Genomic DNA, 57,671 nt, shown 5'->3' with positions numbered 1-57,671 from the left:
TTCGACACCCGGGTTGGCCGCCGCAAGCGCATCGATTTCGTCGAGCAGGATCAGGTCGTCGCGTGACCGCGCGCCATAGAAGAAATATACCGGCCGGTCCTCGCCGCTGGCAGCGTGATCGTTCAGGATCGACCAGACCGGCGACATGCCCGATCCAGCACCGACCAGGATCACCGGTCCTTCCCGGTTTTCCCGTCGGAAGCACATCCCGTAGGGTCCTTCGACTTCGACTTCTGCTCCGGCTTTGATTCCTCCGTCGTCGAGTTCGTTCGAGAACCGTCCGTCGGGATATTTTTTGATGATGAAGGCGAGCTCTTGGGTTTCGCTCGGCGGATTTGCCATGGAGAACGAGCGTGTAATCTCCTCCCCTTTTTCCGTCCTGACCGTGATGTCGACATATTGACCCGCCCAGAATTTGAGTGGTGCATCCAGTTCGATCTGAACGCCTCGAATGTCATGGGTCAGTTTCTGAAAATCGACGATCTTGCCCGAGTACTGCCGGATCGGAATGGATTTCGAGAGAACCTCCTCGTCGTAATTCAGAAGTTCAATTTCCACGTCGCTATATGCCATGGTGCGACACATCAGGATGTGGCCGCTGTCTTTCTCCATGTCGTTCAAGGCGAAGGTGGAGTAATTCAGCATCTCGGTCTCGCCATCGAGCTGTACGCATTTGCAAGCCGAGCATTGTCCCTCTTTGCATCCGTGTGGCAGAGCGATGCCCTGGCGGAATGCGGCGTCGAGGATCGTTTCATCCTCCTCCACCTCAAATTCCACACCAACAGGCTCCAATCGGATGGTATAGGTGTCCGTCATTCTTTCCTCCCTGGGACACGGCGCGCGTCGGTCGCGCGACCGAGGGTGCGGGAGCCGCAATCGCGGCTCCCGGTCGTATCGTCTTAGTTGCAGGGGTTGATCGTGAACCCGGCGCGGTATTCGGCAAGATGGGCCTCGCGATCTGCGTCGTTCATCTCGCGCAGGATATTGAGCGGCGAGCGCAGGGTGTTGCCACGCACATGCTCGAGCTTCCACATATCCTTGTCGTCGAACCGCAGGTGCGGCTGCGGCACCAGGGTCTGGCCGTCCTCGCGAACGAAGTTCAGATCGACGATCGCATCCGCCAGATCCCAGCCGTCATAGAGCGTTTCCCACTCGCGCTTGCCCGAGAACTTGCCCATCGCCGGGGTCGGACGACCCTGATACTCGTCGGCGAACGCCTCGACCGCTGTCCAGCGATCCAGCTCGTGCGCGAAGGTGTGAAGCTGCCCGTCGATTTCATCGACAACCATGTCTTCGCGGATGAGACAAGGCACCAGGCAGGACCAGCAGCGGTGTGGGTACACATAGCCGGTTTCCTCGTTGAAGGTGATGACCTTCTCGCCGGGCTTCGAGAGCTTCCCGTACCACTTCCAGAACTCGCCGAACTCGGCATACCAGCCGGGATACTTGTGTTCGAACCACTCGAAATCCTTGTCGGTCTGCGCTTCGATCCGCCAGAAATTCACCGGCCAGCCAACGGCAAAGAACTGCGCGACCTTGTGGACGTAGTTCTTTTTGGTGATCCGGTTCCACGCTTCCTGAACGTCGTCGTGATGAATCTTCACGCCGTATTTTTCAAGCGGCAGCATGTAGGTCCGGTAATAGTCCTCGAAAATCCAGCGGTGCCACATTTCCGCGTAGGATTCCTTTTCCTTGTCGCGGTTTGTCGTGCCGTATTCGATGAACGTGCCGATTGCCGCATCGACGATGGCGTGGTTCTGCCAGAACGCATAACGCAGGTCACGCTCAAGCAGCAGGTGGTTTTCCGGTTCTTTCAGCGCCGCCATCAACAACGAGTGGCCATTGCCGATATGCCGGCTTTCGTCCGACTGCACCGACAGGAACACCGTCGGCAGGGCATAGTCACCGTTGCGCGCGGCTTCCGAGGGCATCGCGACGAACAGCGTGTTGGTAAAGGCGGTTTCCGCAACCACGGTCAGGTACATGCAGGCAGCGGTCATGGTATCGCCGGTGATGAAACCCTCGCCGAACTGGCGGCCGATCGTCGTGGCGTAGCACTTGCCGAACGCTTCTTCGGTAATGTCAAAGCCCGCGGGGTCGATATAGTTTTCCATGTACCACTTCTTCAGGTTCATCTGAATCGTGGAGTGACGGAATTCGTCGACCATCTGCATGGTGAAGCCGGTGCGCAGATCCTCGCCCGGTGACAGACGGGCAACCATCGCCATCGAGCGTGCGGCCGAGATCTCCGGGAAGGGGATGATCGCGAGGAACAGCTTCATCCATTCGATCCAGCGCGGTTCCACGTTGCGGAACATGTCACCGCGAAGCGCAGCATCCAGAGCGCCATAGACGCGGTTGTCCTTTTCCTCTTCCATTGGGAAGTAGGAGCGCAGGACCTGCTTCATCGGGTCACGTGGCGCCTTGGTGATCTTGTAGTCTGTCGGGAAAGTCGCTGCCTCCTGAACATAGGAGGGGTTCCAGCCAAGATCAGCGATCTTCTTGGTCGCCTCCCCGACCGAAATACCGCGTTGGGACGTGATTTTGTTGAGCGTCAAAGTCATGCCATGAGCCTCCTTAAAGCTCTGTGACCGGTCAGCCGGTCACGTTGGGTGGCTTTCGCCGTTTCATTTGGATGTGCCCGGCATTTGGCCGACGACACATCGGTTCTCGGCAAAGGTGGGGGACATCCGGTTGCTGCGCATGGCCAGTCCTGCGGCAATTGCCGGGCGCCAAGCGACATCCTTCATCCCGGTCCTTCGTTCTTTCGTGTTCTCCTGCACTGGAAAGCGCGTGTTATGCCTTTCTTCATGCAACGATGGTTCCAGATCGGCGGATGTGCATTTGCAGCATCCGAGTTTTTCAATGATGAGGCTGAAAATGCTGGCTGTTTTTCCAAAAAGATATTTTTTAAAGGCATCTATTCGCACTCGCAGCATACTGCCCGGTAAAAGCGAGTGTTTCATTGTCTTACGCCCGCAGTTACACAGCCGGTCGCCAGACGTTACACATGTGCTTTACACTCCGGTCCGAAGCATCGGACACGCAGCACGCCAACTGATCCGGCAAGCGCCAAAAAAGAGCCGATGATCGTCGGCAAGTTTCTATTTTATAATAAGAATCAGGCGCGCAGGCGTCGTTGCGCCACCGGTGCGAAACCAAGTTCCTGGCGGTAGTTCGCGACCACGCGTCTCGACACGGTCACGCCCTCGGCACCGAGCCGGTCGGACAGGCACTGGTCGCTGAGCGGGCTGCTTGGGCTTTCTGCCAGCAGCAGCTCCCGAAGGCGCGCCAATACCGTGGGTTTTGAAACCCCGCGCTGCGCGCAGCGTGACGAACGCCGTGCACAGAGCATGCGCGCCGGCACGATCCCATTCGGCCCTTCGATCAAAAGACCGTTCAGAACCCGGCTTACCGTGCTGAGGTGAAAGCCGGTCCGTTCGGCGATTGTTGCCTGGGTGAGTGGCTTCAGAGCCGCAGGGCCATTCCGAAAGAAATCACCCTGAACCTCGATCATGACCCTGACGATATGTTTCAGCGCGTTTTGCCGGAGTTCGAGAGCCTGTTTGAGCGCGCGGGCCTCTCCCACGGCCTGGCGCAGTTCAGGATACCTCTCGCCAGACCCTTTCGGCAGTACGTCCACCGTTGTCTCGAAACCCGGCTTGAAAACCGGCATCCAACCATCGCCATCCGGTTCGACCCGCACGTCCGGATCGCGCAAAAGCGTCGGATCATTGGTGAACCGGCTTCCGGGTTTGGGATCCAGCCGCCGCAAACGGGCGAGATGTTCCGAAACGGTCGCGGGGTCCAGAGCCGCCGCCTTTGCAAGTGCGTCCGCATCGCCGGTCTCAAGAACGGCAAGATGCACGAGCACGCGCTCCATCTCTTGGTCCAACAAATCCTGATCTTCGAGCTGCAGACGCAGGCAATCGGCAAGATCGCGGGCAAACAATCCGGCAGGCGAGACTCGACGCTGCACCAGGCGCAAGGCCGACTCGACCACCTCGCAGCCAAACCCCAGAGCCGCCGCGATTTCGGGAACCGGTCGGCTGATCCACCCCGTCGGCTCAAGCTCTTCGACGAGACCCACGATCAGCCGCTCCATCGCACCGCCCTGCGCGATCAGCCCCGACAATTCACGCAGGACGTGATCGTAAAGACTGTTTGGCGCATCCACCGGACCGGATTCCGGTGCATCCTGCGCGGCACCGGTCCGGTTCCAGGCATGTCGGCGACGCCGCACGACAAGAAACGGGTTGTTCTCGGCAATGCGCAAAAGATGTGTATCCAGCTCCTCCTGGGACATCCGTATCACATTGACGACATGCGCCATCCGAAACACCTGTGCCTGGCCGACGCGCGTTCGGGTCGAAACTCTCATCGTCCGATTTCCATTGAAATGTCTGGCCAAGTTTCAAAGCCACAGGTTACGCTTGGCACACCGTTTTCAGAATGACGGACGATATGGCCGACTCCACTCCCTTTGCTGCGATTGCACCGCTCCTTCACGCCCCGCCGGAACAGTCTTACCCGGGGCTGTCGCCGCAGCTTCTGGCGCGGATCAAACAGCTCTGGTCTGCCCGGGGGCTCGATTTCGACCAGATCTGGCGCGAGGGTATCCGCGCGTTGCCCGGGTTTCGGGCAGTGCCACAGATCGATGCGTCGCATGACAGCGCAGCGGTCGATCTGGTGTTTCTCTTCGATCAGGCGCTTTTGTGGGTCCGAGCGCTGCATGCCGCCACCGCCGCCGGCCACTCCGTGAGTATCGATGGCTTGTCGGCGGCCCAGTGGCATGGGCTTGCCGGTGTCACCGCCCGGTTGATCGAACAGATGACGGCCCTTCGATTGCTTGCCCTCACGGAACTGCCCCTGCCGGCGATGCAGGTCGCCCGTTCTCTGTCCGAGGATGCGGATATGGCGCTCGTTCTGCTTATCCGCCCGATGCTGGCGCGGAGGTTTTCCGAATGCAGCACGGCGGAAGATGCAAGCGACTTCTGGCGCCGCCACATCGCGGGCGGGCGCGCGTTCAAGGCGATCTCGGAAAAGCTCTACAGCGTGGGTATCGACCATTCCGCCGACACCGAATACGCGACATGGAGAAAATCGGTGCTGGCCACGCTCAGCACAGCGGTCCACAGCAACATCCTGAACACCACACCCCCCGGGGCACGGCAGGACAGAGCATTGCTGAACGATGACAGCCTGTATTTTGCAACCTTTCGAATACATGAGCTATGCGCCTATGCACACCTTCTGGCACCGGAACTGACGGACCTTCTGGACAAGGCAGGCGAAACCGCAGCGGGAACATTTGCGCCGCTCGCCGCCCCGCTCAGCGGAATACTCGTGAGCCAGATCCAGTGTTTGAACGCTCCAGCGTCAGAGCGCCAACGCCATGAGCAGGCCAGTCGCCACTAGTGCTTGGTTTCGTCGGCATTCCCCAGACGACCCTGAGATATCCATTGCGCCGCGAGGATCAGCGCCCCGGTGGCAAACTCCTTGCCATGATCGTCAATCATCTCTTCGGCGATCTTTGCCAGTTGCTGGAAGTAACTGTCTTTGCTCTGTTCTTCGGTGCTCAATGCTTGTTGCATGGTCTCTTTTCCTCTGGAGTTATTTGAACATCGCCTTGGGGAACGTCACGATCTCGGCCTTTCCCTTGCCGGTCCCGATCGCGAGATGATTTCCGTCGGGCGACCAGGCCAGCGCGTTCACCGGATCGCCGCCGCCTTCACGCAGCATCATCTCTTCGCGCTTGCCGATCTGGCAGATTGTGATCAATCCGTTGGCATACCCCACCGCACAGAGGTCGCGCATGGGGTGGGCCGCAACCGTCTCGACAACAGTCAGACCGGGTTTTCCGGTCTCGACCGGCAATCCCGGGTGTTCTCCGAACGGCAAGTCCGGCATCCGCCAGCCCACGACACGAAACGCGCCGGACGAGATCATCGCCTCGGCCTTCCTGCTGAAGTCGACCGACGCGATCGGTGCGGGGAAGCCCTCGATCCGGTCTGCCTGTCCTTTCGCGACATCCACGAGCAGCAACGCCTTGTCGGCGCATCCGCCCACCAGCCATCGTTCATCCGGCGACCAGCGCAAGCCTGTCAACGCGCCATCTGCCGCAATGTCCGCGACCGGGCTGAGCCCGTCAGTCGCGAGGATCGTCAGATGCCCCGAACCCCAGCAGGCCAGCCGATCCGCGCCCGGTGAGAGAGCGATATGGCGAATATCGTGAGCCAGTTCCGCCGAACCCAGCGATTCCGCGTTTTCGGGCGACATAACCTCCAGACTGCGACCGCGCGCAACAAGAAGACCGCGCTTGCCGGGGAGCGCGGAGAGCGCCGTTACCTGCGCGTCCTTCGCCTTGGCCACACGCAGGGTCAAACCCTTGGCGGTTGCGCGCCAGATTTCTTGTCCATCACGGTGCGCGAATGCAAAGCCCTGCTGCGCGACCTGGCACAGCCCTGTATCGGGATCTGCAATGGCCCCGTCGGACCGGACCGGAACAGGCAGGGGTTTCGTGCGCGGCCGGATGGTCACGCGACCGGTATCCGCTTCGGTCCGCATCCGGGTTTCCGGATCCTCTCCGTCCTTGACCCCCAGGAAAGCGAGCGTTCCGTCCGCCAGGGTAACGGCCACGGACGAGCCGATGACGTTGAATTGCACGTCGATGATTTCGCTTCCAAGCTCCCAGGAGCGCGCAATCAGGTCGAACAGGGATATGGATGGTGGCGTCAGATGTTGGGTCATACTACTTTTTTCTTTCGGTGGCGGCCTCGAGTTCACGATCAAGGACAGCCAGTTTTGCTTCGAGCTTTTCAATCCCGGCCGTGCAACGGGTCAATGCGGTGTCATTGGCGGCACGATCATCACGACGCAGGTCGTCGTCCGTGCCCTCCACTTCATCCTTCTGATCGAGGATCATCATGCCCCCCGCGATCTGGTTGAGCCGCAGGTTTTCGCTATTCGCCGCCGCGATGGCCTGAATGATCGAGAGACGCTCATTCAGTATCGTCTGGATATCGCGGGGCCGACTCGTCATGATGCCGATCCGACACGGGTATCACAGCAACGACCGGAGACATTGCCATGATGAACGATCCCGCCGACACGCGATTCCTGACCGCGCTGCAACAGGCTCTCGCAGATAGTGACGACCCCGATTGCGAGCCTTGCAGCGCCGCCGTGAACCAGGCCCTCGCGACAGGCGCGCCGACCGACTTGCGCGCGGCGCGCATCAGCATGGACTCGCTTCCCGACGAGCTCCGGGACAGGATAATGGCGCAGGTGCACGCACGGATGGCATTGGACCTGTCGGCAATCTGGGACCTCATGCCAGGGTCCCCTGGCACCCGGCGGCCCAACTGATAACGTCAGGGCCATGTCTGTCCCGGTCTGAGCGGCTGCGTCAAACACCGGACCCTCCTCCCTAGAGCTTCCGTCGATTGAATGGGAAGCAGACTAGCGCCGTTATTTCCGCCCGCGCAAACGAAACTGCGCGAGAAAAAGCGGATTCACGCCAGAAACAGGAGATCCGTAAAGTTTCGTTACGCCCGGACCGGCCTTAACGTAACGCATTGTTCCAAAATAATTTTATCTACGCGACCAGGCACCGCAATATCCGGGCACTTGTCATTCGCCCCATTGATTCGCGCGGCAATCCCGCCCGCGATCATCTGGCGCACATCGCCGTGAGTGGCGAACGTATTGGCAAGGCACCCTACCGCGCGAATGTCAGGGTCGATGGATTGAATGCTGAAGCCCCAGATCGGTCCGTGGATGCCCGGACGCCCGGTATAGGTTCATTGCGCCACCATAAATCTGTCACGCGGCGCGGTCTCGGTCGTCGCGATGTCATTCATCGGAACAGGGGGGATCGGCCGCCTGTCACTTCCTGAGCCATCGGGACGTCGGCTGATCTCTCAGAACTGCATGTTCAGAGCAAAGTAGATCTGCCATTCGGGCTGTCCGATCCCTTCGTGGGCGATGTTGTATTGCGGTTCGACAAACATGTTGTAGACGGTGTCGTTGGCCTTGATCACCTTTCCCAGCCGCAGGCCAAGCGGCATGCTGTAATCACCGTTGTTCAAATCGAACGTCCATAAAGGTGCGCCGCCGGTATACCAACCCTGGCCAAGCTGGTAGAACGCAAAGGGTTGAACCGCCGCGAGTTTCACCCTCTCGCGCCCGTTGGTGTCGCCGACGCCGTTTTGATAAGTCAGCAGGTAGCCATACTGAAACTTCGAACTGGTCGCGTTGAAATAGACATTGGCGATGCCCAACTGCCATTGATCATTGCCCAACCGGTCATCCTGGGCCGTGGGCGCAACGATTTGGGGACCGATCGCAAAGCTGATGTCCGGATTGGCAGATTCGAACAGATATGCGGCAAAGATACTGATATCGCCCAGATCGGTCACATCGTTCATATCCGTGCCGACAGGCAGGGTGTTGACCGGAACCGACACGCGCATGAGCCACGTACTCTCGCCTACGGAAAGCGGCTTGGCATAGCGTATGACGAACTGGTTGGCGGTCGCGTCGCTGTCACCGGTCAACGCGCCGATATAGTAGTTCTGCAGGTTGAGCGCCTGGATTTTGGCCAAGGGGTTGTTGGCTTGGGCGGCGGCGTCCTGCGCAGTGGAGACATTAGCGTTGGACATCGCTGCAATCGTAAGCATCGCGAGTAGAGCTTTCTTCATTGAAATGCTGTCCCTTCTGGTTGCCTTGATCCAATCTTCGCTCAGCTTAACCCAGACTCGGTGCGCGGCCAGATAAATATTGCGCATCGCCTCTTGTCCGCAGCTCACTGCGCTATTTTGGCGGGTCATGCCGCAGCGTCCCACAGACGAGGATCTGTCTCGCGGATACCTTGACAAGCAGCCTGATCAAAATGTGGATCGCTGATGCACGTTCGGGCGATCGGCAATCAGAGCGACCAGTCCGAGCCCGATGAAGATCCCGCCAACACCGTAACTGCCCAACTTCCCGAACTTACCCGATCCGGACAGGAATCTGGATGCGCCGCTCGCGGCAAGCGCATAGGCCGTATCGGTCGCTGCAGCCATAGCCACGAATACCGCTCCAAGCGCCATGCTTTGAGCCGCGATATTCCCCGTCGCAGTCATGAACTGCGGAAGAAAGGCCGCAAAGAAAATGGTGGTCTTGGGGTTCAGGAGCGCGACAAAGAACCCGTCACGGAAAATCCGCATCGCCGATTTAGGCGCTGGCGTCACATTCATTCTCGCGGTCTTGCGCGCGTCCCGTATCGTCTTCACGCCAAGATACACGAGATAGGCGGCCCCGGCCCATTTGACCACTGTGAAAGCGACCGCAGACACAGCAAAAAGTGCAGCCAGCCCCAAAGACGCGCCCATAGCATTTCCAAAGTTGCCCAGTGCCACGCCACCCACCGATGCCAGACCATATTGTCTGCCCTGTAGGCTGCTGCGCGCGACGATGTAGAGAACACTCGGCCCGGGAGTAACCGCAAGGATGAAGCTTGCGAGGAGAAATGCACCAAGAATGGAGCCGGAAGGCAGCAATTCGTTCATCATGTCAGTCGGATTCGCTTCGCTTTCTTTTCGACTTCTCGTTAGCAGAGTTTAACGGCATTGCAGAGCTATTTCAGTATCGATCCTCCCGAGCACGATGCATCTCGCGCGCGGAGCGGCAGGCACCTGGGCTGACCTTGAGTTTTGATTGCCGAAGTAATCACCGCGCCACGACACGCCTTGACCTCGCCGTTGGAGAAGGACAACAACTGGTGCCGGATATCGGGGGAACTGCGCATGACTGCCTTGACGCTTGATGAGAATACCGCCGCGCGAATAGCACAGGCGGTGGATGACGGTTTCGATGCGCAGATCGGGTTTCTCCGCGACTTTGTCGCGATCCCCAGCCTGCGTTTTCAGGAAGGGCCGGCGCAGGATTTTGTCGCCGATGCCCTGCGCGCGCGCGGTTACAGCGTCGACGACTGGACGATACGGCTCGCCGATCTGGAATCGTTGCCCGGCTTTGGTCCGATCATGGGCGATTTTTCCCGCGCACGGAGTGTTGTCGGCACGCACCACCCGGTCGAGGTCAAGGGCCGCTCGCTGATCCTGCAGGGCCATCTTGACGTTGTCCCGGAAGGTCCGACAGAAATGTGGACCCATCCGCCCTTTGATCCGGTGATCGAGGATGGCTGGATGTATGGGCGCGGTGCGGGCGACATGAAGGCTGGCACCGTCGCCGCCATTTTCGCGCTTGACGCGCTGGCCCGCGCAGGGGTCGAACCGGCGGCGCGGGTGCATGTCCAGTCGGTGATCGAAGAGGAAAGCACCGGGCTTGGCGCACTTTCCACGCTGCAGCGCGGCTATCGCGCCGACGCGGCGGTCCTGCCGGAGCCGTCAGACTTTACCATCAACCGCGCGCAGGTCGGTGCGCTCTGGTTCCGCCTGCGCCTGCGCGGCCGTCCGGTACATGTTGCCGTGGCGGGCGAGGGATCGAATGCGATCCTGGCCGCCCATGATGTGATCCGCGCCTTGCAGGGGCTTGAGGCCGACTGGAACGCCCGTGCAACCCAGCATCCCGTCTACGGTGACGTCGCGCATCCGCTGAATTTCAACGCCGGCAAAATCTCGGGCGGCGACTGGGCGTCGAGCGTGCCGGCGTGGTGCGACGTGGACTGCCGCATGGGCGTGCTGCCCGGACAGGACCTGGCAGAGGCCCGTGCCGAGATCGAAGCCTGCGTTGCCGCCGCCTCGCGCGATCATCCGTTTCTGTCAAACACCCCGCCGCAGGTGATCTGGAACGGTTTCCAGGCCGAAGGATATGTCCTGGGCGCGGATGCCGATCCGGCTCTGGGCGTCATGCAATCCGCCTATGCGCGCACCTTTGAAACCGACGCACCCCTGCAGGAGCGTAAGATGACCGCGTTGACCGATACGCGTTTTTACGGGCTCTATTACGGGATCCCGGCGTTCTGTATCGGTCCGCGCGCCGAAAACATCCACGGGTTCGATGAACGGGTCGATCTGCAATCGGTTCGCGATCTGACGCGTATGCTGGCCTTTTTCATCGCCGAATGGTGCGGTTTAAACCCCCGGAACCAGCGCGATGCGGGTGACGGTTGCGGCGTCCACCGCCTCGGCTGAATAGCGCATCGGTACATAATCCCCCGCCGCCCACATCGGCGCCAGGTCGTCGTAATGCGTACTGCCCGGCACTCCCGACTGTCCGGGCGCATTGATCCAGACGCTGTTGTCCCAGGCACCGACATCGACCACCATCCGAACCGACGCGCCGGTATGCACGCGGAAATCCGATGCGTCGTAATGGCCAAGCATCACGGTCGTGCTGCTGCCGCCGGTACTCAGGGGGCCGACGTCGTGGCCGGTGCCCAGGGGCGTCAGGGCATGGCGGAAATATCCCTTGTGCAGGTCGCCCCAGCGCCAGACGGCAGGATCGTCTCCGAAGCGTTCTGATGCCTCCTGCCAGGCGGCGGCGAGGGTTTCAGCCAAAAGCGCCTCGCGGTCGCCCAATCGCTCGGCCAGCGCCGGACGCTCTCCGGTCAGGGCGCGCAGAACGGTGGGAATGTTGCCCGGAACGAGGAAACGGCGCAGATCCGGGTCGGGGGCAAGCACCTCAAGCAGAGCGGGGCGAAGGTGCCGCGACAGCCACAGCTCGAACAGCAGCGCAGCCGCGCTGTCGTCGCGCGCGTATCCGTCCCAGCCGCGCAACAGGTCGCGCGCCGGCGCAAGGGCGCCTTCTGGCACCAGCGCGGCAATGCCGGCGGCGGCGGCCGAGAACGTGTCGCATTGCAACGCACAGTTACCCGCCACGTCACGCGCATTGCCGTTGCCGATCATATCCGCGATGCGGTCGGCGCGACCGTCCTCGAACCATTCGAAGCCGATGGGATGCGAATCGTGATCCCAACCTTCGGGGACATTCATCTCGTTTGCGGAATGGACAAAGCCGCATTCCGGGTTGCGCAGACCGGGCAGGTCGGCGGCGGTGAAGTAACCTTCCCATTCGTGGCTGCCATCGCCCGCGACCGGGACCAGCCCGCGCCAGCCGCTGCGACGCGGGACATAAGCGGCGGGCTGCCAGCAGATATCGCCCGAGGTATCGGCATAGACCATGTTGACAGATGGCGCGCCCCAGGTTTCGAGGCTCTGGCAGAAGCTGCCGACATCGGTGGCGCGCATGGATTTGAGGCTCGCCATATAGGGCGCGGAGCCGGGATCGGTAAAGACGGTGCGCACCGCGAGCGCGGTGCCGCCAGAGTTCCAGACCACCGGACCGTGACGCGAGAAGCTGAGCGTCAGCTTCTGGTCCGGCGCACCCTTGACGGCAAATGTCTCGGTCACCTCCGTGAAGTGTTCACTGCCGTCACCATACCGATAGGATCGCCCTTCGTCGGTGGTTTCATACACCATCACGTCCTCCTGATCCGCGCAGAAGATGGTCAGGCTGAAGGCCGCCTCGCCATTATGACCGGCCATGATCCCCGGCGAGGACGGCTCACCCGCGCCGATGAGGTCGAGCCCCGTACCGGTGAGATGCACCATGTAGCGCAGCGAAGGCGCGGCGTGCTGACGATGCGGATCGCTGGCCATGATGGCGCGGCCGGTTTCGGTCAGGCCCGGAGCGATGGCCCAGTTGTTCGAACCCTCCATCGCGCGATGCACCGTCTTTTTCGCATCGACCTGGCTCCATTGCCCTGCCTCATCCAGCGTCGCGGCCAGCCTTTCCTTTGAGAAGGTGACGGGCGCGGTGGCGAGTTCGTATACCGCGAGCGCGTTTGCGGGCAGGTCGGCACGGGCCATCTGCCGCCATTCCTCTGCGGGGACGGGCGGGCTGAGCGGCGCGCGCAGCAGGTCGGTTTCGGGGTCGGACAGCCGATGCACCTGCATCCGTGCCAGTTCCGACGCCGCGTTGCGCGACAGGCAATGCGTACGAATGCGCACGACATCCTCTGCCTGCCAGTGCGCGGGCCGGGTGCCAAGGGCTTCGAACTCCGGCGGCAGCGGCATTGACCCGGCCAGCACCAGATCGACAGCGGCATTTATACCGTTGGCAAAGGCCGTACAGATCTGTTCCGCATCCTCACCGTAGGCCGCCCATTCGGGTGCCATCTCGCCGCGGTAGAGAAACAGCCGGGCGGCGCGGTCCTGCATCAGGTAGCCCGGCCCGAAATCCGCCGCCAGCAGGCCGAGACCGCGCTTGCGCCACAGGTCGATCTGCCAAAGTCGGTCACGGGCGGCGTTGAACCCCTGCAGAAAGAACACATCATGCACCGTCTCGGCGCGGATGTGAGCGAGGCCCCAGCGATCGATCGATATGCTCGCCGGGGCGTCGAGGCCGGGCAGGGTCAGGGTGTCATCCATGGGTATATCCTTCTGGCATCAATAGCGGCTGAGAGCGCGCGCCGCATGTTGGCCCGATGCGGCCACGCTGGCGACGAAATCCTCTGGCGTCCAATCCGAAAGCGATCCCGCGATATGGATCGCCGCCACAGGCGCGCCTGTGGCATCGAGTATCGCAAAACCCATCGCGATCTCACCGGTCAGGATTTGATCGAGCGCCAGCGCATAGCCGTTCGCCCTTGTCCGGGCGACGTTCTCCATGACCTCGGCCACGTCGGTCACGGTATGAGGCGTGAAAGGACGCCGGTCAGAGCGTTCGACCAGTGCTTGGGCCTCTGAGATCGGCAACCGGGCGAGGATGGCCCAGCCGCCCGAGGTGCAGAAGGTCGGCACGCTGTGCCCGATAATAGACGCATTGAAGGACTGGCGCCGGGTTTGCAGACGGCTTGCGTAAATCATGCGCAGGTCGTCAAAGAGTGACAGATCGATTCTTTGGCGCACCTCGGCGCGCAGGTCCTGCAACACCGGGGTGGCCTGACGCACCAGGGGGTTGAGCCGCAGAAAGTCGAGCGTGTGATCCAGCACCCGCACGCCGGGGACGTAGCCGTGCCCGCTCGTGTCGCGTTCGATATACCGCAGCTTGCGCAACGTGTGGACCATGCGCTGCGCCGCAGAGCGGTCGAGGACCGCGCGCTCGGCAATTTCGCTCAGTTTCAGAGGCCCATCGGCGTGATGAAAGGCGGACAGCACATCAAACGCCTTTTCAACCGATTGCACGAAGAGAGCACTTGCGCGGTCCTGCGGCTGCAGGTCGGGCTTGCCCGGCTCGGCAAGTGTCGTGTTCCTGGGCATCACCGCCTTTCTCCCCCTGCACAGGTCGCACCCCATTGACTTCGCGTCAATCTGCGTCCTACGCTTGTCATACGATGATGCGGTATCGAATGGCAATACCTTGCTGGAGTATCCCGCAGCGCGAAACTGCGGATTGCCAGATCGGGAACGCAAGGGGGACATAGATGACAAAGCGCGTTGCGCTGGCTGGGTTTCTGCATGAAACCAATACGTTCGCTCCTACCAAGGCGCGGCTGGAGGATTTTGTGCAGGGTGGCGGCTACATGCCCATGGCGCGGGGGCAGGCGCTGATCGAGCAAAGTCGGGACATCAACCTTGGCATCGGCGGCGCGGTTCAGGTGGCCGAAGCCGAGGGCTGGGATACCGTGCCGATCCTCTGGGCCGGCGCCATCCCCTCGGCGCATGTGACACGCGACGCCTACGAAACGATCAGCGACGAAATTATTGCGGGCCTGCGCGATGCGGGCCCGGTTGACGGTCTCTTCATCGATCTGCACGGCGCGATGGTGGCCGAACACGAAGATGACGGCGAAGGTCGTCTGCTGGCGCGTCTGCGCGAGACGGTGGGACCGGACGTGCCCATCGCTGCGGCGCTCGACCTGCATGGCAATATCACCGAAGAGATGGTCGCCGCAGCGGACGTGCTGGTGGGATTTCGCACCTATCCGCATGTGGACATGGCCGAGACCGGCATGCGCGCGGCGTCGATGCTGCGCGAACTGATGGCGGGCGCGCGCCCGGCAAAGGCGTTCCGCAGACTGCCTTTTCTCGTGCCCATCGCCTGGCAGAGCACGCTGGCGGAGCCGGGACGCAGGCTTTATGCGCTGGCAGCAGATTGCGAGGGAGAGAACGTACCCTCGACCTCTTTCTTCTTTGGCTTCCCGGCGGCGGATTTCCCGGGCTGCGGCCCCACAGTAGTGGCCTATGGCACCACGCAGGCCGACGCGGACGCCGCCGCCGACACGATCGAGACGGCGGTATTGAAGGCCGAGCCGGAACTTGCGGGCAAGGCATATGACCCCGAAGAGGGCGTGCGCGAGGCCATGCGCATCGCCGAGGGCGCCCAGCGCCCGGTCGTCATCGCGGATACCCAGGACAATCCCGGCGCCGGCGGCGACAGCAACACCACGGGCATGCTGCGTGCGCTGGTCTCGGAAGGGGCTACACGCGCCGCACTGGGCAACATGGTCGATCCCCGGGCCGCCGCCGCCGCCCATGCGGCGGGAGAGGGGGCCGAGATCGACATCGCCATTGGCGGCTTTTCAAACGTGCCGGGCGACGCGCCCTTCGAAGGGCGCTTCACGGTCGAAAAACTCTCTGACGGCAAACTGATTGCCAAGGGGCCATTTTACGGCAGCGCGCCGCTCGATCTGGGGCCATGCGCCTGTTTGCGGATCGGCGACGTGCGCGTCGTCGTCACCAGCCGCAAGGCGCAGATGGCCGACCGCGAGATGTACCGCTTTGTCGGGATCGAGCCCGAAGCGCAGGCCATTCTCGTCAACAAGAGTTCGGTGCACTTCCGCGCCGATTTCGATCCGATTGCCGAGACCATCCTGACCTGCACGGCCCCCGGCCCGATGCCCATAAGCCCCGCCAGCCTGCCGTTCACACGACTGGCTCCGGGGATGCGGCTGGAGCCGATGGGGCAGATCTTTGCGGAAAGGGACAGCCTGATAACGACATGAACCACCTCGCGGAACGGGCACCAAAGACCCCCCGCACTCCAACCATAACAGGGAGAAAGACATGACACTTCACTTGAAATCCAACGCCATGGGCAGGGGTTTGCGATCAACCCTTCTGAGTGCTCTGCTGGCCAGTTCCGCCTTGCTGGCAGGGGCGGTCGAGGCGCAGACGCTACGCGCGGTCAAGCACTCGGATCTGCGCGTTCTCGATCCGATCCTGACCACCGCCTACATGAGCCGAAATCACGGCTACATGATCTTCGACACGCTTTATGCGCTCGACGCCGATCTGGTTCCACAGCCGCAGATGGTCGACAGCCACGAGGTGTCCGACGACAAGCTGACCTACACGTTCACCCTGCGCGACGGGCTGAAGTTTCATGATGGCGCGGATGTGACCGGTGCGGATGTGGCCGCCTCGATCAAGCGCTGGGGCGAGCGGGACGGCATGGGACAGGTGCTCATGTCCTTCACCGAAAGTATCGAGCAGGGCGAGTCACCCAACCAGTTCGTGATTAAGCTGCGCGAACCCTACGGTCTGGTGATCGACAGCCTGGCGAAACCTTCGTCAAACGTCCCGTTCATCATGCCGGCGCGTCTGGCCGAAACGCCGTCGACCGAACCCATACCCGAACAAATCGGCTCGGGTCCCTTCAAGTGGGTGGCAGACGAATATCAGCCCGGTGTGATCGCCGTCTACGAGAAGAACGAGGATTATGTGCCACGCGACGAACCGGCCAGTTCCGCCGCAGGCGGCAAGGTGGTCAAGGTGGACCGCGTCGAATGGGTGGTGATGCCCGACGATCAGACGGCGCTCAACGCCATTCAGGCGGGCGAGATCGACTATTGGGAAAACCCGCCCTCGGATCTGTTGCCGATTCTCGACGCAAACCCGGAAATCACGGTCAAGAACCTCAACGCGTTGGGGATGCAGACGATCATGCGGCCCAACACGCTGAACGCACCGATGGACGACCCGCGCATCCGCCGCGCGGCGATCGCCAGCGTCAATCAGAAGAACGTGCTGGATGCCCTGGTGGGCAACCCCGAGCTTTATAACCTCTGCGGGGCGATGTTTGTCTGCGGCACGCCGCTCGCCAGCGACGTGGGTTCCGAGACCCTGACCAAGGGCAACGGGATGGAGAAGGCCAAGGCCCTGCTCAAGGAAGCGGGCTATGACGGCACGCCGATCGTCATCATGCACCCGACCGATGTGAACACTCTGCGCACCCAGCCGGTCGTGGTGGCGCAGGCCATGCGTGACGCGGGTTTTGAAGTCGATCTGCAGGCGATGGACTGGCAGACGCTGGTCGGCAAGCGTGCCAGCCAGGCCTCGATTGCCGATGGCGGCTGGCACATGTTCGTGACCAACTGGGTCGGGGCCGATGTTTTCAACCCGCTGGTGAACAACATGGTCAATGGCAAGGGCACCGACGGTGGCTGGTTCGGCTGGCCCGACGTGCCGAAACTCGAAGAGCTGCGGATGGCTTACGCAACCGCGCCCACGCTGGACGAGCAAAAGAAGCTTGCCGAGGAGATCCAGGCGTTGGCCTACGAAGAGGGTATCTATGCCCCCATCGGTCAGTATTTCGTGCCGACCGCATGGTCGAACAACCTCGACGGCGTGCTTGATTCTCCGGCGCCGCTGTTCTGGAACATCTCCAAGAACTGATGCCCAAAGCCCGGTCCTGCTCAAAAAAGGGCGGGGCCGGTGCTGCCCGTAACGCGATACTCCAGCCGAAAGGTCAGCGCGATGGTCCTCTACATCCTGCAACGCATTCTCGCAGCGGTTCCCGTAATCGGGTTTGTGGCGCTCTTTGTCTTCCTGCTGTTGCGACTGACCCCGGGTGATCCCGCGGCGATCATCGCGGGAGACACCGCAACGCCCGCACAGCTTGAGGCAATCCGCGACTCGCTGGGCCTTAACGAGCCGCTGCTGGTACAGTTCTTTACCTGGATCGGGCAGCTTCTTCAGGGAGACTTCGGCACTTCGATCCTGTCGCGCAAGCCTGTGATCGACCTTATTGCCGACCGGATGGAACCCACCATCAGCCTTGCCCTGACCACGATCATACTGTCCGTGCTGATCGCCGTGCCGCTGGGCGTCATTGCCGCCTGGAAGCAGGGCACGCTGATCGACCGCTTCGTTATGCTGCTCTCGGTGCTGGGCTTTTCGGTGCCTGTCTTCGTCATCGGCTATCTGATGATCTCGACCTTCTCCATGGGGCTGGGCTGGTTCCCGGTGCAGGGCTTCAGACCCATCAGTGACGGCATCGGCCCGTTTCTGCACCGTATCACGCTGCCCACGCTGACGCTGACGCTGCTTTATATCGCCCTTATCGCGCGGATCACCCGCACCTCGATGCTGGAGATCCTCGGCGACGACTATATCCGCACCGCCCGCGCCAAGGGCCTGCCCGAACGCACCGTGCTGATGCGTCATGCGCTGCGCAACTGTTCGGTGCCGATCATCACCGTCATCGGCATCGGCTTTGCGCTGATCATCTCGGGCGTGGTCGTCACGGAATCGGTCTTCAACCTGCCGGGATTGGGGCGGCTGACGGTCGATGCGGTTCTGAGCCGGGATTATCCGGTGATCCAGGCGGTCATCCTGCTGGCGTCGCTGATCTACGTTGCGATCAATCTGTTGATAGATATCGCCTATGTGCTGCTTGATCCGAGGATTCGCTACTCATGACCGACCACACCGTATCCGCAGCAAGCCAGGCCGGAGCCCGCGTTTCGCCCCTGAGCCGGGCACGCGAAATCATTTTCTCAAGCCCGCTTGTCACGCTGGCGGCGATCATCCTTGCGGTGATCGTCCTGTCGGCGATCTTCGCCCCGCTGATCGTACCGCACGATCCGGTTCGCCTGTCGCCCGGTGTGCGATTGAAACCCCCGAGCAGCGAGTACTGGCTGGGCACCGATGCCTTCGGGCGCGATCTTTTCAGCCGCATCGTCTATGGCGGGCGGATCTCGCTTGTCGTCGGCGTAATGGCGGCGGTGGCCGCAGTCGGATTGGGGCTGATCCTGGGTCTGCTCGCAGGATATATCCGCTGGCTCGACGCGGTGCTCATGCGGATGGTGGACGGGCTGATGGCGATCCCGTCGATCCTGCTGGCCATCGCAATCGTGGCGCTGTGGGGGGCAAGCATCTGGACGGTTCTGACCGCGATCACCATCCCCGAAGTGCCCCGCGTCGTGCGCCTCGTCCGCTCTCTGGTCCTGTCGGCGCGCGAGGAACCCTATGTCGAGGCGGCGATTGCAGCAGGATCCTCGACCTGGTTGATCATGCGGCGGCATCTGATGCCCAACACCATTGCGCCCCTCATCATTCAGGGCACCTATATCTGCGCCAGCGCGATCCTGGTCGAGGCGATCCTGAGTTTCCTGGGCGCGGGAATAAGCCCCGAAACCCCGAGCTGGGGCAACATCATGGCCGAGGGGCGCATCTACTTCCAGATCAACCCGGGGATCGTCCTCTGGCCCGGTCTGGTCGTGTCGGTCGCGATCCTGTCGATCAATCTGCTCGGCGACGCGGTACGTGACGCGCTCGATCCGCGCATGGCCAAGCGGGGGATAGAGCGATGAGCCTTCTGCAGATAGAGAACCTGCGCATCGCGCTCAACGGCGACCCGCAGGCGGAGGTGGTCAAGGGTCTTGATCTGGCCATCGAGCCGGGCCAGACCATGTGCCTCGTGGGGGAAAGCGGGTCGGGAAAATCGCTCACGGCGCTGGCGACGATGGGGCTTTTGCCGAATGTGCTTCAAGTGACCGAGGGCTCCATCCGGTTCAAGGACGAGGAGTTGCTGCGCGCCAGCCGGTCGCGGATGCGCAGCCTGCGCGCCACCGCCATGTCGATGATCTTCCAGGAGCCGATGACGGCGCTCAACCCGGTTGCCCGCGTGGGCCAGCAGATCGAGGAGGTGCTGGAATTCCACAGCGATTTCTCGGCGGCGCAGCGCAAGTCGCGCGCGAAGGACATGATGGAGGCCGTGCATCTGCCGGATGTGGACAAGATGTACCGCAGCTTTCCGCACCAGCTTTCGGGCGGACAGCGCCAGCGGATCATGATCGCGATGGCGCTGGTCATGCGACCGCAGCTGCTGATCGCGGACGAACCGACGACGGCGCTCGACGTGACGACACAGGCGCAGATCCTGAAGCTTATCCAGGAGCTGCGCGAAGAGCAGGGCACGGCGGTTCTGTTCATTACCCATGACATGGGCGTGGTGTCCGAGATTGCCGACGATGTGACCGTGCTCAAGCTGGGCGAGGTGATGGAAACGCAACCGGTCGAAAGTCTGCTGCGGCATCCAAAGACGGAATACAGCCGCAACCTTCTCGCCTCGGTTCCAAGCCAGGTGCCGCGCCCGGCCCGCGATGCGAACTCGGACCAGATCGTGCTTGAAACCCGGGACCTGTGCAAGACCTACGGCGGTGGCGGGCTCTTGAAACGCGGGCGCGAGGTCAAGGCGGCGCAGGACGTGTCGATCAGCCTGATCAAGGGACGTACGCTGGGAATTGTGGGCGAAAGTGGCTCGGGCAAGTCCACTGTCGCGCGCTGCATCATGCGGTTGATCGACCCCAGCTCGGGCGAGATCATGGTCGGCGGCACCGACATCGCGACCCTGTCGCAACGTGCGCTGAAACCCGAGCGGCGCAAGATACAGATCGTCTTCCAGGATCCGATGCGCTCGCTCAACCCGCGTATCGAGATCGGTCAGTCTATCATCGAAGGTCCGCTCAATTTCGGCGCACAGCGGGACGCGGCCATGAAACGTGCCCGCGAACTGCTCGAACTGGTCGGCCTGCCCGCGAGCGCGGTAAACCGCTTTCCACACCAGTTTTCCGGAGGGCAGCGCCAGCGCATCGCGATTGCCCGCGCGCTTGCGATGGACCCCGATGTGCTGGTCGCGGACGAGGCCGTCTCGGCGCTGGATGTCAGCGTGCAGGCGCAGGTTCTGGACCTGCTGTCCGAACTGCAGGAGCGGCTGGGCCTTGGCATCCTGTTCATTACCCACGATCTCGGCGTCGCCGCGCAGATCTGCGATGACGTGCTGGTGATGCAGCATGGTCGTGTCGTCGAATACGGCCCCGCCGGAGAGGTTCTTGGAAATCCGAAACAGGATTACACCAAGGCACTGATAAAGGCCGCGCCCGGCCGCCACTGGGATTTCGCCAATTTCCGCCCCTTTGCAGAGGCCGCGGAGTAAAGGAGACGACTATGAACATCATGCCCATCATCGCCGACAGCACCGACGAGCTGACGTCGATCTTCAAGGATCTTCATGCTCACCCCGAAATCGGGTTTCAGGAGCACCGCACCTCGGAAAAGGTGGTCGAGAAACTGCGCGAATACGGTGTCGACGAGATACACACCGCAATCGCGGGCACCGGCGTCGTCGGGATCATCAAGGGCAAACGTGAGGGTGCGCGGCGTGTCGGACTGCGCGCCGACATGGACGCGCTGCCCATCGACGAGCTGACGAACCTGCCTTACGCCTCCAAGAATCCCGGCGTGATGCATGCCTGCGGCCACGACAGCCACACCACCATGCTGTTGGGTGCGGCCAAACACCTGGCCGCCACGCGCGATTTCGCCGGCACCGCCGTGCTGATCTTTCAGCCTGCCGAAGAGGGGTTGGGTGGCGCGCGCGGGATGCTGGCCGACGGGCTTTTCGACCGGTTCCCCTGCGATGAGGTGTACGGTATGCATAACTCGCCCAGCGGAGAGCCGAACAAAGTCGGCATCTGCAAGGGCGCCGCAATGGCGGGCGCATCCTTTTTCGACATCACCGTTCAGGGCAAGGGCAGCCACGCCGCCATGCCCCAGCAATCGCGCGATCCGTTGGTGATCGCCAGCCAGCTGGTCGGCAATTTCCAGACCATCGTGGCGCGCAACGTCGCGCCGCTGGATACCTGTGTGCTGTCGGTCACGCAGTTGCATTCCGGATCGGCCTATAATGTCGTGCCCGACACGGCGACGCTGGCGGGCACCATCCGCTATTTCAAGGACGAGGTGTGCGAGCTGGTGCATGCCCGGATGCGCGAGATTTGCGAAGGGTTCGCCAAGGCCTACGGGGTGGAGATCACTATCGACCTGCGCAACATCTTCGATGTGTTGATGAATGACGCGGATCTGTCGGACGCCTATATGGAAGCCGCCGCCGACATCGTGGGGGCCGAGAACATCTCGAACACCGACGAGCCGGCGACCGGTTCGGAGGATTTCGCCGACATGCTCAAGGTCGTGCCGGGCGCCTATTGCCGCATCGGCCATTCAGGCACGGTCGGACTGCACAACCCCGGTTTCTTTCTCGACCCCGCGCTGCTTCCGGTGGGGGCCTCGATCATGGCGCGCATCGCCGAACGTCGCCTGAGTGCCTGAAGGGACGCCATGATGAACCCTCTCGAACTGCCCTTCGACACCGACGAGATGCTCGCCGGGCTTAAGCCGTGGATCGAATGCGAAAGCCCCACCTGGGACGCCGCCGCCGTCGACCGCATGATGGACATGGCCGCCTATCGGATGGCGACGATGGGCGCTCAGGTCGAGCGCATTCCCGGCCGCATGGGTTTCGGCGGCTCCGTGCGCGCCCGCTTCCCGCACAAGGACATGGGCAAACCCGGCATCCTGATTTCAGGGCATATGGACACGGTGCATCCCATCGGCACGCTGGACGTTCTGCCGTTCAAGCGCGAGGGCGACATATGTTATGGTCCCGGGCTGATGGACATGAAGGGCGGCAACTATGTCGCGCTCGAGGCGATCCACCAACTGGCGCGTGCCGCGCTGGAGACGCCGCTGCCGGTCACCGTTCTGTTTACCCCCGATGAAGAGGTCGGCACCCCTTCGACCCGCGACCTGATCGAGGCGGAGGCCGCACGCAACGCCTATGTTCTGGTGCCCGAACCCGGCCACGATGACGGCGGCGTGACCATCGGACGCTATGCCATTGCACGGTTCAACCTGCGCACCACGGGTCAGCCCAGCCACGCGGGCGCGCGTCTGAAAGATGGCAAATCCGCAATCGCCGCAATGGCGCGCCGGATTATCGAGATCGAGGACATGACCGACGAGGACTGCACCTTTTCGGTTGGCGTCATCCACGCCGGCCAATGGGTCAACTGCGTATCATCCTCCTGCGCCGCCGAGGCCCTGAGCATGGCGAAAAAACAGGAAGACCTCGATCGGGGTGTCGAGCGGATGCTGGCCCTGCAAGGCACGCAGAACGGGGTGGAATTCACCGTGGAACGCGGCGTGACACGCCCGGTCTGGCGCCCCGACACACCAGGCACGGCCAAGATCTTCGAGATTGCCAAGGAGATTGCCCGAGAGATCGGCTTCGAGATGAAGGGGCGCAGCCAGGGCGGCGGCTCTGACGGCAACTTCACCGGCGCGATGGGGATACCGACGCTCGACTCGCTGGGTGTGCGTGGAGAGGGACTGCATACGCTGCAAGAGCATATCAAGGTCGACAGCCTGACCGAGCGCGCAAGGCTTATGGCCGGGCTGTTGATGCGCCTGACCTAGAGCCCCTGCGACCGGAGCATGGGAAAACGCTCGATTTAATGCTGTCCGAGAGCCACGGCGAGTGCGCCTTCAGGATGTATCGAACCCACCTGTTCGACATAGCCGAGCTCGCGGGCATAACTCTACGTGAATCCCGATTACCTCGGGGCGGCACCCCACGCCGACATGGTGCTGGCTTCGATGAATGCGGCCGATCCGGCCAATCTCACCGTCGACCTGATGCCGTACCAGGGCACCCGGTACAACGCGATCCCAAGCTCACAAGTATGGCCGCCGCCATCGGCCTGCAGATTGCCGCCCCGTTCGCGCCGTAAAGTCTTGCCGGAAATCTCGTGCACCATTCGGGCCACGCAACTTTTTCCGACGATGCGGGGGGGGGACGTCTCCAAACCGACGTCCGCGCGTCAGACGACGCTGACGTCCATTGCGCCCAGCCCGTCGATCTCGACCCGCATGACATCGCCTCTGGCCACCGCGCCGACACCTGCGGGCGTGCCCGAAAGGATCACGTCACCCGCCGCCAGTTCGAAATATTCTGACAGATAGGCAATCATCTCCGGTACCTTCCAGATCATCTGGTTGAGATTGCCGTCCTGGCGAATCTCGCCATTGACCTGCAGGCAGATGCGCCCCTCGGACAAGTGACCCGTCGCGCTGGCCGGGTGGATCGGGCCGACCGGCGCAGAGCGTTCAAAGGCTTTGCCGATCTCCCACGGCCGCCCCATCTTCTTGGCCACCCCCTGCAGATCGCGCCGGGTCATGTCCAACGAAAGCGCATAACCGTAAACATGCTCCAGCGCCTTATCGACCGGAATGTTACACCCACCGCCGCCCAGTGCCACGGCCAGTTCCACCTCGAAATGCACGTCCGAGGAATGACCGGGATAGGGAAATTCGCCCGACGGATCCAGGTTGTCGGGGTTTTTCTGAAAGAAGAAAGGCGCCTCGCGATCCGGATCGTGACCCATTTCAATCGCGTGGGCGGCATAATTGCGGCCAATGCAATAGACGCGACGCACCGGGAACCGGCGATCCTGCCCCTTAACAGGAAGAGAATTTACCTTAGGAACATCAATGACATAACCAGACACGAAACCCTCCTCCTGACACTGCTCGGGTGCAGTGTTATTGCATCCATGCAGATCGATCCATCAAGATAAATCTGATTGATCGATAATTTTGGTCTGCCTGACGCGCCAGATGGGTGAAAATCAAACCAATATGTCGAGCCGCGCAACCAGTTCAGCAGTTTGACCGACGATGGCAGCACCTGCGGACATGCTCCGGAACCCGACTCGCGCAGGGCTTTGGCCTCCGAGAGAAAGTTTGCTCTGGCTGACCGGTGACGGCAGGGGCGCGTTCGCGCTCATCAGAATGGATTGCTCCCAGGACCGTGGGATCAGACAAATGGTAAACTTGTTCTGGTTTAGTGTTTGGCCAGATCGTCGCCTGTGACGACTGGCCAAGGAACCCGATACCCGTCACGCTCCCGTCAGGCACAAGCACCGGTTGACGGTGATCTGCCTACGTCGAGAAAATAGGAGACGACATGAAACGTTTTACTTCTCTATTGCTTGTTGCAGGACTGGCGGCGGCTCCCGCGCTTGCGCAAACCGCCATGGATACGGAGAACCTGATCCGGACACGCGACATCACCGGTGGCGATATCTACACGCTCAACGGTCCGATGGACGAAGACACATGGGGTAATTGGGAGGCCGAAGGCGTTGGCCCTGACTGGAACGACATCGGCGAGATCGAGGACATCATCCTCGACCGCAAAGGGCAAATGATCGGCGTGGTCGCCGAAGTTGGCGGTTTTCTTGATATCGGTGACAAGCACGTGCTGCTTCCGGTCGAAGATATCCGGCTGACACCCATCGATGACAAGAAATACGTCATCGTCACGCGCAAGACCGAAGAGCAGCTCGAAGCGATGGAGTCCGTCGACGAAGGTTGGTGGGACTGATCTTTTCCGATCTGATTTGCTGCATTGCGAGGGGGCCTGTCGGCCCCCTCGCCCGAACGACGTGGGCACCGTTGAAAACCTCGAATCTGCCGTTATGGGGCAGCAGCACGGTTTGCGGAAAATCGAACCCGTCCGGGTCACGCCTCGATCTTAAACAGCATGTCTGTCATGAGCAGACCACCGACTCGGCGATGGTCTGCGAGCGGAGAAGACAAATCGCCATTGCAGCTCACGCAAAGACGGTCGCAGATTTGAAATAACTCCTCCAACTCTTCCGGGATCACGATCACCGCGCGACCGGATCGGCTCAGGTTGATCAGCATATGCTTGATCTGCAATGGCAATCATCCCACGATTGCCGATATCGCCTGCTTCCCTTACATCACGTTGTCCAAAGAGGGCGGCATCGCACGCATCGATTATCCGGCATCCGCCGCTGGTGTGATCACTTCATGCGTATCCCGGGCTTTGTCCCGATGTCGGAGGTTTTCCCCGCAGAACCAGCCGACGACGACAGCGCAAAGGTCGCTGTGCCGGGTCAATAGCCATAACAACTGCACCGTGCGGTTTTCCTGCTCCGGCGATCCCGCCTGTCACTCGTGGCTGGGCGACAGGCTGATGGCGCAAGGCTGCACATGACAGTCAGGCATAGATACTTGCACGCTGATGCATGGCATCGGAAACTCAACCTTGTCACATAGGCAGGGAACCCCATGACTGCAGAACAGTTCGCCCGCTCCTTGACCCTTCGGCACCTGCGGGTCATCTCGGCGCTGGCCAGGTACGGGCTGGTCGCCAAGGTGGCCAAGTCGCTGAATGTCACACAGCCCTCGGTGTCGAAACAGATCAGTGAACTGGAGCGCCTGGTCGATTTGCAGATCGTGATCCGCGAGCGAAACCGGCTGCATCTCACCCCTGCGGGACACCGGCTGGCCGAACATGCCCGCCATATCCTGGCACAGCTTGACCGCGCCGCGTTTGATATGGACGCCATGACGCAGGGCGTGGCCGGGTCGGTTTCGCTCGGCGCGGTCAGTTCGGTCGCGCCGATCTTGCTGCCACCCGCGATTGCCCTGATGAAACGCAGCGCGCCGCAGGCGAACATCAGCGTGACCGAAGGGCATTTCGTATCGCTCTTTCCCGCGCTGGAAAGCGGAACCCTGGACATGCTGGTCGCCCGGGTATGGCACCCGAGGGAAATTCCCGGCATCGAGCAAAAAGTACTTCTTGAAGAGCAGATTGCCATTGTGGCAAGCAGCGACCACCCGCTCAGCCAGGCAACTTCGCTCGAATGGGCCGACACCGTGAACTGGCCCTGGATTCTGCCGCTGGAAAACTCGGTCGCGCGCCAGGCGTTCGAAGCTCTTTTCGCAGAGTTCGGCGCAGCCCCTCCGGTCAATGTCGTGGCGTCGGGCTCCCTGCCTCTGAATACGGCCCTGATGCGCGACATGCCGGCGCTGGGGCTGTTTCCGCAGAGCATTGCCCAGATCCATGCCAGCCGCGGCGACCTGGTGATCCTGCCATTGGACACGCGAAACCTGCTGTCTCAGGTGCGCTGTTTCTGGCGCACCGGACAGAGCGACAAGAACTCCGCTTTCGACCTGTTCCAGAGATGTCTGGCTCAGAGCCTTGCCGGCTGAGACCATTCACTTTGGCTATGGTTGTGTGAAAATTACTCAATAGGGCAACTGGGCGCTTTATGCCTATCCTCGCATCTCAGAGAAAACCGCGAGGAGGGGCTGGCGAACCACCAGCCGAGGATCATCGACAAAGACAGTCTCCCCCTGATTTCGGCAACCCGCCTGATCGCAGGTTTTCAGGACCTCGAGTTCACGCCAACCGAGGTGCTGGACGCGTGCCTCGACCGGATCGCGCGCTATGATCCCTCGCTGAATGCGCTGACCACATTCAACACCGAGCGCGCTCGCGTCGAGGCCAGCGCGTCGACGCAGCGATGGGCGGCGGGCCGACCCTGCGGGCCGCTCGACGGCGTGCCTATCGGGGTGAAGGACATGCAGGATGTCGCGGGCCTGCCGACAACCAACGGCAATCCGCTCATGCGCGGCAACGTTGCCGAGCAGGATGCGCTGATCGTCGCGCGCTTGCGTCGGGCGGGCGCCATCGTCGTGGCCAAGACCAATGTTCCCGAATTCGGCGCGGGTGGCAATTCCGTCAATCCGGTCTGGGGCGCAACGGGCAATCCCTACGATCCGACACGCATCGCCGGTGGCTCTTCCGGCGGGTCCGCAGCAGCCCTGGCGGCGTCCTTCCTGCCATTATGCACGGGCTCGGATACCGGCGGTTCACTGCGCCTGCCTGCGGCACTTTGCGGGGTGGTGGGCTATCGTCCGTCCGGCGATGTCGTCGCGCATCCCGGCCGTCCGCTGGGCTGGTCGGTCATCTCGGTTCTCGGGCCGATGGCGCGAAACATGGACGATCTGCTGCTGATGTTGCGCGCGATCCAGGGGGCGGATGCCGGAGATCCGCTGACGGTTCCGACCGATCCGGCCCGCTTCGACGACATCACCCCGGCTGACATTGGCGGTCTGCGTGTCGGCTATTCCGTCGACTTTGGCGATCTGCCGGTCGACCCGGACGTCCGGGTCGCGTTTCAGGCCCGCGTCAAAGCCATCGCTCCCCATGTCGCAACCTGCGAACCGGTAGATATGAATCTGGGGCAGATGGACCGGTGTTTCGACATCCTGCGGGCAGAGAGCTTTGTCGCCGCGTTCGACGCCACCGGCGAAGGTTCGGTGGATCAATTCGGCGCGCATGTAGCCGCCAATGTCGCCCTCGGACGCGGTCTGAGCTTCCGCGACCGGGCCTGGGCGCATCTTGAACAAACCCGTATTCTCCGCCGGTTCCGGGAAAGGACCGACGATTTCGACATCATCCTTCTGCCGACCGTGCCCGTCCCGGCATTTCCCTGGCGGCAGTCCTATCCCGCACGGATAGAGGGGCAGGAGATGGATATCTATTATCGCTGGCTGGCCCTGACCTATCGGGGGTCGCTCATGGGTGGCCCCGCGATCACCCTCCCGTCGGGAGCCGGTGCCGACGGACTGCCATTTGGCGTGCAGCTGCTCGGTCGTCTGCAGGGGGACCGCGCCCTGCTCTCGGCCGCACTCTCGCTCGAGGCGTTGTTTGCATCCATGCCCGCGACACGTCCCCTGACACCCGATCTGAAGTTGACGCTGTCAGCACAGGTCGACCTGAAATCCCCTGTCACCCATCCGCCGCATGAGACAGGGACCGGCCAGACCATTCAGGTCGGCTCTGCAGTTTGAGGATCCCGCGATGATCATAGTTCTGGCCGTCTTTGTGCTGCTGCTGTTATCCGGTACGGCCTTTGCCTATCTGATGGGCGCAGTCTCGGTCCTGTCATTTGTCGTGGCGGACAAGGCACAATATCTCTCGGTGATGCCCCAGCGCATCTTCGCGCAACTGGACGTCTTTGCTTTCATGGCAATGCCCATGTTCATCCTGACGGCGGAAATTATGTCCCGCGCCGGCGTGACCCGCAGCCTGATCGATTTCTCCATGTCGCTGGTGGGCCGGTTCAAGGGCGGGCTGGGTCACGTAAACATCATGACCAGCATCTTCTTTGCCGGAATCTCGGGTTCGGCGGTTGCCGACAGCGCGGCCCTCTCGCGGATCTTCGTGCCGGAAATGGTCTCGCGGGGCTATTCACGTTATTATGCGGGCGCAGTCACTGCCGCCTCTTCGATGATCGGTCCGATCATCCCGCCATCGATCATCATGATCGTATATGGTGGCCTGACCGGCACCTCGGTCGCAGCACTGTTTGTCGCAGGGATCCTGCCAGGTATTTTGCTGGCAGTGTCGCTCATGGTATTGAATGGCGGCATAGCGTATGCGCAGGATCACCCTGGCGGGCGGTCAGCCGATCTTCCGCCGTTTCTGCCGAGCCTGAAACGCGCACTTCCCGCGCTCTGCCTTCCCGCTGTGATCCTGGGTTCGCTGGTCTTCGGGCTGGCCACGCCGACCGAAGGATCGGCCATCGCGGTCCTGGTCGCCCTGATCGCCGGTCAGTTCTACGAGGGATTGTCGCTGGCCAAGCTGCGCGACGCATTGGAGGCCACTGCCCGGATGACAGGTACGATTTTCATCATTCTGGCGGCGATATCGGTGCTGGGCTTCCTGGCCGGGCAAATGGGTTGGCCACAGGTCCTGTCGGGCTGGGTCGAGAATCTGGGCCTTACCGGAACGAAGTTCCTGTTCTTCCTGCTGGTGCTGTTCCTCGTTGCCGGAATGTTCATGGACACACCCGTGGCGATGACGCTGCTGATCCCGCTATTCGTTCCACAGGCGCTGGAGCAGGGAATCAACCCCGTGCACCTTGGCATCGTACTGTGCTTCAATCTGTGCATCGGCCTGATAACGCCCCCGCTTGGCAAGTGCCTCGTGGTCGTCGCGGCCATGACCAATACGAACTACTGGCGGCTGGCCTATGCGGCGCTGCCCTTTATCGTCCTGCAATTCCTGGTTCTTCTGGCCCTGGCCTACTGGCCATGGATCAGTCTGGGCCTGCCCGAATTAGCCGGATTCTCGGTAAACTAGACCCAATGGGAGGAAACGGAATGACACTCAAGTCACTGACGCTTGCAATGCTGATGGCAATCGGTACCCCTGCGCTGTCGGAAGTCAAGATCGCGCTCGACAGTAATCCGGATCCGGAACTGTCCGGTTCATATAACTGGATCGCGGCCTTCGGAAAAAGCCTGACCGACGCCGGTCTGGATGTGCGGGAGATGCCGCGCGGTTCGATCGGAGATGAGGCGGAGAAGCTGGACCAGATCGCGACTGGCCTGCTGGAAGTTTCCCTGTCCGATGTGCGTTCCGTCGGATCGATCGACCCGTTCATCTACGGCGTGCGACTGCCCTACATTTTTGACGATATGGCGCATATGGATCGCGCCCTGGCCGAGGGCAATGTTTTTGCGTCAATCAACGAAACCCTGGCCTCACAGGACGTGATGCTGGTGGCGCTGGTTCCGTTGGGGCCGTATTCGGGGATCATCACCACCACCGCGGCGGTGCGCAGTCCCACCGACATGGCCGATCTGCGGATGAGGGCGCTCGATGACGCGCAGCTTTCCATGTACAAGGCGTGGGGCAGCAGCGGCACCGTCGTGCCCTGGAGCGAAGTACCCGCCAGCTTGCAGACCGGCGTTATTGACGGCTATCTGAATTCGGCATTTGTGCCGATCATGTTCGGGCAGACCGACTTTGTCCGGAACTTTTCGGACGCCCGCGTGATGATTCCGCTGCGTGCGGTGCTCATGTCGCGGATATGGTACGAAGGTCTCTCGGACGAGGATCGCAATGCGGTCGACACGGCCGTGACCGTAGGCAACGACGCCGTGCGCGACTGGCTCGCGGAAGTGTCGGAAAGCTCGCTCGTCGCGCTCGAAGAAGCCGGCGTGACGGTGCAGCGGCTGACCGACGCGGAACGCGGGGTCTTTCGCGAGCAATCCAGGTCCGTCTACCGATCCGGCTTGCTGTCGGACGAGGATGTGGACCGCTGGGAAGCGCTGACCGAAAGCACCCGCTGAACCGCGCCCGACTGAAATGAAACGGGGGCGACCGGATCGATCGCTCCCCCTACGCCGCAACACAACGGCCGGATACAGGAACGATATACCCATGCGCTGGTTCATACTTTCTCTTTCGGATGCCCTGAACAAACTGGCCCGATATGCTGTGATCGCGGCGCTGTGCATCATGTTCCTGACGGTGATGATACAAGTGCTGGCACGCTACGTGTTTTCCTCGCCACCGATCTGGACCGAGGATATCGCGCGCTACATGATGGTATGGACCGGCCTGTTGGGCGCGACCATATCGTTCAAGACCCGTACCGACGCGGTTCTTCTTGACAGCGTATTTCCCGAACGACCCTCGCTGTTGGGCTGGTTCGCCGAAACGGTCCAGAGCGTGGCGGTCCTTACCTTTACGTTACCTGTGCTCTATTTCTGTTTTGTCGGGCTGCGTGGTGGCTTTGCAAAGGGGTATCTCGCACGGCAGGCTGGATTGACGGCGGACACGCTTGGCGTCCAGATGGTCTGGATCGTCAGCGTCGTCCCACTTGCAATGATCGTCATCCTCGTACACCTCGCGGCACGATGGGCAGATCCGACCGGCGCAAGCACTTCTGCAGAAACGGAGATCCAATGAATATTCCGCTGTCCAAGCTACGCCTTGACGGCGAAACCGTCTATCTGTCGGGCGAACTTGGGTTCGATAAGAATGGCGTGCTGCCCGATGGAATCGAGGCACAGACCCGCAACTGCATCGACAACATTCGCAAGACGCTCGCTACGCAGGGCCTCGACCTGTCCGATGTCTTGTCCTGCACCTGCTATCTGACCGATGCCACCGATTTTGCCAAATTCAACGCGGTCTATGCCGACGCTTTCGGTGATCCCCTGCCGGTTCGGACCACCGTGGGCTGTTTCCTGATGCTGCCGCAGGCACGGGTGGAAATTACGGTGATCGCCAGAGCCCGCTCGGAATAGGCGCGCATGTCGGAGATCCTCATTCTGGGCGCGGGGATGGTCGGGGTGGGCACCGCGCTGGCGCTACAGGCGCGCGGCCACGCGGTCACCCTGCTCGACCGCCGCCCGCCGGGGCAAGAGACAAGCTTTGGCAATGCCGGCGTCATTCAGGCCGAAGCGATGGAACCCTATGCCATGCCTCGCGATCCGGCCACCTTGCTGCGCTACGCCCTGGGACGCAGCAACGATGTATCGCTAAGCTGGCGCGACCTGCCGCGCTTTGCACGCCCGTTACTTACCTATTTCCGGGCATCCGCCGGCCGCTCCCACGCCGAGATTTCCAGACACTACGCCCGCATGATCGCCCGTGTGCGTGACGATCACCGCCCGCTGATCGAGGCATCAGGAGCCGGCGCCCTGATCCGCGAGTCCGGACTGGGCGAACTCTACCGCAGCGAAGGCCGACTTGAACGTGCTGTCCCGGAGGCCCGGCGCAAGGCCGACACTTACGGCCTGCAGTTGCGGGTGGTGTCCGGCGAGGTGCTGCAAACCGAAGACCCTGCCATCAAGGGCCCGGTCGCGGGGGCCCTGATCTGGGATGATAGCTGGAGTTGTATCGACCCCGGCGCGCTGGTCACGGCCTATGCCGAACTGTTCCGCAAGAGCGGCGGCACGATTCTTAATGGCAACGCGGACAGCCTGCAGCCGGCGCAAACCGGCTGGCGGGTTCAATCTGATACCGGCGAGGTTGTTGCCGAACATACGGTGATCGCGCTGGGGCCGTGGTCGGCCGATTTTGTGAAAAGGTTCGGATATTCCGTGCCGATGCTGCTCAAACGTGGTTATCACACCCATCTGCACCCGCTTGTCCAGCCGACGCGCCCCTATCTGGATGCAGAACACGGCTATGTCCTTGCGCCGATGCGCGCTGGCCTGCGGCTGACATCCGGCGCGGAACTGGTCGCACAGCATCGCCCGCAGCGCCCGTTCCAACTGGATCAGGCGACACGCGCCATCCGCACTCTCATCCCGGACATCGCCGACGGCAACGGTACGATCTGGCACGGACACCGTCCATGCCTGCCCGGCATGTTGCCGCGCGTCGGCAAAGCCGCTCGCCATCGCGGCCTGTGGTTTAATTTCGGACATGGTCACCAAGGGTTTACCCTTGGCCCGACCACCGGGCACCTGCTGGCGCAGATGCTGGACGACGCGTGATGCGCAAACGCGTCTTTCCGGCGCTTCAGCATCCGGTCGCAAGGCTGCGATCAGGTTACTTTGGGTGACTTGAACCGCAGGAAATAGATGAAGAGCAGCGTCATGGCGTAGAGTCCGATACTGATCGGGCTGGAGAAGAAGGTCATCACGTCACCGTTCGACGTGATCAGTGAGCGCCGCATGTAAAGTTCAAGATATGGCCCGAGGATGATGCCCATCAGCAGCGGCACCAAGGGATAGGACATCAGTCGCAACGCCCAGGCGAATATGCCGATCGCAAGCGCCATCCACATCTGGAACACCGAATAGGTCGAGGCATATGTCCCGACCATGGCAATCATCGCGATGAAGGCATAGAGCACACCCCGGTTCATGCGCGCGAGCCAGATATAATAGGGTCCAAAGACAAGGACCGAAAGAAACACAAAGACCGCGGCCACCATCAGCGCCGCGAACATCGGCGCGATCGTCGCCATTTCGCTGGTCAGCAGCCCCGGTCCCGGAACCAAACCGTGAATCAGCAGCACCCCAAAGATGATCGCGGTCACGGAATCACCCGGAATCCCCAGGGTCAACAGAGGCACGACGGCCCCGCCGCACATGGCGTTGTTGGCCGATTCCGCCGCCGCCAGTCCTTCGTGCGATCCGTTGCCGTATTCTTCAGGCTTCTTGCTGACGCGCTTGGCCTCGGCATAGGCGACGAAGGATGCCATCGATGCGCCGCCACCTGGCAGCATACCGATCATCACTCCGATAATCGAACTCTTCAGATATGTCAGAAAGCCGATCTCCCGCACCTCTTTCCAATTTGGCCAGAAATCCTTGTGCCTGACCCGGAAAGCCGGCGTATCGGCAGCGGTGCGGGCCTTTGCCCCCCCTTGCAGCAGCAATTCGCAAATTGCGAAAAGACCGATGACGGCGGGCAGAAGCTGAACCCCTTCGATCAGGTTCGCGCTGCCAAAGTCGAACCGGCCCTGCGCCACCATGTTGTCAAAGCCTACCGTCGAAATCATCAGGCCCAGCGATACGGTCACAAGGCTTTTCCAGATAGACCCCTTGGCAACGATCACGACAGTGACGACAGCCATGAAGACCAGCGCGAACTTGTCCGGCGTGTGAAACATCAGCGCGAACTGGCTCATCGGGGCGGCGACAAACATCAGAACCGCGGCACCCAGGACGCCACCGATGGACGAGGCGAGCGCGTCGAGGCTCAGCGCTTGCGCACCTTGACCGCGCTTCATGAGCGCATAGCCTTCCATCGTCGTAATCGCCCCCGACGCCGCGCCGGGAATATTCACGGTGATGCCGGTGACAGAGCCCGCGTAGATACCCGACATGAAGATGGCCATGACCATGACCAGCGCATTGGTAAGCTCCATCGCGAAAGTAAAAGGCAGAAGCAACGCGATGGCCAACGTCGCGGTCAGTCCGGGGATGGCACCAAAGACGAGTCCCATGAGAAACCCGCCCACGAGGTAGAGAAAGGTCTCCGGATTGGCGAGCGCGGCAAAGCCTCCCATCAGTTCGGCGAACATCACAGATACCCCTCGGGCAGGAAAAGATCAAAGAGACTCACAAAGAACAGCCAGCCGACACCGGCGATTCCGACCGCGATCAGGGCAGACGTCAGCACGGCCTTTGCCGGGCCCAGCCTTTCCTGTTCAAACAGCCAGGCCACGCCAAACGCATAGAAAAGTGTTGCGTACCAGTACCCCAGCGGTTCGAAGGCCCAGACAAAGCCGCAGGTCAGCGCGATCAGCGCGATGGTACGCAGGCTGAAATTTGCATCTTCGTCATCTTCGTGCTCCGCCGTCCCGCGCAATTCCTGCACCAGAACGCCGAGCGCACCGATGCCAAGCGTCAGGACAAGCACCAGAGGCATCAGCGAAGGGCCGGGTTCACCGCGCGCGAAGGGCAGCGGCAACTCCAGCGCCTGCTGGAGATAAGCCGCATCAAGAGCAAGGATAAGAAGCGCGAAAACGGCTTGGGGTTTCATTGTCAATGGAAGCGCCTTTCCCCGGGGAGTAGTCGTTCGAAATGCGCCCCTTCCGCTGAAAAAGCGGTCGGGGCGCCACGGGTGATCGTATCAAGGATGCCGGACTATTCCAGCACACCTTCCGCTTTGAGCCGGTCCAGAAGTTTCAGAGCGCGGGTCTGGGTACGCTCGACATAAGCCTCGGTCTCGGGGCCATCCATCCAGTACGCATTCATACCGGTGTCGGCGGCCTGCTGCTGGAACTCGGGGTTGTCAAACGCGGCCTTGAAACCTGCGGTCAGGATCTCCTTGACATCATCGGGCGTTGCGGCGGGCACGGCCAGCACCCGCATGCCACCCCAGATCACGTCGTAACCCAGTTCCGTGAAGGTCGGTACATCCGGCAGGTTTGGATCGCGTTCCGCCCCCATCACCGCCAGCACCCGCACCTGTCCGGCCTCGGCAGCGGAGGACACGGTGGCGTAGCTGAGGCTCGCCGCATCGTTCTCGCCCGAGATCAGCGCCTCTCGCTGCTCGGCAGAACCGTTGGGGAATGGAACATGGTTCAATTCGACACCCAGTTGCTCTGCCATGTCGAGCGCATGCAGGTGCCAGATTCCACCGATGCCGGAATCGGATACGGTGACTTCGCCCGGCGCAGCTTTGGCGGCGGCGATGAAGTCATCCAGCGTCTCCCATCCGGTGTCCGCGTTCACAGCAAGAACCGTGGGATAAAGTGTGACGTTGGCAATATAGCTCAGCGAGGCGGTGTCATAACCCGGTACGAGATTCTTGTACGGCACGGTTATCATGCTGTCCCAGGTCAGCGAGCCGATGGTATAGCCATCCGGCCGCGACTTCATCAGGCGCAGCGTGCCCACGCCGGACTGCGCACCCGTGACATTCTGGGTGCGAATGCCAACGCCGAGTGGTTCCTCGGCATATTTCAGAAATGTACGCATCACGGTATCGGTGCCACCGCCCGCGCTCCATGGCATGATGTGGGTGATATCTTTCTCAGGAAAATCCTGAGCGCCCGCCGCCAGTGTTCCGGTGACGAGAATCGCCAGACCGGTCAGGGTTGAGCGCAGACCTTTCGTGAAAGCCATGTTTGGTCCTCTCTGTAATGTTGGTGCGGCACCCCTGTCTCCAAAGGTCCGCGTCTTGGTGCATCTGCCAAGGGAGCGCACGAAATGTATACAATACAATATACAGAGAAGAGTGCATTGCAACGGTTTTTCTTTACGCCCATTATCCCACATGCAGAAGGCTACGGAATCGCTCATGAAATCAGCAAATACCCCCGCACCCGGCGAAGTCTGTCTCGACCATTCCGGGCATTTCATCGCTGATGCTGACGCAGCGCGCGTGGCATTGCAGGCACTTGGCTTCACCGTCACGCCATTCTCTGCCCAGACCCAGCCCGATCCGGACACCGGCAAACCACTGCTGACCGGCACCGGCAATATCTGCGTCATGTTGGCCGAAGGCTATCTGGAATTTCTCATCCACACCGCCGATACGGTCATCGGCAAGGAATTCAAAGCCGCTCTGGATCGTCGTGCGGGCCTGCATCTTGCCGCCTTCGGGGTGGCGGATGCCGCCGCGCGGCATACCGCGTTGCAAGCAGATCGACACGACATGCGCCCGCTGGTCCATTTTTCACGCGAAGTGGAAACGGAGACCGGTTTCGAAACGGCGGCCTTCACGGTTGCCCGGCTGGCGGCCGGCGTGATGCCTGAAGGGCGCGTGCAGATCCTGACCCATCACAATGCGCCCGCCATGTGGCAGCCGCGCTGGACAGATCACGCCAACGGAGCACGGGCATTGCAGTCGATCCTGATCTCGGCACCGGACCCTGCCGAACCGGCCGCGCGGTTCTCGCGCTTCCTTGATCGGCCCGCCGTGCCGCATGGCGCGGGCCTGCGGATACCGCTCGACCGGGGTGCGCTCGAAATCCTGCCCGAGAAGGACGCCACCGACCTTGTCGGCGACCCGGTCGATGCCGGCAGTTCCTGCTTCATCGGGTTGCGGATCGGGATTTCGGATCCGGCGCGCCTGGCGGATCGCGCGGGGGCGCGCTGGATTGGCCAATCGCTCGCCCTGCCGTTCGATCCCGCGCTCGGCTCCGGTATCTGGCTGTTCGATCCCGCCTGACCCTATCTGCCTGCCGCAAAGCTACGTGGCCGCAAACCCGCGTGAAACCAGGTAACCATCGAATAGATGTCATAGACCGGCAATCCGGTGGCCGCCTGCACCGCCGCACTGTATGGCGACATGTTGGTGCATTCCAGAACGATGGCCCCGACCTCCGGGTTCTCGCGCACAAGGCGCTGTGACGCGGCGACCACATCGGCGCAGGCCAGCGACAGGTCGAGATCCTGCTTTTCAGCCTTGATGATGGTGCGAAAGAACTCTGTCCCGTCCTCGGTCCCGGCAACCGGCGTGTCGAGCGGTACGTTGATCCCCTTCAGATGTGCTTCGGTCAACGCGGCCGCATTGATCGTCACGATCCCCGGTCGCTTGCCCGGCGGCAGAGTCGCCTGCACCCAGGGCACCTGCATCATGGACGAGGTCGCCACCGGCACGCGCACCGCGGATGCCAGCTGGGTCTGGTAGATCGACAGAAAGCCGCAATTCGTCGTGATCGCCTCTGCGCCAAGATCGACCAGGTCCGATGCTGCCGAGATGAAATCGTCAAGCAATCCCCGCGCCCCATCACAGACCACCCGGTCAGGGCTTGCGCCCCGCACGATCCGGTAAACCACCGGGAACGGCCATGTTCCGGCATGGCCCATCTCGCCGTAGACCCGGGCAAATCGGGCTTCCAGCATCAGGATGCCAAGAGGTGCACCATAAAGCGCCTTGCCGCCGCGAACCACGTTGGTGTCGGGATCACCGAAGGGATGGACGGGATCGGTCATGAGCGGAACCTTTCAGCAGAAAACGGGGAAAGATCAATCTCCGGTGCGTCACCGGCAACCAGCTGTGCCGCGAGGCGGCCGCTGCGCGCCGAGGAAACCAGACCGACATGGCCATGGCCAAAGCAGTGTACGACACCCCTGATGCCACGCGCCGAGCCGATCACCGGCTTGCCGTCGGGCGTGCTCGGTCTCAGGCCGAGCCAGACCCGCGCGTCGCCCGTGTCCAGATCGGGGAACACCGCCGCGAGGTGCGTCCGCATGATTTCGGCCCTGCGCCAGTCCGGGGCGGCATCCGGGCTGGCGATTTCCACCTGCCCGGCACAGCGGATACCTCCGGCAAGCCGGGAAATCACCACCTTGCGATCGCTGACCATGACAGACGTTGTCGGTCCGGGCAGGTTCGAGCCGCCCTCGACGGTGACATGATACCCGCGCTCACTCTCAAGCGGCACCCGGTCGCCGGCTTTGCTTGCCAACGCCGCCGATCTGGCTCCACAAGCGATGACAGCAGCGTCGCAGGCAATCTCTCCTTGCGAGGTTTCGATCGCCAGAAGTCTGCCACTCTCGCTGCGAAAGCCCGTCGCGCGTGCCGCAATGATGCGCGCGCCCCGCGTCTGTGCAAAGCGCACCAGCGCCGCGCAATAGGCGCCGGGATCCAGACATTGCCCTGCCTCCGGAACGTTGACGGCAAAAGTATAGGTTTTAGCCAAATCCGGCTGGCATCGCGCCAATTCCGGGCCCTCGATCTCGTCACAGATGATCCCCAGGTCACGGCGGATGCGCCACCCGAGACCATCGGCTTCGTAGCTTGCACGGTCGGGATAGACATGCATCAGGCCGGATCGGGCGTTGATCAGCTCCGGCACGCCCGCGCGGATGGCGATCTCTTCATGCAGCGTCGGCGCGTCCTTCAGCAGGGTCCGCAATTCGGCGGCGACCTTGCGGAGTTTTTGTTCGGTTGAGCCCGCCGCAAGATAACGCAGCAGCCACGGCAGCGCCTTTGGCAGGTATGCGGGCCGCACGCTGAGCGGCCCCAGCGGATCGCGCAGCCATTTCGGAACCTGTTTCCAGACACCCGGCGCCGATGGCGGCGTTACCGAATGGGACGACAGCCATGCGGCATTGCCGAAACTGGCCGCCTGCTCGCCTCCCGGCGGACCCGGATCGACGAGCACCACTTTCAGTCCCCGCTCGACGAGTTGCACCGCTGTCTGAGCACCGATGATCCCTGCGCCAAGGATCGCGACATCCGTCTTCATCTGCAATTCTCTCCCGGTTCAGAGGACTTCTTGTCTTGGCCAGCGATCATGACTTTCACCACCGGCACCGCTCGATTCTTCCCGTGTTGCCATCGACTTTCAACATGTCTCCGTTACGCAATCCGGTCCAGAATGTCGCTTCCGGTGACACCACCACCGGTACATCCGCCAGCATCGCACCTTGCGTCACCGAAGGATCGGGCATTTCCCGCAGGATCAGCGCCGCCGGATGGGTATCGTGCATCTTGAGCTGGTACAGGAACCGCCACGCCCCGGCAGAGCCACGGCTTGCCGGCAGCACCAATATCCGACCGGCAACACATTCATCGAAAAGATCGCTGGACCGCCCCACCACACGCCCCGAGCGAATGTCGAGATCCCCCAGAAACGAAAGCGCCGTTTGAGAAACGAGCGCCGCGCCCTCTGCCACGCCCTTGACCACGGCGCGTCCCTGCCAAGCGCTCTCATTCATTGCGGCGCGTCCGCGGATGGAAGCGACCGGTGACCGCCGATTCCACCGCCAGTTCACTGGTTGTGAAGAGCGTCGGGCACTGGATCATGTCGCGCACGTAATGTGCCTGTTTCGCGCTGTCGACGAGGATCGTGCGCAGGGTCGGCGTTGTCACCCCGAGCGTAGGATCCGGCGAACAGGTGCAGGCAAAATGGCAGGAAATGGGACAGGTATCCGTGACGAGCCGCGCGCCCGACGCCAGTAACGGTGCGATCAAACCGGCGTCGCGCGCCATCTGTCGTACCGCGCGACTGGTCGTGACCCAAAGCTCTACGCCCGGCGAAACGCGCCGCCCGGCCAGCAGCCTGGCGTAGTGCTTGATTTCCTCGAACGATGCATGGGGGCAGCCAAGATGAACAAGGTCAAACCCGGTGTCAGACCCTGAACTGAACTCGTCGAATACTCCCGCGATATCGGCCTCTTCAATCTTGACCTCCGGCAGGCCCGGTGAATCTGCATCGTCGCCGAATGGCGGCGTCACGCCCGGCAGGACGAACATTGCCACCCCGCCCGAGGTTGCCATACCCACGCCCAGCGCATCAAGCTCGTCCAGAGAGGGGCGCGCCCGGAGCCCACGCAGCAGTGGCACGCCGTTTCCCACCGCCGCCCCGACCGCGTAGCCAAGCGCCGTGAAGTCAGCAGTGCCGCGAGGCTGCGCGGTGACGATGACGCGATGGGTCGGCTGACGGTTGCGATCCAGATGAAGCCCAAAGCGTGGGTAGCGCCCGGTCATCCCGGCATAGACCGCGAAATATCCATCGCGGTTTGATCGTGCCCCAAGCACCGAATTGGCGAAGACCGTCACCCCGCTTTCGATCGAGGCGATATGCATGTTCCAGGTGGGCCAGTGTCCGGCCCAGTAGGGCGTGCAGGTAAAGGACGTTGCGCTGCCCATCGTGCGATGCGCGGCTTCCGCACGTTTCTGCAATTGGCCAAGCGTGTCCGGTGCTCCGGTGCCCTGCCAGTCCCCCATATCGGCATTGGCAATGTTGGTCGACACGGGCACCGCCATCCGCGCGCCATTTCGCGCGGTGGACTCGATCAGTTCCACATCACCCTTGTACAGCGCCATGCCCGCATGGACATGGGCATATCCGATCTCGACCATATCCGGGGCGTCATAGGCCTCACCCAGCTGGACGAGTGCCGAAATCGCCTGCTGCGCCGCTTCGCCCTCGACACCGTCCAACAACGCCCGGTCGCGCTCGGAAAGCTGCATCGGTCAACTTCCGATCCGAAGCGTGGCGTGATCGCGCCGCAGCGCGGCAAGGATGCTGAGCGCCACCAGCATGCTGGTGCGGTTGTTGTTTGGCGAGGGGTAGTTCTGCGACGTCATCTCAAGCGAAACGGCGCTGGCTTCGACGTTCAGCGTATGCCGGGCACCCGGCAAGGTGCCATCCGCGAAAATACGCACCTGTGTCCGGTCCAGTCCGATACCGACAAGCCCCAGAGTCACCGCCACGTTGAAATGTCTCGGAAAGTGCATGGCCGCTTCTCGCGCGCTGCCCTCGAACACGGACACGGCGCCCGCTTCTGCCAAAGCAAGGTCAATGCCATGTTCATGGATGAACGGCTCATGCGCAAAAGATGACGGCTTGATGTGCGATGTCAGGGTAACAGACTTGATTTCATCCTCTGCCGCGGCACGGATGATGTCGAGACCGGGCAAGGTGCCACCGGCAATCTGCAATGTGGCACCCGCCTTTTCCGCTATGTCCACGAGATCGAGATTGACGGCAAGCGCGCCGACGCTCACCGCGATGACATGACCACCGGCCTTCAGCGTCGGCTCGACCACGTCGCGAAAGCCGTCATAGGTGGCACATTCGACCAGTGTCGCATCGTATTGCGGCACATCGGACGCCGAAATGACCGGAACATCCAGACCGAACCTTGCGGCATTCTCGGCGGCCTTTTGCTTGTCACGCGCCACAATCGCAACGATCCGGAGCGATTCCGCAGGGTCGGCGGCCAGCCTTGCGGCAATCTGCTGACCCACGTTGCCAAAGCCGCCCAAAACGATCCGCGTCGTATCCGTCATGCCCTTGTCGCCCCACGAATGCCTTGACTGATATTTGTACTCTGTCATGTATACAGATAGATATGCAATCTAAAATTCACTTTTCCGAAGGACCTACCATGAACGATCGCGCACCAATCACCCGTTCACTTGCCGCCTTCGTGTCAAGTTTCACCCCCTCGTCCCTGCCCGACGAAGTGATGGCCTATACGCGCGAACTCGCCCGTGACGGGCTTGGCGTGCTTTATGCTGCGACACATGAAAGCGTTACAGCGGCGCAGGGCATCTGCGGTTTTGCCGAAGAAATTGCCGGACCCGGCCCCTGCACGCTGATCGGGCGAAACCGCAAGGTGGATCCGCTCAGCGCAGCGCTCGCCAATGGAACCCTTGGCTATGCCGCCGATTTCGAGCCGCACCACCCCGAGGCGATCCTGCATCCGATCGCAGTGATGGTTCCCACCGCCCTCGCGCTTTCGGAAGCTCACAGGCGGACCGGTGCCGAGGCCCTGGCGGCCGTGGCGCTTGGGTGTGAAATCACCTACCGTGTTTCAATGGCGATGAATCCACGCGAACTCTATGATCGTGGTTTTCATCCCTCTGCTGTCGCAGGCAGCTTTGGCGCGGCGGCGGCGGCTGCGTTCCTGACGGGCCTGAACGAGGAACAGACCGTGCGCGCGCTTGGGCTTGCCGGCCTGCAAACCTCCGGCCTGCTCGCATGGCAGGATGACCCGCGCGAAGATGCGCGGCCGTTCCAGATGGGACTGGCCGCGCGTAACGGGGTGATGTCGGCGATGCTCGCAAAACGCGGGTTCGGGGCGCCGGACCGCATTTTCGATGGCGGCCACACGGTTCTGAACGCCTATAGCGGCGTCGCCGATCCCACACCCCTGACCCTTGACCTCGGAACGGCGTGGGACGGGGTGATGGAACTGGCGATCAAACCCTACGCCTCTGTGTCCTTCCTGCATCCGGCGCTTGATGCGCTTGTCGTGCTACTCGACGAACATGCGCTGACTTCCGAGCAGATCGGAAAGATCAGTTTGCGCTTTGCCGAAGCCGGGGCGCATTGCGTTGATGACAACCCGCTCAAGGGCCATAGCGCACAATATATCCTGCCAGTTCGTGCGGCGATGGGACGTCTGTCGTTTCTCGATCTCTTTATCGACCGCCGCGAGAGCGAACCGGAGGTCGCCCGCCTCGCCGCCAGCGCCGAGGTCATTCGCGACACCGGCACCTTCAACGACGCGTTTCCGGATTTCTACATGGGAGAGGTCATTCTTACCCTGACCGATGGCCGGACATTGTCAGCGACATCAAAGGTCGCGCGCGGCTATCCGGAGCAACCCCTCAGCCGGGAAGAGCTCGACCGGAAATTCGAAGAGGTCACGTCCACCGTCTGTTCCCGGTCTCGCCGCAGGTCGCTCGCCGACGCCTGCGAAACCCTAATCGACGCGCCGGATGTAGACGCGCTCATGACCTTGCTGGCACAGGCACCCGACGCCTGACCTGATGGCCGTTGACGCCGAAGTGCGGCAATACATACAATCCGGCATACAGAACGAAAATCGAGGCAAAGGTGCGATGACCAAGACTGACAAAACCGCAACCAAGGTCGTTCACGTCTCGTCCTCTCATCGTGCCCACCAACAATTGCGCGAACAGCTCCTCCGGTCAAGATTTCTGCCCGGTCAGAAGATCAACGAAGTCGCCCTGGCCAAGGAACTGGAAATCAGCCGCACGCCCCTGCGCGAGGCGCTGAACCGTCTTGTGGCCGAGGGCTTGCTGATGGACAGGGAACGGGGATTTTCGGTGCCGTCGCTGAATCCGGAAGTGATTTTCGATCTCTTCGAAGCACGGGTCGAGATCGAATGCGCGACCGTTCGGCTGGCCTGCGAGCGCGCCGAAGAATCCGAGCTTGAGGCATTGTCGGATTTTCTTGCCGAAAGCATGGCGGAATCCCCGGATGCGTCGGTTGACCGGTTGATCGAACTCGACATTCGCTTTCACGACACCATCGCCGAACTGTCCCGCAACGAAGTGTTGCGACAACTTCTAACCAATATAAATGGCCGCATACACCTGATCCGCTGGATCGCGATGGAAGGTCGGCGAGACCGCACACAGAGCCAGCATCGCGAGATTCTCGACCACATCCGCGCCGGCGATACCGAGGCCGCCATTGCCGTCATGCGCGACCATATCCTGCACCGCAACGAGGACATCCTCGCCGCAATCAAGGCCGCCTACGGTCATGTCTACACACGGTCTTCTGCCTGAATCCACGTTGCGGACCGCCAGCTTCACGAAGGACGCCAAGCCGATGACGCGCTACATCATCATAGGAGCCGGATCGGGTATCGGCGCGGCTCTTGCGCGCCGGATGGCCGCGCCGGACACAGAGTTCCTGCTGCATACGGGTTCCAATGCTGATCGTCTGGCCGATGTTGTGAAGGCCTGCGAAAGCGCGGGGGCCACCGTCTCGACCTGCCTGGGCCTGACCGAGGACCCGGCGATGGTCGAAAGGGTCGCGGCATGGCTGGATCCGTTGCCGCAGGGTGCGCTGAGCGGGTTCGCCTTTACCGCAGGTTACGCCAGGCTTGGCACTATCACGTCCACCGAACCCGCGGCGCTGCAAACGGCGCTGGACGCGATGCCCGTGGCGTTCCAACGGCTCTGCACCTGTGTCGCGCCGAAACTGGCAGATCATCGGGGTCGCATCCTCTGTGTCAGCGCGTTCGGCGCGCACCGCTCCAAAACCCACAGCTATGCCCCCACCGCGCCCGCAAAGGCGGCGCTGGAGGCGCAGGTGCGTGTCTTTGCGGCCAATCTTGCGCCGCGCGGCATCACGGTGAACGCGGTTGTACCCGGTTTCATCGCGAAAGACGCGGGCACCCATTCGTCCCTCACAAGCGAACAATGGTCCGAGGTCACGAAAACCATTCCCATGGCCCGCCTCGGTCAGGCTGCGGAAGTCGCGGCGGCGGCAGCTTTTCTGTTGTCGGAACAGGCGGGCTATGTGACCGGTCAATCCCTGCATGTAAACGGTGGGCTGACGCTCTGACCGGCCCGGGGGCCATGTCCCGAAAACCGCTGACTTCAATACGCTCGACGAAAGCGGATCACGGGCGTTGCTTATCGTCGACGTTTCTGTATACAGATAAAAATACAGATACCGGATCAAGCCCGGTTCCCCGCATGAAAAAGGAGATACGGTCATGGAAAACACGCTCAACGGCGCCGAAGCCATGGTGCGGATGCTGGAAGCGCAGGGTGTGGATCACATCTTCGGACTGTGCGGCGATACCACGCTGCCCTTTTACGATGCGATGCATCAGCTCGACCACAAGATCAGGCATGTGCTGACCCGTGATGAACGCAGTGCGGCCTACATGGCCGACGGATACTCCCGCGTCACCGGCAGGCCCGGTATCTGCGAGGGGCCGTCCGGAGGCGGCGCGACATATATTCTGCCGGGGTTGATCGAAGCGTCCGAAAGCTCTTATGCCGTGCTGGGCATCACCACCGATATCTCCGTCTCGACCTATGGCAAGTATCCCCTGACCGAGGTGGATCAAGAGGCGCTGATGCGCCCGTTGACCAAGTGGAACACGGTGATCAGGCAAGCCGCGCATATCCCGCGCATGGTCCGCGCCGCTTTTCGGGCGATGACCACCGGTCGGCCCGGATCCGCGCATCTCGGCCTGCCCTACGACATTCAGTATGATAGGGTTGATCCCTCCGACATCTGGGCCGATCCCAGGACGGCCACCTATCCGGCCTATCGCACCGGACCGGATGCCGCGTCGGTCGAGGCGGCGGTTGATGCCATCCTGTCGGCGAGAAACCCCCTGATCGTCTGCGGGGGCGGCGTCGTCGTGGCGGGCGCGATGCACGAGCTCGACCGCATCGCCACCCGGCTGGACATCGCGGTGGCAACCTCGATCTCGGGTCAGGGTGCGCTGGCCGATACACACCCGAACGCTCTGGGCGTCGTGGGTTCGAATGGCGGAACCGACCAGACCTGGGAAATGATGCAGGCTGCCGATCTCATCGTGTTCATGGGGTGCCGCGCCGGTTCGACCACGACATCGCGATGGGAGGCGCCAAGCGTCGGCACGCGTATCGTGCATTTCGATGTGGACCCGATGGTGATCGGAGCCAACCTGCCGACCGAGGTCGGGGTGGTGGGCGACCTGAGCATGTCCCTGCACATGGTGAATGCCGAGCTGGACCGCCGCGGTCAGGGTGGCGCGACCTTCGGTGCCGCCGCCGCCGTCGCAGACATCAAGCGCCGCAAATTCGAGATTTTCGACCGTATTGCCGCCGAGGAAAACCGGCCCATTCGCCCCGAGCGCGTGATTTCCGACCTGATGAAGGTTTTGCCGCCCGACGCAACCGTTGTGTCCGACCCCGGTACCTCCTGCCCCTACTTCTCAGCCTATTACCGCCAACAGCTTGCCGGGCGCCACTTCATCACCAACAGGGCGCATGGTGCGCTGGGCTATTCGCTCGCCGCGTCGCTGGGCGCATGGCATGGCCGCCCGGACAGCAAGACAGTCGCGCTGATGGGTGACGGCTCTTTCGGTTTCACCGTGGGGGAACTTGAAACCGTTTGCCGAGCGCGGGCACCCATCACCTTTATCGTTTTCTCGAACTCCAATTTCGGCTGGATCAAGGCCAGCCAGATGGCCGACAAGGGCGCGCGCTATTACAACGTGGATTTCAGCCGCGTGGATCAGGCCGCTGTCGCGGCTGCCTATGGCGTGAAATCCTGGCGCGTCGAGGACCCTGCCGATCTGGAACGGGTGCTGCGAGAGGCGGTGGACCATGACGGACCGACACTGGTCGATGTGATCACCCAGCCGCTGGAAGAAGCCAACGCCCCTGTGCGCCGCTGGATGGGCTGATCGTTCGGCTTTTCGTCAGAAGATCGCGTGCGCGCTCCGGCTGGTGACGTCCGGAGCGCAGCAGAATGTTTCCCGGCGTCAGAGCGAAGCGACGAGATCGGTGATTGCCGCGCGATACGCCGCCACGACTCCATCACGTGCGACGTGGCGCCCCTCCTTGACAGAGTGTCGACCCGCCGACCACAGATCGGTCACCACCCGATCCTTGGCGGCAAACACCAGACCATCAAGTATCTGATCGCGCGACAGGGCACACAGCGTCGGGTCGGTGCTATCTATGGCGACAAGGTCGGCCAGACGCTGCTCGGCGATTTCGCCCGCGTTTCGACCGAGTGCACGGGCACCGCCGCGCGCCGCGTCGGTATAAAGCCCATGGCCAACAGACCCTTCGCCAGACACAAGAACATTGCGTGCCAGATCGCGCAGGCGCTGGGAATATTCCAGCGTGCGCAACTCTTCGGTCAGCGAAATGTTGACATTGGAGTCCGAACCGATGCCGAAAGCCCCGTTTGCCGCGAGATAGGACACACCGTTGAACGGACCATCGCCCAGGTTTGCCTCGGTGATCGGGCACAACCCGGCGACGGCTCCGGTTTGCGCCATCGCGCGTGTCTCGCCCTCGGTCATGTGCGTGGCATGGATCAGGCACCAGTGGCGGTCGACATCTGCGTGGGCCAGCAACCACTCCACCGGACGCTGACCGAGCCATGACATGATGTCATCAACCTCCTTCGGTTGCTCGGCGATATGAATATGTACCGGGCCATCCACTGACTGCCTGAGGACGACCTCAAGATCTTCGGGAGAGGTGGCGCGCAGCGAATGCGGGGCGATGCCAAGACGAGCGTCGTCCGGCAGGGTTTTCATCCCCTCGCGCGCCGCATTCACGAGTGATAGGTAGCCATCCACGTCATTGCCAAATCGCAACTGTCCCTGTGACAAGGCGGCCCGGCCTGCCCCGCCATAGGTATAAAGGACCGGCAGATGGGTGAGCCCGATCCCCGTGCGCGATGCGGCGGCATAGATGCGCAGCGACAGTTCCGCCGGGTCATCATAGGAGACCCCGCCGGTCTGGTGATGAACATAGTGAAACTCGCCGACCGAAGCGTATCCGGCCTCCTGCATCTCGACAAAGACCAGCGCGGCGATGGCCTCGATCTGATCCGGCGTCAGCCGGTCCATGAAACGGTACATCAGGTCGCGCCATGTCCAGAAACTGTCACGCCCGTGTTTGCGGTATTCCGTCATCCCGGCCATCGCACGCTGAAACGAATGGCTGTGCAGGTTTCCCAGCGCCGGCAGGAGCGTATCGACCTGCGTTGCATCGCGGGGGCACGGGGTATCGCATGTGATTGTGGTGATGATCCCGTCATCGATGGCAATCAGAACATCCTGTGCCCATCCCGAAGAGAGCAATGCATGACGTGCGTGGATCATTTCATAAATTCCGTCATTAACGAGTTTATGTATAGACATATAAATCAACTTTGACTAAGAAAAAAGCAGAATCGTGCAAGGACCGGAGCGCCGTGACCGATACCAAACAAACACTGATCAACCTGAATGTTGCAACCATGTCGCGACAGGACGTTCCCTATGGAATGATCGAAAACGCGGCCATCGTGCTGGATGGCGGGCAGATAGACTGGGTCGGACCCCTGACCGAGCTGCCCGACAGATACGCATCGTACCGCGTGCACGATCTGGATGGGCGGCTCGTGACTCCGGGACTTGTCGATTGTCACACCCATATCGTTCACGGCGGCGATCGGGCGGTCGAATTCGAGATGCGGTTGAACGGGGCCTCTTACGAAGAGGTCGCGCGCGCCGGTGGCGGTATCGTTTCCACGGTCAGCGCCACCCGGTCGGCGAGCGAAGAGACACTGCTCGCAGAGGCGTTGCGCCGGGTCGATGTGTTGATAGGCGAAGGTGTTACCACGATCGAGATCAAGTCGGGCTATGGGCTGGACCGCGAAACCGAATTGCGCATGCTGCGCGTTGCCCGAACCATCGGCAAGCAGCGCGACATAAGGGTACGCACATCATTCCTGGGGGCGCATGCGACACCGGCGGACTACAAGCACCGCGACGACGCCTATATCGACGAAATCTGTATCCCGACCCTGCGCGAAGCACAGGCACAGGGTCTGGTCGATGCGGTTGACGGGTTTTGCGAGGGAATCGCCTTTTCCCCTGACCAGATCGCGCGAGTATTCGAGGTGGCGCGCGAATTGCAGCTTCCCGTGAAACTGCATGCCGAGCAACTCTCGAATCTCGGCGGGGCAAAACTCGCGGCCCGCTTTGGCGCACTTTCTGCGGATCATCTGGAATATCTCGACGAAGACGGCGTGCGGGCAATGGCTGCATCCGGCACGGTCGCCGTGATCCTGCCCGGCGCGTTCTATACGTTGCGTGAAACGCAGGCGCCGCCCATCGATGCCTTTCGCAAGCACGCGGTTCCGATGGCATTGGCAACCGATATGAACCCCGGATCGTCACCGCTGAATTCGCTGCTTCTGACGATGAACATGGGCTGCACCCTGTTTCGGCTTACCCCCGAAGAAGCGCTGGCCGGCGTCACCCGCCATGCGGCGCGCGCGCTTGGTCTCGACGACGTGGGGACCGTCGCGGTGGGCAAACGGGCCGAGCTTGCAGTCTGGGATGTGCAGCACCCCGCAGAGCTTGCCTATCGCATCGGTTACAATCCCCTTCACGCGCGCATCATCGGAGCGCCAAAATGAAAATTCTCACATTGACCCCCGGTTCCGTCACGCTGGCCGATCTGGAAACCGTATTTCGCACGGGCGCGGCGGTGCGGCTCGACCCGGCCTGCCATCCCGCCGTGATCGAGGCACAGACCAGAATAGCGGCAGCAGCCAACGGCAACGCGGCGGTCTACGGCGTCAATACCGGGTTCGGCAAACTGGCAAGCGTCAAGATCGAGGCCAGGGACACGGCAACCTTGCAGCGCAACCTGATCCTGTCGCATTGCTGCGGCGTCGGTGAACCGATCCCGCAAAGCCATGCGCGCCTGATGATGGCCCTGAAGCTGCTCAGTCTCGGGCGCGGGGCCTCGGGCGTGCGGATGGAGCTGATTGCCCTGATCGAAGCGATGCTGGCCAAAGAGATCACCCCGGTGATCCCGGTTCAGGGTTCCGTGGGCGCGTCAGGAGATCTTGCACCGCTGGCGCATCTCGCAGCGGTCATGATGGGTCATGGCGAAGCCGAGTATCGCGGCGAAACCCTGCCCGGAGCCACCGCCCTACAACGCGCCGGTCTCAAGCCTGTTGCGCTCGGCCCCAAAGAGGGGCTGGCGCTGATCAACGGTACGCAATTCAGCACGGCCTTTGCGCTTGCGGGGCTGTTCGGCGCATGGCGCGCGATGACCAGCGCGCTGGTCACGTCGGCGATGTCCACCGATGCCATCATGGGATCCACCGCGCCGTTGCAACCCGAGATCCACGCGCTGCGTGGCCATGCCGGGCAGATCGAAGCGGCCGATTGCATGCGCAATTTGCTGGCCGGATCCGTGATCCGCGAAAGCCATCGCGAAGGCGACACACGGGTACAGGACCCCTATTGCATCCGCTGCCAGCCGCAGGTCACCGGGGCGGCGATGGATATGCTGCGCATGGCCGCGCGCACGCTCGAAATCGAGGCAAATGCCGCGACCGACAATCCGCTGGTGCTGGTCGGTGCAGATATGATCGTCTCCGGCGGCAACTTCCATGCCGAACCCGTCGGCTTTGCCGCCGACATGATCGCGCTGGCCCTCGCCGAGATCGGCGCCATCGCCCAGCGCCGCGTCGCGCTGATTGTCGATCCGGTTCTCAGCCACGACTTGCCGCCATTCCTCACACCGAATCCCGGGCTGAATTCGGGCTACATGATCGCCGAGGTGACCACCGCCGCGTTGATGAGCGAGAACAAGCATCTCGCCAACCCCTGTGTGACCGACAGCACACCCACCAGCGCCAACCAGGAGGACCATGTCAGTATGGCGGCGCACGGGGCCGTGCGGCTGGGTCGCATGGTTGCCAATCTCGAACGCATACTGGGTGTCGAATTGCTCTGCGCGGCACAGGGTATCGAATTCCGTGCGCCGCTGCGCACCAGCGCACCGCTCGCCCGGGTGATGGACACCCTGCGCCAGTCGGTCGACACCTTGACCGAGGACCGCTATCTCGCGCCCGACCTTGAGGCCGCCGCCTCGCTGATCCGGAATGGTGACGTAACCGCCAGCACCGCAATCAACCTTCCGGAGTTGTCGACATGACCCCAGTTGAAATCATCCGGGGCGACGGCCCCATCGTGCTCGGCCTGCCCCACACCGGCACCGGATTGCCCGACGATGTCATGGTCCGTCTGAACGCGCGCGGACGCGGGCTGGATGATACGGACTGGCATATTCATCGGCTCTATGACGGGCTGTTGCCAGATGCCACGACGGTACGTGCCACGTTCCATCGCTATGTCATAGACGCCAATCGCGACCCCAGCGGTGCAAACCTTTATCCCGGCCAGAATACCACCGGCCTTGTGCCGCTCACCGATTTCGACGGGCATGACATATGGGAAACTCCTCCGGACAGCGAAGAGATCGAAGACCGGCGGCAACGGTTTCATGCGCCCTATCACGCGGCGCTACAGGCCGAACTGGCCCGGGTACGCGAACGGCATGGCATCGCCATCCTCTATGACTGCCATTCGATCCGCAGTGAAATTCCGTTCCTCTTTGATGGCATCCTCCCGGATTTCAATATCGGCACGAACATGGGAACAACCTGCGATCCGCGCATCGAAGCCGCGACACGCGACATCTGTTCCTCTGCCGCGGGCTATTCCAGTACGGTAAACGGACGGTTCAAGGGCGGATGGACCACCCGGCATTACGGCCACCCCGAAGACGGGCTTCATGCCATCCAGATGGAACTGGCGCAATCCACCTATCTGACGCAGGAAACCGCCCCCTGGACCTATGACGAGGCCAAGGCCGGGCGGTTGCGGTCTCACCTGCGGACAATCCTGACCACACTGGCCAAGATGGCCCCCGAGTTGAAAGGCGCATCATGAGCGATCCCCGCAAGAACACCCGCGATATCTATCCCGCCACAGGTCCCGAGATCAGCGCCAAAAGCTGGTTGACCGAAGCGCCGATGCGGATGCTGATGAACAACCTGCACCCGGACGTGGCCGAAAACCCGCACGAACTGGTCGTTTATGGCGGGATTGGTCGCGCTGCGCGGACATGGCAGGATTTCGACAGGATCGTCGCCAGCCTTCGCGAGCTTGAGGACGACGAAACCCTGCTCGTGCAATCGGGCAAGCCGGTCGGCGTGTTCAGAACCCACAAGTACGCACCGCGCGTTCTGATCGCAAATTCGAACCTCGTGCCGCACTGGGCCAACTGGGATCATTTCAACGAGTTGGACAAGAAGGGCCTCGCGATGTACGGCCAGATGACGGCCGGCTCATGGATCTACATCGGGTCCCAGGGGATCGTGCAGGGCACCTATGAAACCTTTGTCGAGGCGGGCCGCCAGCATTATGGCGGCGACCTGTCAGGCAAGTGGATCCTGACCGGCGGGCTGGGTGGCATGGGAGGCGCGCAGCCGCTGGCGGCGGTGATGGCGGGCGCCTGTTGCCTTGCGGTCGAATGCAACCCGGACTCCATCGATTTCCGTCTGCGCACCCGTTATGTCGATGAAAAGACGGACAGTCTTGAAGACGCGCTCGAGATGATCCGGCGCTGGACGTCAGAGGGACAGGCAAAATCCGTTGCATTGCTGGGCAATGCCGCCGACGTATATCCGGAACTCGTGAAACGGAGTATCCGCCCGGATATCGTGACCGACCAGACCTCGGCCCACGATCCGGTCAATGGCTACCTGCCGCAGGGCTGGAGCCTGGGCGAGTGGCGGCAGAAACGCGAAAGCGACCCCAAGGCCGTGGAAAAGGCCGCGCGGGCCTCGATGAAAGTGCAGGTCAAGGCGATGGTCGACTTCCATGCCGCCGGCATTCCGACCGTCGACTACGGCAACAATATCAGGCAGATGGCGCTGGAAGAGGGTCTGGAAAACGCCTTTGATTTCCCCGGCTTCGTCCCGGCCTATATCCGTCCGCTGTTTTGCCGTGGCATCGGTCCGTTTCGCTGGGCCGCGCTGTCCGGCGATCCCGAAGACATCTACAAGACCGACGCCAAGGTCAAAGAAATACTCGCCTCGGACAGTCACCTGCACAACTGGCTCGACATGGCGCGGGACCGGATCGCATTCCAGGGCCTGCCCGCCCGCATCTGCTGGGTCGGGCTGGGCGTGCGCCATCGGCTGGGCCTCGCGTTCAACGAAATGGTGCGTAACGGCGAGCTGTCGGCACCCGTGGTGATCGGCCGGGATCACCTCGACTCCGGCTCGGTCGCTTCGCCCAACCGCGAAACCGAAGCCATGAAGGACGGATCGGATGCCGTATCGGACTGGCCACTGCTCAACGCGCTGCTGAACACCGCGTCAGGCGCGACCTGGGTCAGCCTGCATCACGGCGGCGGGGTCGGAATGGGATTTTCCCAGCATTCCGGCATGGTAATCTGTTGCGATGGCTCCGAAGATGCGGACCGGCGGATCGAGCGTGTCCTGTGGAACGACCCCGCAACCGGGGTCATGCGCCACGCGGACGCGGGGTATGACATCGCGCTGGATTGCGCCCGTGAAAACGGCCTGAACCTGCCGGGCATTCTCTGATTGCCCTCACCTGTCGTCGTCCCGATGCAGGGCGACGACAGGAATTGGCGTCAGCCGATCTTGCAGGACGCCAGCACCGCCATGTTCAGAATGTCGTTCGCCGTCGACACCGACGAACAGATCTGTATCGGCTTGTCCAGGCCCGACAGGATCGGACCGATCACGGTCGCGCCGCCCATTTCCTGCATCAGCTTGACCGAAATGCTGGCCGAGTGGCGCGCCGGAACCACAAGGATGTTGGCCGGTCCGGTCAGGCGCGAGAACGGATAAGCAGCCTGTGATTGCGCATTCAGCGCCACATCCACTGTCATTTCACCTTCGAATTCGAAATTCACCCCGCGCGCCTGCAACACTCCGGGCGCCTGATGCATCTTTTCCGCGCGTTCCGAGACAGGGTAACCGAAGGTCGAAAAGCTCACGAAAGCGACACGCGGTTCAAGCCCCATGTGCCGCGCAACTTCGGCGGCACGCTCGGCAATCGTTGCGAGATCTTCGGCATCTGGCCATTCCTGCACCAGGGTGTCCGCGATCAGCACGATCCGACCCTTGTGCAACAGCGCGGTGACGCCCGCGACACCGTTTTCCGGATTGGCGTCAAATACGTGATTGATGCGATCCAGGATATGCGCCGATTTGCGCGTGGCCCCGGTAACCAGCCCGTCCCCATGACCATGCGCCAGCATCAGCGCCGAGAACACGTGCCGGTCGCGCGCGGCAAGACGATGAATGTCCTGGCGATCAAAACCTTTTCGCTGCAACCGCTCGTAAAGAAAATCCTTGTAGCTTTCCAGGTACTGGGTGTTTGCCGCATTCACCACTTCAAGTTCGCGCGCCGCGTCACCCAGGCCCGCCGCCTCCAGCTTGGTCTTGACATCATCGGGACGTCCAACCACCAGCGCCTTGCCCAGACCGGATCGCTGGTACGTGACCGCCGCCCGCAACACGCGCGGATCGTCACCCTCGGCAAAGATCATGCGCGCCTTGGCCGCGCGCGCCCGCGCGTTCAGGCCACGCAGGATGCTGGCCGTCGGATCCATCCGGGACTTCAGGGTGAGCTCATAGCTCTCCATGTCGATGATCGGCCGCCGCGCCGCACCGGTGTCCATCCCTGCCCTGGCCACGGCCGGCGGAATGCGATGGATCAGACGCGGGTCAAACGGAGTCGGGATGATATAGTCGCGACCGAAGGACAGGTTTTCACCATAGGCCAGCGCCACCTCGTCGGGCACGTCTTCGCGGGCAAGCTGGGCCAGCGCATGGGCACAGGCGATTTTCATTTCGTCGTTGATCGCTCGCGCATGAATATCCAGAGCCCCCCGGAACAGGTAGGGGAAGCCCAGCACATTGTTCACCTGGTTGGGATAATCGCTGCGCCCGGTTGCGACGATGGCATCGACCCGGACTTCATGCGCCTCTTCCGGTGTGATTTCGGGATCGGGATTCGCCATGGCAAAAATCACCGGATTGTCGGCCATCGATGCCACCATGTCCTGGGTCACGGCACCCTTGACGCTAACCCCAAGGAACACATCGGCCCCCTTCATCGCGTCTTCAAGCGTGCGCGCCTCGGTCTTGACCGCGTGGCCCGATTTCCACTGGTTCATGCCCTCGGTGCGACCCTGCCAGATGACACCCTTGGTATCGCACATGATGCAGTTTTCATGCCGTGCACCCATGGCCTTGAGCAGTTCGAGACAGGCGATGCCGGCGGCACCTGCGCCGTTCAGAACGATCTTGACGTCCTCGATCTTCTTGTTCGACAGATGCAGCGCATTGATAAGGCCGGCCGCACAGATCACTGCGGTGCCGTGCTGGTCATCGTGAAATACCGGTATGTCCAGCTCTTCCTTGAGCTGCTGTTCGATGATGAAGCAATCGGGTGCCTTGATATCCTCGAGATTGATGCCCCCGAAAGTCGGCGACATCAGTTTGACCGCCTTGCAGAAATCGGCGACGTCCTCGGTATCAAGCTCGATATCGATGCTGTTGACGTCGGCGAACCGCTTGAACAGGACAGATTTCCCTTCCATCACCGGCTTGGAGCCCAGCGCCCCGAGATTGCCCAGCCCCAGCACCGCCGTCCCGTTCGAGATCACCGCGACGAGGTTGCCCTTGTTAGTGTAATCATACGCGGTTTCGGGGTTTGCGGCGATTTCCTCGCAAGGGATGGCCACGCCCGGAGAATAGGCCAGCGACAGATCGCGCTGCGTGTTCATCGGAACAGTTGCCTGAATCTCGAACTTGCCCGGCGTCGGCTCCAGATGAAACGTCAGGGCTTCGTCGCGGGTGTATTTCAGCTTGGCCATGACCGGCTGTCTCCTCGTTGCGGTTCAGGCGTCATAGCGCGCGCATGACCAAGCCTCAACAGGAATGCGTTTTCGCCTTTCGTCGCGTGTTGGGCGTTTGTAAGGTCGCACACGTTTCGATGAGCCGGGGGACAATCTGTGGCCAATGTCACGCCAATGATGGCGCAGTATCTTGAAATCAAGGCCGAGCATAAGGACTCTCTGCTGTTCTACCGCATGGGCGATTTCTACGAGATGTTCTTTGACGATGCCGTGGCCGCGGCCGAGGCGCTGGACATCGCACTGACCAAGCGTGGCAAGCATGACGGCGCCGATATTCCGATGTGCGGTGTACCGGTACATGCGGCCGAGGGGTATTTTCTGACGCTGATCCGCAAGGGGTTTCGTGTCGCGGTTTGCGAACAGATGGAAAGCCCGGCAGAGGCCAAGAAGCGCGGGTCGAAATCCGTCGTGAAACGCGATGTCGTGCGGCTGGTCACACCTGGCACCTTGACCGAAGATGCGCTGCTTGAAGCCAGGCGGCACAACTTTCTCGCCACCTTTGCCGAGGTGCGCGATCAATCTGCCCTGGCCTGGGCGGATATTTCAACCGGCGCATTTCACGTGATGCCGCTGAACCGGGCGCGGCTTGGTCCGGAACTTGCCCGGCTGGCCCCCTCCGAGTTGATTGTCAGCGACGCCGCTGCCGACGGTTTGCACGAGGTCGCCGGAGATCTGGGCATCGCCCTCACCCCGCTGGGACGCTCCAGCTTTGACAGCTCCGCCGCCGACAAGCGCCTGTGCGCGCTTTTTTCGGTCGGAACACTCGATGCTTTTGGCAACTTCGGACGCGCTGAAATTTCGGCGATGGGCGCTCTCATCGATTACCTGGACATCACGCAAAAGGGCCGGTTGCCGCTCCTGCAGACGCCGGTCCGCGAGTCCGAGGATCGTGTGGTCCAGATCGATGCCGCAACCCGCCGCAACCTTGAACTCACGCGGTCGCTGTCGGGAAGTCGCGCGGGCTCGCTTCTCGCTGTGATAGACCGCACTGTCACACCGGGTGGCGCGCGGCTGCTCGAACAGCGCCTGTCGAGCCCGTCGCGCGATCTCGACACAGTGCAATCGCGATTGGCGGCGGTGGACTTTGCGCTTGAGCAGAACGCGGTCTCGAACGATCTGCGCAGGGCCCTGCGCAAGGCTCCCGATCTCGACCGCGCGCTCTCGCGCCTTTCGCTGGATCGTGGCGGCCCGCGCGACCTTGCCGCGGTGCGCAACACGCTGGAACAAGCCGACGTGATCGCCCGGCAATGCCAGACACAGGACCTGCCGCCATTGCTTGCCGCCGCAGCCGCCGACCTGACGGGATTTGACGATCTCACCGCCCTGCTTGACGCGGCGCTGGTGGCCGAGCCGCCATTGCTGACCCGGGACGGGGGGTTTGTCGCGTCAGGCTATGACCCCGATTTGGACGAGGCGCGCACCCTGCGGGATGAAGGACGCTCGGTGATTGCGGGATTGCAGAAACGCTATGTCGAACATACCGGGATCACCTCGCTCAAGATCAAGCACAACAATGTTCTTGGCTACTTCATCGAGACAACCGCGACACACGCGCAAAAGATGCTCTCGGCTCCGCTGTCCGAAACCTATATCCACCGCCAGACCACCGCGAACCAGGTGCGATTCACGACCGTCGAACTCAGCGAGATGGAGACCAAGATACTGAACGCCGGCAATCGGGCGCTCGAGATCGAAAAGCGGCTCTATGAAAGGCTGAAAGACTCTATTCTGGCCGAGGCGGCGCGTTTGAATGCCGCGTCACGCGCGCTTGCAGAGCTTGATCTGGCGACGGCGCTGGCCGAACTGGCGCGCGCCGAAAACTGGTGTCGCCCCCGGGTCGATGCCAGCCGCAG

Annotated in this window: 52 protein-coding genes (2 of these 52 cut by a window edge); 28 read left to right on the top strand and 24 right to left on the bottom strand. The window is 61.9% G+C overall.

What is annotated here, in order from left to right:
• The 4 genes from AB9K34_RS08285 to AB9K34_RS08270 form a co-directional block, all read right to left on the bottom strand.
• Positions 1-816 carry the 5' portion of an NADH:ubiquinone reductase (Na(+)-transporting) subunit F gene (locus AB9K34_RS08285; RefSeq protein ID WP_369953956.1) on the bottom strand. Its footprint begins 243 nt before the window's first position, so the window shows 816 of its 1,059 coding nt (coding positions 1-816); the start codon lies at positions 814-816; its stop codon lies off the left edge, out of view.
• 83 nt (positions 817-899) lie between these two features.
• Positions 900-2,564: an aromatic/alkene/methane monooxygenase hydroxylase/oxygenase subunit alpha gene (locus AB9K34_RS08280; protein ID WP_369953955.1), complete on the bottom strand. Its 1,665-nt coding sequence runs from the start codon at positions 2,562-2,564 to the stop codon at positions 900-902.
• Between the two features lie 63 nt (positions 2,565-2,627).
• Positions 2,628-2,966, bottom strand: a complete 339-nt coding sequence (locus AB9K34_RS08275; RefSeq protein ID WP_369953954.1) for a hypothetical protein — start codon at positions 2,964-2,966, stop codon at positions 2,628-2,630.
• A gap of 155 nt (positions 2,967-3,121) precedes the next feature.
• On the bottom strand, positions 3,122-4,381 hold the full coding sequence (locus AB9K34_RS08270) for an RNA polymerase subunit sigma-54 (RefSeq protein ID WP_369953953.1): 1,260 nt from the start codon (positions 4,379-4,381) through the stop codon (positions 3,122-3,124).
• A gap of 83 nt (positions 4,382-4,464) precedes the next feature.
• Between AB9K34_RS08270 and AB9K34_RS08265 the strand changes: the two genes are divergently transcribed.
• Complete coding sequence (locus AB9K34_RS08265; RefSeq protein ID WP_369953952.1) at positions 4,465-5,418, top strand: hypothetical protein; 954 nt, start codon at positions 4,465-4,467, stop codon at positions 5,416-5,418.
• Here the strand turns inward: AB9K34_RS08265 and AB9K34_RS08260 are convergent.
• Genes AB9K34_RS08260 through AB9K34_RS08250 form a run of 3 tightly spaced genes read right to left on the bottom strand, consistent with a single transcriptional unit; the run spans position 5,415 to position 7,042 of the window.
• A complete protein-coding gene (locus AB9K34_RS08260; protein ID WP_369953951.1) occupies positions 5,415-5,594 on the bottom strand; it encodes a hypothetical protein in 180 nt (59 codons plus the stop codon). The genes AB9K34_RS08265 and AB9K34_RS08260 overlap by 4 nt on opposite strands.
• Before the next feature lie 19 nt (positions 5,595-5,613).
• Positions 5,614-6,750, bottom strand: a complete 1,137-nt coding sequence (locus AB9K34_RS08255) for a WD40 repeat domain-containing protein (RefSeq protein WP_369953950.1) — start codon at positions 6,748-6,750, stop codon at positions 5,614-5,616.
• 1 nt (position 6,751) lies between these two features.
• A complete protein-coding gene (locus AB9K34_RS08250; RefSeq protein WP_369953949.1) occupies positions 6,752-7,042 on the bottom strand; it encodes a hypothetical protein in 291 nt (96 codons plus the stop codon).
• A 47-nt stretch (positions 7,043-7,089) separates the two neighbouring features.
• Here AB9K34_RS08250 and AB9K34_RS08245 point away from each other — a divergent pair, with 47 nt between their 5' ends.
• Positions 7,090-7,368, top strand: coding sequence for a hypothetical protein (locus AB9K34_RS08245; RefSeq protein ID WP_369953948.1), 279 nt, complete (start codon positions 7,090-7,092; stop codon positions 7,366-7,368).
• Between the two features lie 554 nt (positions 7,369-7,922).
• Here AB9K34_RS08245 and AB9K34_RS08240 read toward each other — a convergent pair.
• Complete coding sequence (locus AB9K34_RS08240; protein ID WP_369953947.1) at positions 7,923-8,831, bottom strand: hypothetical protein; 909 nt, start codon at positions 8,829-8,831, stop codon at positions 7,923-7,925.
• A gap of 57 nt (positions 8,832-8,888) precedes the next feature.
• A complete protein-coding gene (locus AB9K34_RS08235) occupies positions 8,889-9,557 on the bottom strand; it encodes a LysE family translocator (RefSeq protein ID WP_369953946.1) in 669 nt (222 codons plus the stop codon).
• 234 nt (positions 9,558-9,791) lie between these two features.
• On the opposite strand from AB9K34_RS08235, the gene AB9K34_RS08230 reads away from it, so the two are divergent.
• The gene (locus AB9K34_RS08230; RefSeq protein ID WP_369953945.1) at positions 9,792-11,138 is read left to right on the top strand and encodes an ArgE/DapE family deacylase; all 1,347 of its coding nucleotides are present in this window, start codon (positions 9,792-9,794) and stop codon (positions 11,136-11,138) included.
• Here AB9K34_RS08230 and AB9K34_RS08225 read toward each other — a convergent pair.
• Both AB9K34_RS08225 and AB9K34_RS08220 read right to left on the bottom strand, forming a co-directional pair.
• Positions 11,079-13,376 (bottom strand): penicillin acylase family protein, encoded by a 2,298-nt coding sequence (locus tag AB9K34_RS08225; RefSeq protein ID WP_369953944.1) that lies wholly within the window; start codon positions 13,374-13,376, stop codon positions 11,079-11,081. The genes AB9K34_RS08230 and AB9K34_RS08225 overlap by 60 nt on opposite strands.
• 18 nt (positions 13,377-13,394) lie before the next feature.
• Positions 13,395-14,207, bottom strand: a complete 813-nt coding sequence (locus AB9K34_RS08220) for an IclR family transcriptional regulator (protein ID WP_369953943.1) — start codon at positions 14,205-14,207, stop codon at positions 13,395-13,397.
• Between the two features lie 164 nt (positions 14,208-14,371).
• On the opposite strand from AB9K34_RS08220, the gene AB9K34_RS08215 reads away from it, so the two are divergent.
• From AB9K34_RS08215 to AB9K34_RS08185, 7 genes are all read left to right on the top strand, one after another.
• Positions 14,372-15,892 (top strand): M81 family metallopeptidase, encoded by a 1,521-nt coding sequence (locus tag AB9K34_RS08215; RefSeq protein WP_369953942.1) that lies wholly within the window; start codon positions 14,372-14,374, stop codon positions 15,890-15,892.
• A gap of 61 nt (positions 15,893-15,953) precedes the next feature.
• Positions 15,954-17,564, top strand: a complete 1,611-nt coding sequence (locus AB9K34_RS08210) for an ABC transporter substrate-binding protein (protein ID WP_369953941.1) — start codon at positions 15,954-15,956, stop codon at positions 17,562-17,564.
• A gap of 81 nt (positions 17,565-17,645) precedes the next feature.
• Positions 17,646-18,590, top strand: coding sequence for an ABC transporter permease (locus AB9K34_RS08205; RefSeq protein WP_369953940.1), 945 nt, complete (start codon positions 17,646-17,648; stop codon positions 18,588-18,590).
• Entirely contained in the window at positions 18,587-19,483 is an 897-nt protein-coding gene (locus AB9K34_RS08200; RefSeq protein WP_369953939.1) for an ABC transporter permease, read from the top strand. Before AB9K34_RS08205 ends, AB9K34_RS08200 begins: the two co-directional genes overlap by 4 nt.
• Positions 19,480-21,108 (top strand): ABC transporter ATP-binding protein, encoded by a 1,629-nt coding sequence (locus AB9K34_RS08195; protein WP_369953938.1) that lies wholly within the window; start codon positions 19,480-19,482, stop codon positions 21,106-21,108. The genes AB9K34_RS08200 and AB9K34_RS08195 overlap by 4 nt, the downstream gene beginning before the upstream one ends.
• Before the next feature lie 11 nt (positions 21,109-21,119).
• Complete coding sequence (locus tag AB9K34_RS08190; RefSeq protein ID WP_369953937.1) at positions 21,120-22,283, top strand: M20 aminoacylase family protein; 1,164 nt, start codon at positions 21,120-21,122, stop codon at positions 22,281-22,283.
• Positions 22,284-22,292: 9 nt separating this feature from the next.
• The gene (locus AB9K34_RS08185) at positions 22,293-23,429 is read left to right on the top strand and encodes a M20/M25/M40 family metallo-hydrolase (RefSeq protein ID WP_369953936.1); all 1,137 of its coding nucleotides are present in this window, start codon (positions 22,293-22,295) and stop codon (positions 23,427-23,429) included.
• A 137-nt stretch (positions 23,430-23,566) separates the two neighbouring features.
• Here AB9K34_RS08185 and AB9K34_RS08180 read toward each other — a convergent pair whose 3' ends face one another.
• Positions 23,567-23,779, bottom strand: coding sequence for a hypothetical protein (locus tag AB9K34_RS08180; protein WP_369953935.1), 213 nt, complete (start codon positions 23,777-23,779; stop codon positions 23,567-23,569).
• Positions 23,780-23,833: 54 nt separating this feature from the next.
• Entirely contained in the window at positions 23,834-24,520 is a 687-nt protein-coding gene (locus tag AB9K34_RS08175; protein ID WP_369953934.1) for a fumarylacetoacetate hydrolase family protein, read from the bottom strand.
• 458 nt (positions 24,521-24,978) lie between these two features.
• On the opposite strand from AB9K34_RS08175, the gene AB9K34_RS08170 reads away from it, so the two are divergent.
• Entirely contained in the window at positions 24,979-25,398 is a 420-nt protein-coding gene (locus tag AB9K34_RS08170; protein ID WP_369953933.1) for a PRC-barrel domain-containing protein, read from the top strand.
• Positions 25,399-25,535: 137 nt separating this feature from the next.
• Here the strand turns inward: AB9K34_RS08170 and AB9K34_RS08165 are convergent, their stop codons facing one another.
• Positions 25,536-25,736: a hypothetical protein gene (locus tag AB9K34_RS08165; protein ID WP_369953932.1), complete on the bottom strand. Its 201-nt coding sequence runs from the start codon at positions 25,734-25,736 to the stop codon at positions 25,536-25,538.
• 375 nt (positions 25,737-26,111) lie between these two features.
• Between AB9K34_RS08165 and AB9K34_RS08160 the strand changes: the two genes are divergently transcribed.
• The 7 genes from AB9K34_RS08160 (at position 26,112) to AB9K34_RS08130 (ending at position 33,134) form a co-directional block, all read left to right on the top strand.
• The gene (locus AB9K34_RS08160) at positions 26,112-27,038 is read left to right on the top strand and encodes a LysR family transcriptional regulator (RefSeq protein WP_369953931.1); all 927 of its coding nucleotides are present in this window, start codon (positions 26,112-26,114) and stop codon (positions 27,036-27,038) included.
• Positions 27,039-27,242: 204 nt separating this feature from the next.
• The gene (locus AB9K34_RS08155; protein WP_369953930.1) at positions 27,243-28,685 is read left to right on the top strand and encodes an amidase; all 1,443 of its coding nucleotides are present in this window, start codon (positions 27,243-27,245) and stop codon (positions 28,683-28,685) included.
• 10 nt (positions 28,686-28,695) lie between these two features.
• Complete coding sequence (locus AB9K34_RS08150) at positions 28,696-29,979, top strand: TRAP transporter large permease (protein ID WP_369953929.1); 1,284 nt, start codon at positions 28,696-28,698, stop codon at positions 29,977-29,979.
• A gap of 20 nt (positions 29,980-29,999) precedes the next feature.
• A complete protein-coding gene (locus tag AB9K34_RS08145; RefSeq protein ID WP_369953928.1) occupies positions 30,000-30,974 on the top strand; it encodes a TRAP transporter substrate-binding protein in 975 nt (324 codons plus the stop codon).
• Positions 30,975-31,065: 91 nt separating this feature from the next.
• A complete protein-coding gene (locus AB9K34_RS08140) occupies positions 31,066-31,596 on the top strand; it encodes a TRAP transporter small permease (RefSeq protein ID WP_369953927.1) in 531 nt (176 codons plus the stop codon).
• Entirely contained in the window at positions 31,593-31,937 is a 345-nt protein-coding gene (locus AB9K34_RS08135) for a RidA family protein (RefSeq protein WP_369953926.1), read from the top strand. The genes AB9K34_RS08140 and AB9K34_RS08135 overlap by 4 nt, the downstream gene beginning before the upstream one ends.
• A gap of 6 nt (positions 31,938-31,943) precedes the next feature.
• Positions 31,944-33,134 (top strand): NAD(P)/FAD-dependent oxidoreductase, encoded by a 1,191-nt coding sequence (locus AB9K34_RS08130; RefSeq protein ID WP_369953925.1) that lies wholly within the window; start codon positions 31,944-31,946, stop codon positions 33,132-33,134.
• Positions 33,135-33,184: 50 nt separating this feature from the next.
• On the opposite strand, the gene AB9K34_RS08125 is transcribed toward AB9K34_RS08130, so the two are convergent.
• From AB9K34_RS08125 to AB9K34_RS08115, 3 genes are all read right to left on the bottom strand, one after another.
• Positions 33,185-34,672: a tripartite tricarboxylate transporter permease gene (locus AB9K34_RS08125; protein ID WP_369953924.1), complete on the bottom strand. Its 1,488-nt coding sequence runs from the start codon at positions 34,670-34,672 to the stop codon at positions 33,185-33,187.
• The gene (locus tag AB9K34_RS08120) at positions 34,672-35,133 is read right to left on the bottom strand and encodes a tripartite tricarboxylate transporter TctB family protein (protein WP_369953923.1); all 462 of its coding nucleotides are present in this window, start codon (positions 35,131-35,133) and stop codon (positions 34,672-34,674) included. The genes AB9K34_RS08125 and AB9K34_RS08120 overlap by 1 nt, the downstream gene beginning before the upstream one ends.
• A gap of 104 nt (positions 35,134-35,237) precedes the next feature.
• Positions 35,238-36,221 (bottom strand): Bug family tripartite tricarboxylate transporter substrate binding protein, encoded by a 984-nt coding sequence (locus tag AB9K34_RS08115; RefSeq protein WP_369953922.1) that lies wholly within the window; start codon positions 36,219-36,221, stop codon positions 35,238-35,240.
• A gap of 175 nt (positions 36,222-36,396) precedes the next feature.
• Here AB9K34_RS08115 and AB9K34_RS08110 point away from each other — a divergent pair, with 175 nt between their 5' ends.
• Positions 36,397-37,269: a VOC family protein gene (locus tag AB9K34_RS08110; protein WP_369953921.1), complete on the top strand. Its 873-nt coding sequence runs from the start codon at positions 36,397-36,399 to the stop codon at positions 37,267-37,269.
• Between the two features lie 2 nt (positions 37,270-37,271).
• Here the strand turns inward: AB9K34_RS08110 and AB9K34_RS08105 are convergent, their stop codons facing one another.
• From AB9K34_RS08105 to AB9K34_RS08085, 5 genes are read right to left on the bottom strand one after another with little or no spacing between them, the layout of a single operon-like run.
• Positions 37,272-38,036, bottom strand: a complete 765-nt coding sequence (locus tag AB9K34_RS08105; RefSeq protein WP_369953920.1) for an aspartate/glutamate racemase family protein — start codon at positions 38,034-38,036, stop codon at positions 37,272-37,274.
• On the bottom strand, positions 38,033-39,295 hold the full coding sequence (locus AB9K34_RS08100) for an NAD(P)/FAD-dependent oxidoreductase (RefSeq protein ID WP_369953919.1): 1,263 nt from the start codon (positions 39,293-39,295) through the stop codon (positions 38,033-38,035). Before AB9K34_RS08100 ends, AB9K34_RS08105 begins: the two co-directional genes overlap by 4 nt.
• Before the next feature lie 55 nt (positions 39,296-39,350).
• Positions 39,351-39,767: an aconitase X swivel domain-containing protein gene (locus AB9K34_RS08095; RefSeq protein WP_369953918.1), complete on the bottom strand. Its 417-nt coding sequence runs from the start codon at positions 39,765-39,767 to the stop codon at positions 39,351-39,353.
• The gene (locus AB9K34_RS08090) at positions 39,760-41,025 is read right to left on the bottom strand and encodes an aconitase X (RefSeq protein WP_369953917.1); all 1,266 of its coding nucleotides are present in this window, start codon (positions 41,023-41,025) and stop codon (positions 39,760-39,762) included. The genes AB9K34_RS08095 and AB9K34_RS08090 overlap by 8 nt, the downstream gene beginning before the upstream one ends.
• Before the next feature lie 3 nt (positions 41,026-41,028).
• The gene (locus tag AB9K34_RS08085) at positions 41,029-41,847 is read right to left on the bottom strand and encodes an aspartate dehydrogenase domain-containing protein (RefSeq protein WP_369953916.1); all 819 of its coding nucleotides are present in this window, start codon (positions 41,845-41,847) and stop codon (positions 41,029-41,031) included.
• A 98-nt stretch (positions 41,848-41,945) separates the two neighbouring features.
• Between AB9K34_RS08085 and AB9K34_RS08080 the strand changes: the two genes are divergently transcribed.
• From AB9K34_RS08080 to AB9K34_RS08065, 4 genes are all read left to right on the top strand, one after another.
• Positions 41,946-43,331 carry an MmgE/PrpD family protein gene (locus tag AB9K34_RS08080; RefSeq protein WP_369953915.1) on the top strand — a complete coding sequence of 462 codons (1,386 nt, stop codon included), beginning with the start codon at positions 41,946-41,948 and terminating at the stop codon, positions 43,329-43,331.
• A gap of 76 nt (positions 43,332-43,407) precedes the next feature.
• Positions 43,408-44,103: a GntR family transcriptional regulator gene (locus AB9K34_RS08075; RefSeq protein WP_369953914.1), complete on the top strand. Its 696-nt coding sequence runs from the start codon at positions 43,408-43,410 to the stop codon at positions 44,101-44,103.
• 43 nt (positions 44,104-44,146) lie between these two features.
• Entirely contained in the window at positions 44,147-44,887 is a 741-nt protein-coding gene (locus AB9K34_RS08070; protein ID WP_369953913.1) for an SDR family NAD(P)-dependent oxidoreductase, read from the top strand.
• A gap of 154 nt (positions 44,888-45,041) precedes the next feature.
• Positions 45,042-46,733, top strand: a complete 1,692-nt coding sequence (locus AB9K34_RS08065) for a thiamine pyrophosphate-binding protein (protein ID WP_369953912.1) — start codon at positions 45,042-45,044, stop codon at positions 46,731-46,733.
• Between the two features lie 78 nt (positions 46,734-46,811).
• Here the strand turns inward: AB9K34_RS08065 and AB9K34_RS08060 are convergent, their stop codons facing one another.
• Positions 46,812-48,170, bottom strand: a complete 1,359-nt coding sequence (locus AB9K34_RS08060) for a formimidoylglutamate deiminase (protein WP_369953911.1) — start codon at positions 48,168-48,170, stop codon at positions 46,812-46,814.
• Between the two features lie 137 nt (positions 48,171-48,307).
• Here AB9K34_RS08060 and hutI point away from each other — a divergent pair, with 137 nt between their 5' ends.
• Genes hutI through hutU form a run of 4 tightly spaced genes read left to right on the top strand, consistent with a single transcriptional unit; the run spans position 48,308 to position 53,470 of the window.
• Entirely contained in the window at positions 48,308-49,474 is a 1,167-nt protein-coding gene (hutI, locus tag AB9K34_RS08055; protein ID WP_369953975.1) for an imidazolonepropionase, read from the top strand.
• Between the two features lie 2 nt (positions 49,475-49,476).
• Positions 49,477-51,009: a histidine ammonia-lyase gene (gene hutH, locus AB9K34_RS08050; RefSeq protein ID WP_369953974.1), complete on the top strand. Its 1,533-nt coding sequence runs from the start codon at positions 49,477-49,479 to the stop codon at positions 51,007-51,009.
• Positions 51,006-51,806 (top strand): N-formylglutamate deformylase, encoded by an 801-nt coding sequence (hutG, locus tag AB9K34_RS08045; protein ID WP_369953910.1) that lies wholly within the window; start codon positions 51,006-51,008, stop codon positions 51,804-51,806. Before hutH ends, hutG begins: the two co-directional genes overlap by 4 nt.
• The gene (gene hutU, locus AB9K34_RS08040) at positions 51,803-53,470 is read left to right on the top strand and encodes a urocanate hydratase (protein WP_369953909.1); all 1,668 of its coding nucleotides are present in this window, start codon (positions 51,803-51,805) and stop codon (positions 53,468-53,470) included. Before hutG ends, hutU begins: the two co-directional genes overlap by 4 nt.
• Before the next feature lie 50 nt (positions 53,471-53,520).
• Here the strand turns inward: hutU and AB9K34_RS08035 are convergent, their stop codons facing one another.
• A complete protein-coding gene (locus AB9K34_RS08035) occupies positions 53,521-55,776 on the bottom strand; it encodes an NADP-dependent malic enzyme (RefSeq protein WP_369953908.1) in 2,256 nt (751 codons plus the stop codon).
• Positions 55,777-55,932: 156 nt separating this feature from the next.
• On the opposite strand from AB9K34_RS08035, the gene mutS reads away from it, so the two are divergent.
• Positions 55,933-57,671, top strand: the 5' portion of a protein-coding gene (gene mutS, locus AB9K34_RS08030) for a DNA mismatch repair protein MutS (protein ID WP_369953973.1). 880 nt of this gene lie beyond the right edge of the window; the window shows 1,739 of its 2,619 coding nt (coding positions 1-1,739); its start codon is at positions 55,933-55,935; the stop codon falls past the right edge of the window.

It is taken from the genome of Sedimentitalea sp. XS_ASV28, assembly GCF_041224545.1.
Taxonomy (GTDB): domain Bacteria; phylum Pseudomonadota; class Alphaproteobacteria; order Rhodobacterales; family Rhodobacteraceae; genus Sedimentitalea.
The sequence above is the reverse complement of the archived record's forward strand: the minus strand, read 5'-3'. Positions and strand labels throughout refer to the sequence as shown.

Coding starts and splice junctions, on each gene's coding strand:
- AB9K34_RS08280 (WP_369953955.1), bottom strand. CDS start 2,564: ATGACTTTGACGCTCAACAAAATCACGTCCCAACGCGGTATTTCGGTC.
- AB9K34_RS08275 (WP_369953954.1), bottom strand. CDS start 2,966: ATGAAACACTCGCTTTTACCGGGCAGTATGCTGCGAGTGCGAATAGAT.
- AB9K34_RS08270 (WP_369953953.1), bottom strand. CDS start 4,381: ATGAGAGTTTCGACCCGAACGCGCGTCGGCCAGGCACAGGTGTTTCGG.
- AB9K34_RS08265 (WP_369953952.1), top strand. CDS start 4,465: ATGGCCGACTCCACTCCCTTTGCTGCGATTGCACCGCTCCTTCACGCC.
- AB9K34_RS08260 (WP_369953951.1), bottom strand. CDS start 5,594: ATGCAACAAGCATTGAGCACCGAAGAACAGAGCAAAGACAGTTACTTC.
- AB9K34_RS08255 (WP_369953950.1), bottom strand. CDS start 6,750: ATGACCCAACATCTGACGCCACCATCCATATCCCTGTTCGACCTGATT.
- AB9K34_RS08250 (WP_369953949.1), bottom strand. CDS start 7,042: ATGACGAGTCGGCCCCGCGATATCCAGACGATACTGAATGAGCGTCTC.
- AB9K34_RS08245 (WP_369953948.1), top strand. CDS start 7,090: ATGATGAACGATCCCGCCGACACGCGATTCCTGACCGCGCTGCAACAG.
- AB9K34_RS08240 (WP_369953947.1), bottom strand. CDS start 8,831: ATGACCCGCCAAAATAGCGCAGTGAGCTGCGGACAAGAGGCGATGCGC.
- AB9K34_RS08235 (WP_369953946.1), bottom strand. CDS start 9,557: ATGATGAACGAATTGCTGCCTTCCGGCTCCATTCTTGGTGCATTTCTC.
- AB9K34_RS08230 (WP_369953945.1), top strand. CDS start 9,792: ATGACTGCCTTGACGCTTGATGAGAATACCGCCGCGCGAATAGCACAG.
- AB9K34_RS08225 (WP_369953944.1), bottom strand. CDS start 13,376: ATGGATGACACCCTGACCCTGCCCGGCCTCGACGCCCCGGCGAGCATA.
- AB9K34_RS08220 (WP_369953943.1), bottom strand. CDS start 14,207: ATGCCCAGGAACACGACACTTGCCGAGCCGGGCAAGCCCGACCTGCAG.
- AB9K34_RS08215 (WP_369953942.1), top strand. CDS start 14,372: ATGACAAAGCGCGTTGCGCTGGCTGGGTTTCTGCATGAAACCAATACG.
- AB9K34_RS08210 (WP_369953941.1), top strand. CDS start 15,954: ATGACACTTCACTTGAAATCCAACGCCATGGGCAGGGGTTTGCGATCA.
- AB9K34_RS08205 (WP_369953940.1), top strand. CDS start 17,646: ATGGTCCTCTACATCCTGCAACGCATTCTCGCAGCGGTTCCCGTAATC.
- AB9K34_RS08200 (WP_369953939.1), top strand. CDS start 18,587: ATGACCGACCACACCGTATCCGCAGCAAGCCAGGCCGGAGCCCGCGTT.
- AB9K34_RS08195 (WP_369953938.1), top strand. CDS start 19,480: ATGAGCCTTCTGCAGATAGAGAACCTGCGCATCGCGCTCAACGGCGAC.
- AB9K34_RS08190 (WP_369953937.1), top strand. CDS start 21,120: ATGAACATCATGCCCATCATCGCCGACAGCACCGACGAGCTGACGTCG.
- AB9K34_RS08185 (WP_369953936.1), top strand. CDS start 22,293: ATGATGAACCCTCTCGAACTGCCCTTCGACACCGACGAGATGCTCGCC.
- AB9K34_RS08170 (WP_369953933.1), top strand. CDS start 24,979: ATGAAACGTTTTACTTCTCTATTGCTTGTTGCAGGACTGGCGGCGGCT.
- AB9K34_RS08160 (WP_369953931.1), top strand. CDS start 26,112: ATGACTGCAGAACAGTTCGCCCGCTCCTTGACCCTTCGGCACCTGCGG.
- AB9K34_RS08150 (WP_369953929.1), top strand. CDS start 28,696: ATGATCATAGTTCTGGCCGTCTTTGTGCTGCTGCTGTTATCCGGTACG.
- AB9K34_RS08145 (WP_369953928.1), top strand. CDS start 30,000: ATGACACTCAAGTCACTGACGCTTGCAATGCTGATGGCAATCGGTACC.
- AB9K34_RS08140 (WP_369953927.1), top strand. CDS start 31,066: ATGCGCTGGTTCATACTTTCTCTTTCGGATGCCCTGAACAAACTGGCC.
- AB9K34_RS08135 (WP_369953926.1), top strand. CDS start 31,593: ATGAATATTCCGCTGTCCAAGCTACGCCTTGACGGCGAAACCGTCTAT.
- AB9K34_RS08130 (WP_369953925.1), top strand. CDS start 31,944: ATGTCGGAGATCCTCATTCTGGGCGCGGGGATGGTCGGGGTGGGCACC.
- AB9K34_RS08125 (WP_369953924.1), bottom strand. CDS start 34,672: ATGTTCGCCGAACTGATGGGAGGCTTTGCCGCGCTCGCCAATCCGGAG.
- AB9K34_RS08120 (WP_369953923.1), bottom strand. CDS start 35,133: ATGAAACCCCAAGCCGTTTTCGCGCTTCTTATCCTTGCTCTTGATGCG.
- AB9K34_RS08115 (WP_369953922.1), bottom strand. CDS start 36,221: ATGGCTTTCACGAAAGGTCTGCGCTCAACCCTGACCGGTCTGGCGATT.
- AB9K34_RS08110 (WP_369953921.1), top strand. CDS start 36,397: ATGAAATCAGCAAATACCCCCGCACCCGGCGAAGTCTGTCTCGACCAT.
- AB9K34_RS08105 (WP_369953920.1), bottom strand. CDS start 38,036: ATGACCGATCCCGTCCATCCCTTCGGTGATCCCGACACCAACGTGGTT.
- AB9K34_RS08100 (WP_369953919.1), bottom strand. CDS start 39,295: ATGAAGACGGATGTCGCGATCCTTGGCGCAGGGATCATCGGTGCTCAG.
- AB9K34_RS08095 (WP_369953918.1), bottom strand. CDS start 39,767: ATGAATGAGAGCGCTTGGCAGGGACGCGCCGTGGTCAAGGGCGTGGCA.
- AB9K34_RS08090 (WP_369953917.1), bottom strand. CDS start 41,025: ATGCAGCTTTCCGAGCGCGACCGGGCGTTGTTGGACGGTGTCGAGGGC.
- AB9K34_RS08085 (WP_369953916.1), bottom strand. CDS start 41,847: ATGACGGATACGACGCGGATCGTTTTGGGCGGCTTTGGCAACGTGGGT.
- AB9K34_RS08080 (WP_369953915.1), top strand. CDS start 41,946: ATGAACGATCGCGCACCAATCACCCGTTCACTTGCCGCCTTCGTGTCA.
- AB9K34_RS08075 (WP_369953914.1), top strand. CDS start 43,408: ATGACCAAGACTGACAAAACCGCAACCAAGGTCGTTCACGTCTCGTCC.
- AB9K34_RS08070 (WP_369953913.1), top strand. CDS start 44,147: ATGACGCGCTACATCATCATAGGAGCCGGATCGGGTATCGGCGCGGCT.
- AB9K34_RS08065 (WP_369953912.1), top strand. CDS start 45,042: ATGGAAAACACGCTCAACGGCGCCGAAGCCATGGTGCGGATGCTGGAA.
- AB9K34_RS08060 (WP_369953911.1), bottom strand. CDS start 48,170: ATGATCCACGCACGTCATGCATTGCTCTCTTCGGGATGGGCACAGGAT.
- hutI (WP_369953975.1), top strand. CDS start 48,308: ATGTCGCGACAGGACGTTCCCTATGGAATGATCGAAAACGCGGCCATC.
- hutG (WP_369953910.1), top strand. CDS start 51,006: ATGACCCCAGTTGAAATCATCCGGGGCGACGGCCCCATCGTGCTCGGC.
- hutU (WP_369953909.1), top strand. CDS start 51,803: ATGAGCGATCCCCGCAAGAACACCCGCGATATCTATCCCGCCACAGGT.
- AB9K34_RS08035 (WP_369953908.1), bottom strand. CDS start 55,776: ATGGCCAAGCTGAAATACACCCGCGACGAAGCCCTGACGTTTCATCTG.